We start from the raw sequence: 57,671 nt of genomic DNA, 5'->3' as shown, positions 1-57,671 counted from the left end.
GAGGAAAGTAAAGAAGAATTTCCCATTAGCGGTACTGAGAAACACAAACAGCTGGTAAGAGAAAAAATACTCAGGATTCTACTCTTCATGATTTGCTACTCCTAATAGTTCCCGATACTGGGATTCACTATAAGAAATTCCCCAAATTTTAGCCACTTTGAGAAAAACCTTGACAAAACACGCAGAAATACATTTATAAAGTATATTCTTTCAAATAGTTATAAAAATCTTCTAGATTCGAAAATTTCCTTCCTACTTCCGGTTCAATGACACAAACAATAGATAACTTCTGGCCCTCCTTGGGGATTAACGAATGTTCATGTTCCGGAAGAAGACGTTCTAATAATTCTCTCTCACCTTGTTTCATCCACACTAAAGATACATAAGGAAGAAAGCGACCAGAAAAATAAGATAAAATGATTCTACGATCTTCTTCATGAGCAAGAGAAATAAGAATTTTTTTGTGGTTACGAGAAAAATAAGTCTGAGCAGCAATTAAGCTTCCCATAGACGAAAATTTATGCGTATGCCATCGGGCCTGAGCTAACTGTAATGTATCTTCAGCATAGGTTAGATAGTGTTTCTTTTCCGTAAGCATGTGTAACTTGATTAAGGTTTGACAAATCAAAGCACTTCCGGAAATACTTTCCCCATCGGATAAGCTCTCTTGCTGAAAAAGCAAATAGGAATCACGTCCATCTGTAGTATAAAATCCCCCGCTCTCCGAACGGAAAAAAATGAGAACCTCCTTCATGAGCTCCTCAGCATATACTAGCCATTTCGCGCCACATCCAACTTCGTATAGGGAAAGGAACCCTAAAATAACAGCACCATAATCTTCCAGTCCTGCAGAATATTTTGCTTCTCCTTCCCTCCATCTGCGTAATAATGTCGTCTTCACACACAAATGATTACGAATAAACTCACCACACTTCATAGCTATAGAAATATAATGATTCTCTCCTAAAGTTCTCCCTGCAATCACAAGAGCATGAATCATCCATCCGTTATGAAAAGCCAAACATTGGTCATCTTTAAATAATTGTAGCTTTGTTTCTCTATGCAAACGTAACTTATCTTTTAGGCAATCTAAAATCTCAAAAAATTCTTCAACTGAGCAATGATATTTCTCTGCAATTTCTTCTAAGTTAATATGGTCAGGAATATGGAGGATATTCTTCCCATTGCAAAATCCTTCTCGAGAAATGCCATAATACTCACAAAATAAATCTGCTCTTTCTCCTAAAATCTCACGAATTTCCTCTCCTGACCAGGCTAAGCACTTCCCTGAGGCTCCCCAAGATTCCCCGTGTTCTGAAGTATAGAAAGCCCCCACATCGGGATAGTACAGTGCTGATAACATGTAATGAAGTATCTGTTTTGCAATCTCTAGGTACTGAGGATTTTTTAAACAGACTCCAGCATCAAGATAGTCTAACAGTAAAAACGCATTGTCTATGAGTTGTTTTTCAAAACAAGGAATTAACCATTTATCATCTATAGTATAGCAATAAAAACCTCCTCCTAGATGATCAAAAATCCCTCCCTTAGCCATCATCTGCAATGAACGATCCACAAAAAACAGACTACGACTATCTTGATATTCTATGCTGTAACGTAATAAGAATTGAATGAGTAAGTAAGGCGGGGTTTTAGGAAAAGATTTGATTCCTCCGTAATGAGGATCAATATCATGATAAATTGCAGATACCGTTTGCAAAAGGACCTGCTCTTCTAGGAGTTCTTTTTTAAAACACTTCTCTATAAAAGAGGCGATTTCCATAACCTTATGAGCCTGACGGACAAGAACCTCTCTCTCTTCACAGTCTTTCCACATGGCATATAACTTTTCTATCATTTGAGAAAATGAAGGCATGCCTAACTTCTCTTCAGCACTTAAATAATTCACAGAAAAAAAGGGAAGCAAATCCGGGGTTAAAAATACATTCAAAGGCCAGGAAGAAATGCTCTGTCCTTCTCCCGATACAGAAAGCAACTGAGCGAGATCAAAATAGAGATGAGCTACATGGGGCAACTCTTCCTTATCTATTTTAACATTAACAAAATATTCATTGAGCATGGCTGCCACTTCAGGATTTACAAAACTCTCCTGAAGCATAACACGGCACCCCCGAGAATGAGCGCACCCTATAGAAAGAAAGATAGGTTTATCTTGAGATTTTGCTAAATCAAAAGCCTCACTACCCCACGGATACCAATTCACCGGCGTATGAGCATAAAGAAGTAGGTAAGGAGATTTCTCGTTAATCAGTTTATTTGTATACAGAGGCTGTGACATAATAAAATAAAAAAAACAAAAGCCTTTAATTTATTTTAAAACAAACAGACTACTTTTAGCATAATTTATTATTATCATTTTACCTAACATACTCATATAGAAATGGAATCTCCCAAGGACCCCTAAACCAAGCTAATGAATACATCAGCATATTTTAATCTTTCTTATTCTTAAGGAGATCGTGCTGAAGATCTTCTGAGATAACGCGGAGTTTTTACAGAAATTAATTTCTGATTATCAAAGAGATGGGTTACACAAGAAAATTATCATTGAGGAGCTTGATTTCCTAATTAAGAAAACCTAAACTGGTTACGTACGGAAGAGTGGCAGAGTGGTCGAATGCATCTGATTCGAAATCAGAAGTTCCCTTAAAGGAACCAGGGGTTCGAATCCCTTCTCTTCCGTTTTCACACTATTTCTTCTCCCCAAATAGAAACCCACACTGTTCAAGACAGCATTAGCATCTCTTCATATCTAAAAGTAAAATTAACGACTACGACAGTGTTGATCACACATACTTCTTTTCGTAATCAACAATCCCTAAATAAATCCAAGACCGCAAATTATAGGATTTCAAGATAGAAATAGAATATGTCCTGCTGTACCAGATATATCTCAATACAGTCTAAATAGATGGAGTTAACCTATAGAGAAGCAATGTTTAAAATATATTACCCTAATATACAAGTATAAGCATAAGCAAGCAAAGCTAGTGCACCACAAACTTCAACGAAGATTTAGATAGAAACCCAATTTAACTATTGAAGAAATTTGTAGGTAATAAAAAGATCCCACCTATTTCTATAGGTAGGTAGAGGTGGGTAAAGGATAGCAACAAAGAATCATGTTAGAAAACAAAATAAAAAATTGCCCTCACCACACTCTCAGGGGGATTGAGATTGTGCTGAAGGCTACGGAGTATGTTAACTTTTTTCATTAAGAGAATCTAGATTTAATTATACTTTAAAACAACCTCTTCCTCATTTCCCTACATGCACAAAAGCAAAAACATGACAATTAAGAAACAACTTTTCCATGGTTAAATCATGGTACATCTGAAGAAATCCTTTGCCTTACCTGCATCAAAAAGAGAGCTTTCTTAGCCGTTACTACAAAAATAAACAACGAAAAAGACTCTTCAACTACACCAAAAAAGATAAAAACTACACGTCATTCTATGACTAAAGCAAATACAAAATCTTCCTTATCTCCAAAGACGTGAATTCTCTCAATTTACATTCCATAAACACGAAAAAATTTCGTGGCTCTGGCAATTCCTGCACTCTGCAAGTGTAAAAAAAAATTTAAAAAATGGATGTTTTAAAAAAATTTCTTTACATTGCTTTCCCAAATTTTCTGATGAAAAACAAAATATGCTCATTTTTTACATCAGAATCTTGGAGAAAAATTCAAAAATCTACGGAGGCCATGTATGGCATTTAGTTTTCCTAGTTTTCAGTTTTCTCGAGTACGCTCAGGATCTATTGATACTTCTCAAAATCCATCCACCTCTGGTGTTGTCACTAAACAACCACAAGCACGATCGGAAATCCGACTACAACTTGGCGGTGAAAGTGACTTAGCAAGCCAAGTGAGTCAAATTGCTGGGATAGTAAGCTCTATCATTGAACACCCAAGAACCCAAAAAGGATGCGTTGTCTGCTACGAACAATGCTCTAATCCCTGTGAAAGACGTTTTGGAAGTTGCGGCAGGTGGTTTTGCACTTGTTTCCAAGCTTGTTGCATTGTGGAAACTACAAGCACAAGCAATATTCCCCAATTTATTGATGGGATGAATCAAAGTTATGGCCCAATTTCATTAGGGTTAGCACTTAACACGTTAGAATGGAATGTATTAAGCATGGTACAAAGTGGTGCAAATTTTACTGAAGAACAAAAACAAGAACTCGAAGCAGCTTGTCAAGAAGCCAAAAATCAATGCTCTGGAGGTATGCGAGAAATTTCTCAGTCATTTTTTTATGATGCTAGCCTATCTATCACCAGTGATGATGATGAAGTCCAGCAAACATTACCTATCCTTTTAGGAATCATTGGATCACAGGCATGGCTAAATCCTGAGCAAACACCTACTCCTCCCCCATGCTGGCTGATTGATAACTCGGATAACATGATTTTCAATGCAACAAATCCCAACTCTGGACGCAGGGATTCTATTGTCTGTTCTGGAATACAATCATCAGCATCAGCATCGAAATACAAACAATCTGTTACACAGAAATTTCTTTCCCAGCTAATAGTAAAATCTTTAACTACCGGACAGGTAGGAATCCTGGGGTTTGAAAAAGCTCATCTAGTCACCTGGATATTTGAAAAATTTCTCTGTATATCCGCCGGCCCAAATTCTCCTTTAATTAAAAGTGGAGCCTGCCCTTCTTACGAAATAAAGAGTTTCATACGACTATTAATGTTAATTTTGCTTTGTTGTGGCTACGTACCTGTGGACTCTTCTGAGCAATCTCCAGTAGATATTTCTCAGGCTGATGATCCATTTATGAAAATTTTCCTACGTTCACAACGAGTGTATTTAGCAAAATCACAAACATCGAAAGCACCCACTAAACGACAGTTAACCCGCCAGGTAAGCATTAGTTCTGCAGATAGTACGTCAAATGCCCCTGCTGATGACTACCATCTACCTGATGGTGTTGAATGTCCCCCTGATGATGAAAATGATGAAATTATAAGACAGAAAGAGCTACTCAGTAGCTCAAGTAATTTGACAGAACTTTTTTCAGTGATGAAAATTGCTCAAGCTAAAACCCAATAAATAGCGAGCAAAACATGTGGGGATCGAGAAAATACCACAACTAGACATCTACTCTGTTGAGTAAATTCTAATCCTAGTCTGGATATCTCGACCCCATTGTCTATACTTAAAAAATCCTATAGAAAAACGATCAATACTCGAAGATATGAATACAATAAAAATAGGTTGAAGACTAGCAACCCATAGAATGAGTAGAAACAACTAATATGCCCGATTACACATCGTTGGACAGAAAAACAATTTGAACTTATCGAAAAATTTTTCCTTATAAACATTTATCTAAAACTAAAACACTTTTTTATAAAAAACTAAAAATCAGCATCTTAGAATCAAATTCATAGACAAAATTGCTTGCCTTATCAACAATGAACCAGAAAAAATACCAACGATCCTTTCGTCTCTAAACATTTTAACATCAGAGGAATTTTATGTGCTTTCCTGTCCCTAAATGTGACTGTTTCTGGTCTACAACATCAACCAACTCCCCTGAACAATTTCCCCTACAAGAAACAGGAGCAGCGTCTCAACACCCAATAACTACCCAACCAAGATCCTCTCACACAGTGTCTATAGGAATCTCTCTAGGGACTAATGACGATGTTGTTCTGCAAACATTAAAAGATGCAGCTAATTTATTTACTCAAATTCTTGATAGTCCACATACACAGCAAGGAGCCAGATTCTGCAGAGATCGCTGCCAACCCTGGTGTGAGTCTCACTGTCCCAATTGGTTAGCTTTATGTTTCCAATGTTTATGCACTTGTGTGATTAATGAAGAAGACGGTGCAACTCCCGAAGATCATCCAGATCGCGCATTTTTTAAAGATTTATCTTCAGCACACGGACCTATTGTAGCTGGTATTGGTGTACAATCCTCCGGAATCGATGTCTCATCGCTGATGATCACTGGAAAAAGTTTAAGTGAAAATGATAAAGAGCATATACAAACATGTTGCAGAGAAGCTCAAGCTAAGATACAAGCATTTTTCCATCAATACCTACAAAAAGAACTCTTCCAAACTGCTGACATAGAATCTTCTCTTCCTAAAACAGATGGTGAAGAAGTGTCTGCTATAAGACAAGGATTTCATAGTCCATCCACGCACAATCCGCCTACCATTTGGATCTCCCCTAACCACTCTCCAGGTGAAGCTCCTGAGTTAATGAAACAAGTGAATTGGACTAAATTAGAACAGCAACTAAAGGGAGTCCTTTGCCGTAATGCAAGATCGGGAAGAAATGAAAAGGTGGATGGACGCGCCGAATCAGTCATGCGCACTATAAAAAATGCTTTCTATTATTTACTCAAAGGAAGCCCTTGTTTCCAACCCCAAATAGGTAGAGGGAACTACAGTCTCACAGTATCCCATCCCACCTTCCTACAATTCCTTCTTTGCGGTTTACTCACAGTCAACCTTATTCCTGTAGACGAAGAGGGCAATCCTCCTAAAGACACGTGGTGGAAACTGATTGACCTCATATCCTTGCTACACAGAGACCCTAATCAGCATATTGCTCCTCCTGCTTTTCCCGATCCCTGGGATGATTCTGAAGTAGACGGAGGACTAGAAAGTGACCGTGGAGATGATCCTGATAATTCCACAGGTGGAGCTACTGGGGGAACAACCGTTGACCCGACCTCAGAAGCAGGTGATGAATCTGATGGCATATGGTTTGGCCCAAAAGAACAACAGCAACTTTTAAACACAGCAGAGAAAACGAGCCAGCTTGCACAGTTATTCTTCTAGTGGATACATTAAAACTTTTCCAAGCTTTATATTTAAATAGCTTAGAAAAAATTATAAAAATAATAAACAAAAGGCAGAGAACATCTGCCTTTTGTAGTTTTCATACAAAGAAAGACTGTTTGTATTTACAATACTTCTTTAGAATACTTTTAAATTTATTCAATAGAAAAGCTAAGAATTAAACAACCTATGAGGTGCGATCATCCCTGCTGAAAAAATTCACCCCTAAGGAAATATAATCGAGAAAATATATAAATTTAAAAAATAGAAAGCCGAGAACCCAACCACCAAATGGTCACAATGCTACCAACAATAAGCGCTGCCCACCAAAGATTTGACCAACCACGAATAATCTGTTCCGGAGAATTTCTCCCCCCCATAGATTCTAAATCCAACAACATCTCCATATTATGTTCTGAAAATTCTTTAAAAATTTTAATAACATAAGGATGTTCTTGAAGAATACGTTCGCTATCTAAGCCTAAATACGCAGCATACTTCTTTATAAATCCTTGAGCATACACTGGAGAAATCAACTTTCCCAAGCACCCATTTTCTATTGCTTCTAAACACGAGCAACGAATAGCAGTTGCGGTTTCTACATCTTTTAATGATAGGGATTTTTCTTCACGTTTATTACGAAAAATTTCGCCTAAATGAACTAATTCTTGATGAATATGTTCTGTCATAGAAATTGTTGCTTCTCAAGGGTCCGTAGATTATCTTTTCAATCTCAAGTCCATCTTAAAATTGAAATTTCCTTCTTTATAAACTCAAGTCCTGTCTTATTGCAAGACTATACAAAATTAACGTTTAATTTGTATTTTAAAATCCATAAAATGACGAACTCCACATTAGAAATGCGTAAAAACATGAAAAACATATAAAGTTTCCTATTCAAATTCTTACGCAAAGTGAATTTCTGTATTATGTCAGTACCATTTGTTACCCAACTATCTCCTTCACTATATGGCTTACTTAAATCCCGACTAGAAGAAAAAGGCTTTGAGTTTTCCTATCCCCCTCATACAATTTTTTTAGCACGCTCATCTTCAGTAAGCTGCGCATTATATTCTTCAGGAAAGCTTGTTGTTCAAGGAAAAGGATCACAAGAATTCATTGAATTTTTCTTAGAACCAGAAATCTTGCTTACATTTTCTTGCCCTGATACGCAAAAAGATCTCCGTCCTCGTTTAGGAGTAGATGAATCCGGAAAGGGAGACTTTTTTGGTCCGCTGTGTATTGCAGGGGTATTCGCTTCCAGTAAAGAAATTCTTCAAAAACTTTACAACACAGGAATTCGAGATTCTAAACTACTTAAGGATACTCAAATTATCTCACTAGCTAAAAATATCCGCTCTTTATGTACGTATAAACTCTTGGTGCTTTATCCACAAAAATACAATGAACTCTATCAAAAGTTTCAAAACTTAAATCTTCTTTTGGCTTGGGCACACGCAACAATTATTGATGAATTATCTCCGCATCCTGCAGAAAACGTATTTGCTATCTCGGATCAATTTGCTTCATCTGAAAGTATCTTGCTCAATGCTTTGAAAAAAAAACATGTAAGCATCCCTGTAGTACAAACAACCCATGCCGAACAAGATATCGTTGTTGCAGCAGCTTCTATACTGGCTCGAGAAGCTTTTATCTCTGCCATAGAACAACTAGAAAAGCAATTTTCCGTAAAATTACCTAAAGGAGCATCGGCTCAAGTCAAAGCAGCAGGAAAATCTATTGTTCACTCCTTAGGAAAAGACATTTTACCTCTTGTATGCAAAACACACTTTAAAACATTTCATGAAATTCTCTCTTGCACATAGCTATGAGAAGGTATGTATTGTTAACTCATCAGATACAGAATATGAAAATCAGTAGTAATCTATCCTATAAATGGTTTAGTCTATTGTTAGGCAAAATACTCAGCGCTTCTAGCTATGAAAACTTTTGTGTCCTCTGAAACAGAGTTTCGAAGAAATTCTTCTAGTGAGAGTTAATGAATATAGTGACGGGAATATGTTGAAATTGTTTTTCCATTTACTGACTCTTTCTGGTCAGCTCATTTCCACCCCGATCTACATGATCCATGATGCTTTAGGGATCGATAAAGAAGCGCGTGAAGCATCCTCTCAACCTCGTCTTTTTTCTTTGCAAATGCAATATTTGCAAGTTGAAAATGCTGAATTTAAAAAACTATCCCATCAATCTTTAGGTTTACGCCAATCTGATGCTTCTCTTCTTTTTACCCTACCCCTGAACCCACAATTTGGATTACTTCTATCCACAGGGTATGTAGGCGTTAATGTTCTCTGGGACCACACACAACCTAAAGTAGGGGATCCTCAATCATTATTGGGCTATGCAACGTTTCAAGATAAGTCCTTCTATAATTATCTTATGCTTTCCTTAGGAGCTTATACAGTATCCTTAACAAATTGGCAGTGGTCCGTAATGTTTTCTTCTCTTGTAGATCCCGAAAACCTTGAGATTGGCTACAGCCTGCATCAGGCAGTACTGTCGGGAAAATATCAAGCGACACGACAGCTTTCCGTAGTATTCGGAATGATCAATGAAACAGGATTACATCAAGAAAAAGCCTGGCCTCTAATTGGAGCCTCCTATAAACCGAATGATCAAGTCACTATTCATTGCATTTATCCTCTGAACTTCTCATTAGAATACAAATGCACTTCGGTATGTGATTTTGGAGCTGCTTATCGTTTAACGCGATTTCGAAAAAAACTTCCCAAAAACCATTTAGCTTCTTCCGAAGGTATTTTTGAGTACCAAGGACGAGAAATCGAAGGAAATATCAAACTCTCTCCTTGGCCTGGAAGCTTTATCAAAGCATTTTATGGCTGGTCCCTCGGTAACGATATTTCTCTAGCAGACAGCCATAACACCCAAAGTACTAGTTATCCTTTTAAGACTTCAGTATTTTTTGGAGGGTCTGCTATAATTTCGTTTTAAATGATTATTTTAAAACGATCTACAAAGGATTTATTATTGTACTAAAAATTGTCCCTTCCTAAAATTTTGTTTCTAAGTAATGGGAATCTCTTGTCTAAAATGGATTGTCGTGAATTGTATCAAAAGGGCACACGCATTTATATTGACTTGACGTTCCCAGAGAGAGTTCTGGCTCGTTGTTGTCAGCGTCAAGCTCTTCTGCATCCAAAATTAGCTATATTGATTGAAGTTGTTATTTCCACAGTTCTTGGAACAATAAAAATACTTAGCTTTCCTCTAATGTCTCTTGTAGGCACCGTCTTACTCCCCACGATCTGCCTAATGAAATGTGTCTCCGGAAAGGGTATTCGTCATGTTCCTTCCTACTTGATAGCATGGATAATGAGTATTCTAGTAACCGCTCTCATTGTTGCTTCAATATTTTGTCTTATTATGATTTCTCCTGAAGTAGTATTTTTAACGATTGGCATTTTGGGAGCTGCAGGAACTAGCACCACTCTTCTGCATATCCATAGGGAACTATTTTCTCCACGAGCTAACCCACAATTCTCCTAAAATTCTTCTCCGTGTTTCATATTTTTATTGTCTCTTTTATCACTTCTTCTAGAGCACGCAATACGCCAATTAACGTTGACTCGAAAGATAGGAACATAGGCGCACATGTTAATAAATTTCTTAATCTTTATAAGAAATTAACATAAATATAAAACAAAATAATCCAAATAAACAATGTAAGAAATTATAATAAAAGCAACTAAGTCAAAAATTAGGGTATAGCATGAGTAAAGTCTTAAGTTCCACCCTGTCGGGCCCTAATCCTAAGTCACAGACTATGTATGGGCGTCTTCCGAAACCATCTAATCCTCTAGAGAGACTGATTTCTCTTCCTGATCGCTACCCTTGTATGCGCTATGTCTATGATATCACCATTATTGCAATTGCTATCATTGCTATTGTATCCATTCTAATAGTATCACAAGGACAGGGATTACTGTTATTTGGTTTAATTCCTGGTTTTGTTCTCAGTACTCTGGGACTAGCTATGCTCATTTCTGACGCTGCGTCAACTTCCAAAGCACAAAAAATTGCCGACACCCTAACAGCTATTTTCCTACCCTTTATCTTGTTGGGAATGGCGTCATTACTTTTAGCAACTGCTTCTGTAGCTTCTGGAGGGAGCATATTAATTGTTGCTAATCCTTTATTCTCCATGGGGGTAATGACAATAGGTTTATCCCTAATTTCACTGCATAAGGTGACTTTCCAACATTTTAAAACCGAAGCCCTCATCAAAGAACAGAAAAAAATTTCCCAATTTACTGATCAGTCTTCTACTCCACTAGGACCTTCTAAGCAATATCTAAGTGATGAGAAGCTTCTTACTACTGAAAGAAAAAGCCCAGCATCTATAAAATCTCAACAAACCCACCAAGCACAACAAGCACGGCTAGCTGCTCGCCAAAAACGGATACGCCATAGCAGTCAAGGAAATATTGTTCTTCACAAGAAAAATTCTATACATACACTACTTTCAAACGGCTATGAACCCGACTTCTCAAGCGATATTGATTCTCCTAGCCAAGAAGAGGAAGTCATTGGAGTTCCTAACTTCACTCCTCCAAGCTTACCCCACGAATCGTGCTCCAACTCAAATCTATCTTTAATTATTGCTCCCTTAGGGAATGTTTCTTCCCCCCTGATTAAAAGTAGGAAACTAGGCCAAGAAAACAGCCCACTACTACGTAAAGTAAACCGAACAGAATCTTCTAAACACTCAGGACGAGAGAAACATAAAAGAGAAGACGAACAATCCTCTCCAGAAGAAGAAAAGCATAGGAAAAAGAAATCCAAAAGAAGGAAAAAGTAACCCCTGCTGTGTTACACGCTTGTGCCACTTGTGATAACAGTCCTCTTTAAGACTAGATCTTTTCTCATAAGAATTTCAAAAGAACTGGTCCCAATATAAGAGAGATAGGCCAGCTTTTATTAACTCTTCAATTCTATGCATAACAAAGCATTTACTCGGTTAGGAGGAGCTTTCCCCTGAGTACGCTTCATAACTTGTCCTACTAAAAATCCTAGGGCTTTTGTTTTACCACTATGATAATCCGCTACGGATTGAGGGTTTTCCTGAACAACTTCCTTGATAATAGTTAGTAAAGCCTCTTCATCTGTCATAGGAAGCAGATCAGGATTTTCCTTAAGGATATCTTCAGGGCTTTTATGTGGAGAATCCATCATCATATCTGCTACATCTTTAGCGATTTTTCCTGTGATGACTCCGCTATCAATAAAATTCACTAACTGAGCAACGTGTTCAGGAAGAACCCCTGAACAAACTAATTTTTTTCCTAAGTTTTTACACCGTCCTATGAATTCTACAGTCACCCAATTAGAAAGAGCACGATAATTCGCACACTGTGCAGCGGCAACCTCAAAAAATTGAGCGATGTATTTATCGCTAATCAAAATAGCGGCAATATCTTCAGCAATACCATAATCTTTTAAATATCGTTGGTATTTATCATAGGGAAGCTCTGGAAGCGTGGCACGAATTTCCTCTATATATGCTTCTGTTAACTGTAACACAGGAAGATCTGGCTCGATAAAATATTTATAATCTTCCGCGCGCTCTTTACGACGCATTAATACTGTTTTCTTTTTCTCTGGATCCCATCGGTAGGTAGCCCCGGGTATTACTTCTTTAGGATCCTTATGAGGATGAGTAAGATATTCATCAATTTGGCGACACTTTTCAGCTTCTAGCGCCTGTGCCATAAATGCAAAGGAATTCATATTTTTAATTTCTACTTTGTTGCGTAACTCCTTACTCCCCTTAGGGCGTACAGAAATATTCACATCAAAGCGTACGGAGCCTTCTTCCATATTACAATCAGACACGCCAATGTAATCTAGCAATGACACTAAAGCAGTTGCATATGCCACAGCATCTTCGGAGCAAAACATACATGGCTTAGATACAATTTCTATAAGAGGAACACCTGCGCGATTATAATCTACTCCGGCAAAGTTACCGAAGTGTTTTAGCATACCAGCGTCATCTTCCATATGTGCTTGCGCGAGTTCAAAATACCGTTCTTCTCCTTGAACTAAAGCCTTTACATGTCCGCCCCGAACAATAGGATAATCAAATTGAGTAATTTGAAAATTTCTAGGGCTATCTGGGTAAAAATAAGATTTCCTATCAAAACGGCTGAACAAGGCAACTTCACCCTGCACAGCACAACCGAACAAAACGGCTTTTCGCACTGCTTCCTTATTTAAGACGGGTAATGTTCCAGGCAATCCCGTACATACAGGAGAGATATTGGTATTAGGTTCATCACCAAAACGATTACGAGCTCCACTAAATAACTTGGATGCTGTATTCAATTCTACGTGTACTTCCAAACCTATGACGGATTCCCAATCAGCATAAACATTGCTCATGATTTTACCCCTCCATCAAGAATTTTCTTATATTCTTTAGGATAAATATTTTTTATTCCACTATGTTCTTGAAAACTATAGCCCACCTGACACACTTGCTGATCTTGCCCGTGTTTCCCAATAATTTGAAATCCTAAGGGCAGGCCTTCTTGAGAAAATCCGGAAGGAACAGCGATAGCCGGTAGATAAGCAAGGTTCACTGCTACAGTATAAATATCCTGAAGATATAGAGATACAGGATCTAAAATTTCACCAAAAGGAAATGCAGGGCAAGAACATACGGGCATAGCAATGACATCACATAATTCATAAGCCTTCTGAAAAGCTTGTATAATTTTTGCTCGTACAGCCGAACCTTTTTTATAGTATACGCTTTGTCTTTCTGCAGATAATACGTAGTTTCCTAAAAGAATTCTCCGCATGACTTCCTTGCCAAATCCTTGACCTCGGGAAAACGTATAAACATCCTCTATAGTTTTTGCTTCTGGAGACCTATAACCATAGCGAATCCCATCAAACCGTGCTAGGTTGGCACTTGCTTCCGCAGAAGCTAGAATATAATACACAGAAACAGCATGGCGTAAAATATCTAAATCAATATCAACAATCCGGCTGCCTTGACTTTCTAAAACCTTTAAAGAGGCAACGAAATTCTCTTTGATATCCTCTCGTAATCCCTCTAAAAATCTATTAGGAACACCAATTAACTGTGGAACTTCTAAAGATAATGCTTCATGAAATGATCCTGTGAAGAAATGCTGAGATGTGAGATCTCGATCATCTTTACCTGCAAAGACATCCATAGCAAGAGCTACGTCTTCCACAACTGTCGTTAAAGGACCTATCTGATCTAAAGAAGAACCAAAAGCAACTAAACCATAACGCGATACAGCGCCGTAAGAAGGTTTAAATCCCACTACGCCACAAAATGCGGCAGGCTGACGTATCGATCCCCCAGTGTCTGAGCCTAAAGTTATAGGACAGAACCTTGCGGCTACTGCTGCGGCAGATCCCCCTGAGGAACCCCCAGGAACACAAGAAAGATCCCAAGGATTTTTCGTAGGATGAAAAGCAGAGTATTGTGTTGTGGATCCCATAGCAAACTCATCCATATTGAGTTTCCCAAGAATAATGCCATCCTCTGCTTCTATACGTTCTACTACTGTAGCATCAAACGGAGCTACATAATTTTCCAACATTTTTGAAGCGCATGTTGTGTGCAAACCAGCAACATGGATGTTATCCTTAATTCCTATGGGAACCCCAGCCAATTTTCCTAAAGGTTTTCCTTGCGCACGCTTTTCATCAATACGAGCAGCTTTTTCATATGCTCTCTCCTGACATAGAGAGAGAAAGGCTCCTATGTGGCTATCCTCTTCTTGTATCCTGCTATAAAAACAACTAACTATCGCTGTAGCCGAAGTCTCTCCTTGAACCACAGCATTTCTTAACTCTAAGGCACTCTTTTGATACATAGCTTCCTACATCTTTCTCTATTTAATTATTGTAGGGACCTTCACCAAGCCCCCTAAAGATTCTGGGACATTAGCGAGAAACTCTTCTCTTGAGAAATTAGAAGCTACTACATCTTCCCGTAAATCTTCGGGACCCACGACATGAACTAAGGGAAGATCATCAACAATATCCGTGACATCCATAGAGATAGTTTCCTCCATTGTGTGGATAACATCATTCAATGAAGTACTGTACTCTTGTATAAGTTCTTCACTGAGCTCCAAAGCAGAAAGCTTAGCTAGTATGACAATATCTTCTCTATTTACATATGTTCGCTTCATTTTCTCATCCCCACCCATAGTGTCCCAAAGAAACGCTGTTTCTTGTTGGATTAACAAAAAAACTTCTTGCCCAACTTAACTCCTTGTATGCAAAAAGTCAATGCCTGTTCAAAAGACCACAAATAAAAAAAATCTTTATTAAATTATAAAAAAGATTAAAAGGTAGAATTAAGTATACATCACTTAGGAGAAAAACAATGCTAGGCAAACTTGTTCGGGGACTATCTTCTCTTATCATTGTTCTTAGCGCATTAAATGTTGGTATTGTGGGGTTAACACACCATAAAATCAACATAATTGAACGATTATGTGGAGGAGCCAACACACCAGCCACAAATATTACGTATATTGTTATAGGGCTTGCCGGTATTCTCTATTTCATTGGCTTTTGCGGTTGCTGTTCTAGAAAATATTCATCCAAAGATTGTTGTTCTAAAGGAACTTCTTCTCATCATTGTGATCCTAAAAATTAGGCGCTCCTATTTTTTAGGTCTTCTAATCTTATGGATTATAACACACAAAAAACCAAGAATCCTTTTATACTAATCGTTCCATATGAAAGATATAAGATTAGTTTAATAAGATCCTTGGTTTATTTTTATTAAAATTAAAACCTTTTTCTACCTTCTTTTTGATTTTTTTTGCTTTTTTTCCTATTTTGCAAATCAAATCCTAACTCCCAAAAAATGCTTATGAAGTCCTCCGTTCATTTTCTATTAATTTCTTCTACTTTTGTTTCTCCTCTATCTCTTGCCTCTGCAGAAACTCAAGAAAACCCTCCTCAAGAACAAAATGGAAAGATCTCTTTAGAAACTAAAGACAATTATGATGGAACAACAGCTTCAACACCCTTTACCCAAAGGAAATCCTCCTTATCTACAGGAACTACATATACCCTAAATACGGATATTTCCTTTGCTAATGTTACCAGCACACAAGAGAGAACCAATGGAGAAGGGGCAACTGAAGAAAATAAAGATGAAGCCAAGAAAGAAACTCAAGAAGAAACAGAAGAATCTCAAACAACTCCGGAAGCATCCGAATCCCAACCAAAAAATGGAGAAGATCAAGTCTCTCCTTCTACAGATGGAACATCTTTACCTACAACAGATGTTACTTCTTTCCTTGCTCCGGCAAACACAACAAAACTAGAAAAAAACCGGTTAATATCTTCTACTTCTGACGCAGAAAATACAGTACAACAAGAATCCAAAACTCCAACTGAAGATCCCTCTCCTACAACTGCAACTACAGAATCAGAAACTCCTTCTAAGGAGACGTCAGCCTCTTCCGGAAAAACAACTACCAGCTGTTTTACTAATACCGATGGTTCATTAAGTTTTGCTGGAAATAACCACTCTCTAACTTTTTCTAATATTTCGATTACAGGAAAAGGATCTGCGATTAACAATAGTGCTGATTCTTCTTTAACTTTCTCTGGGTTCTCTAATTTATCCTTTAACAAGGCTACTGCTGATGCAGCCTCTGCAGAAAGTGCTATTTACGTTGGACCTAAAGAAACTACCAGCTCCGGAGATCAGGATGGTTCTTCCTCTGGAGGAGAGAGTGGCTCTACTAGTAATGGAGGACAAGGTTCTGGTGGTGGTGGTGCCGGCGCTCCGGCCGCACTCAGCGTTACAGAATCTTCATCATCCCCAAGTATTTCTTTCTCTAATAATATAAATGTCTCCTTCTCTGGAAATAATTCCAAAACCAATGGGGGCGCTATCCAAGTTTTAGGAAACTGTGACATTACAAACAATACAGGAACTGTCACGTTCTCCAATAATACTGCAGCAAACCAAGGTGGTTCCATCTACTCTACTGGAAATGTAAATATTACTGGCAACGCAACAGTAGTATTTTCTGGAAATACAACAAAACAAAGCGCCTCGTCATCCCTTACTTCACCAACGTCATCACCCCTTTCTGCAAGTCCTATCCTATCGGCTACTGTCTCGACACAAGCAGATGCATCAGATTCAAGCGTAACAGCTTCCACTCAAGGACATGGAGGGGCGATTTGTTGTATCACCGCACCCACGACAGAGTCTCCTGAAGTTTCTGTCCCTAGTGAAAATAAAGTCACTTCTCCATCTTCTCAATATATTCGATATTATTCTAATTCTAACCTCCAACCAGAAAGCATAGCATCTCAGGATTCCACGCCCACAACTACTCAACCTACGATCACCATCTCAGGAAATACTTCAGTAACCTTTTCTAATAACTCTGCTTATGGTTACGGGGGAGCTCTCTATAGTAAATCCGTATCTCTAATTAGTGGTGGAGACATCACCTTCTCAGAAAACTCAGCTTCCCAAGGAGGAGCAATTTACGTCGCTGATGGGGGAACGATTGTCATTTCTGCCAAAGATGGAAATATTTCTTTCTGGGGGAATACACAAACCACTGCCATCGACTCTTCCATTACAGGAAGCACTAGCCAAACTTCTCCTACTACGAAAACAACAACACCCCTGCACAATGCTCTCTACCTAGGCAGTGGAGCACAAATCTTACAACTACGAGCTGGAACAGATCATAGCCTCACCTTTTATGATCCCGTCATTACACAAAAAGCCTCATCTACCCCAGCGACTCCGTTAAAATTTAATGCTGCTAATGAATCCGATGACTCGACCGTATATGACGGGCGGATTGTCTTCTCAGGAGAGAAATTAACAAAAGAAGAAGCTACAAATTCTGCAAATACAACAAGCATCTTCCATTGTCCTGTAGTCTTAGAAGCAGGAACTCTTGTCTTGAAGAGCGGAGCTACGTTACTGGTAGATTCATTTACGCAAAATCCCAATTCCTTAATTATTATGGATGGAGGGACTACGATACAGGCTGGATTCTCATCATCCACACAACCCTCGACTCAGCAAAACGGAGCTGCCTCCAGCTCTACAGATAGTCAAGCTTCCAGCGACCAACAAACAGGTGCATCCCAAGCAGCCTCTGCATCTCCTGAAAAAACTGTGGAAAAATCATTGCCAGAAGTAGCAACACCTCTTCCATCTGATACAGCGCCGGGAGATACAGAAAGCAAAGATTCCCTGACTACGTCAGATCCTAAAGCACCAGTAGAAGTACAAGCAAGAGCACTACGATCCTCTCTTTCCAATAGAACACCATCTAAATATACAGAGGCCGTGCATACAATCCACACGCTACTTGCCGAAAAACTCCATCGCTATCTCCCTAAATCTTCAACCGGAACTCCTCCATATACACAACAAACAGCTCTGGATGGTTCTATCACGATCAGTAACCTGGCTGTAAACTTAGACTCTTTAGGATCAGGACAAGTTATTAACATTACAGGAAGCAGTACAGGAACAGTGCATGTCACCGGAGATTTACAATTTGTAAATTCTAGCGGTCAATTTTATGACAATCCACTTCTTAGCCAGAACTTTTCTGCGAATATTTTAAGTATTACTACAGGGCAAGGAGGGAAAGTCGACACGACAGGACTGAATATTATTCCTCAAGGATCTACGGACTCGAATTTCGGTTACCAAGGACAGTGGGAAGTCGTTCAAGTTCAAGACGCCAACGGCGCAATTTCTTTCGAATTAAAATGGAGATCTCAAGGTTATAAGCCTAGTCCTGAAAGACGTGCCACTTTAGTTCCAAATAGCCTATGGTGTTCGGCAATTGATATACAAGCAATACAAAAATTGGTCGCAGTCAATGCCGAAAGTGCAAATTTCCCAGGATTCTGGGTAGCGGGAATTGCGAATTTCTTTCATAGGGATTCCACTCCTGTTCAACAAGGATTCCGCCATATTAGCTCAGGATATATGCTAGGAACCAGTCTAGAAAGTATAGACGATTATCTCATGGACGTTGCCTTTTGCCAACTATTTGGTCGAGATAAGGACTACAATCTAGCGCGTACAAAATCTCACATTTACGCTCTTACTCTGCATTCTAAACAAGAACGCATGGTACACCACTATGCCTTATCCAAAAGAAAAGGAGCGATACTATCTCAACTGCCTGAACAATCTCTTATGATTGTGGATGCCCATCTTAGCTATAGCCTAGCGCGCAATGCTATGGAAACCCAACACACTCCTTCTCCTGCTTCTATAGGAAAATGGAATAACCATTGTATCTCAGCAGCTTTGGGGGGCTCCTTACCTAGACGTTACTTTTCTCCTTATGCTCAACTTCATATTGTCCTTGTAGAACAACAAAACTTTAAAGAACGTCGAGGAGGAGATAACAATAGAACATTTCAAAGTGCCTGTTTAATGAATGTTGCTATTCCTTTGGGATTGAAATTTGAAAGAAATACAGCCTTTAATGATCTTACCCTTTCTCTCAGTTACTCCCAGGATATCTATCGCTTATATCCAAAGTCTAAGGTTTTCCTCCCTTCAGGAAGTATTTCCTGGGCTACAGGAGCTACTAACCTTGCACGACAAGCTCTATTAGTCGATGGTTCAGCATATCATAGTTTAGGCAACAACTTTAAAATTTTCTACCATGGCGCTTTTGAATTACGAGGATCTTCTAGAAATTACACCACTGATTTAGGGGGAAAATACATCTTCTAATTTGTTTCACAACAGAAGAAAATAGCACGCTCGTTTTCTTTTGAAATTCCGTGCTATTTTTCCCTTATACACTCCTTCTAAGATCACATCTTCTTAACTCATACTCACCCTGAAAAGCTATTTTCATTCTCGCAAACAAAATCTAGCAACTTCCTAGATGAAAATATCTTCCTTTCACATTCATAGAGAATGTTTTATATTCTTTTAATTTTCTATCTTATTGATTTTTTAATACTTTTTATTTATGGGAAAGGTAAATCCTGCATTATTTTCTCGAGTCAATGAAAACGTCTTTTAGTAAATTTATTATTTTCTCTCTGCTAACTCTTACGTGCTCATCTCGGGTTGATTCCTTGGAAATTCTTGTCCCCAGTGGTACGTATAATGGAGATCTCAAAGAGCAATTTCCTCACACGATTACAGCAAATTCTGAGGGAACAACAGCTATCCTTTCCGGTGACCTTTATATTTTAAATATTGACAATTGCCAAGCGGCCACTCCTTTGAGTTGTTTTTTTAATTCTGCGGGGTTTATTACTATCATAGGTCGAGGCAATAGTATTTCCTTTACTAATCTCTGCTCAACCACAAATGGTGCAGCTTTAAATTCAACCCCTACAAACTCTTCTGGCTCTAATCCTTATACAATTGTAGGCTTATCTTCTTGTACCTTTACTAACTGTCGTGTTCTTGTTAATAGCAGTACGCCTCCAAATACAATCTCTGCTCCTAAAGGAGGTGCAATTTACGCATCTGTACCTCTTAACTTGCAAAACCTTCTAAACGCTACCTTCCGAAATAATTATGCAGCAGGCAACGGAGGAGCTATCTGGGCAAAAAACTGTGCGATACAGAAAATACAACAGGCTGTATTTTCGAGTAATGTAGCGAATAACGGAGGAGCTATTGGCTCTTCAGAAAGCATTTCTATTTTACAATGTCCTTCTATTATTTTCTCTACTAACTCTGCTGATCTATATGGTGGTGCGATTCATGCCGTCGACCCCACAGCAGCCACCCCGCCTCCACCAACAACACAAAAAAATACAACCATAAATATTTCTGGGAACAACATAGTCAAATTCGAAGCAAACAACGCAAAATCAGGAGGAGCTATTTATGGAGAAGGTAATATTACGCTCTCTAATAATAGTACTTTAATCCTGCAAAATAACTCTGCATTCCCAGAAGTTTCTCCTACAACAGGAACTACGGTAGGTCAAGGAGGTGCGTTATTTGCTAAACAAGCCACAGCAGCAGCAACTCCCCCAGACTACACAGGGATCACGATAAACAATCAACAAACGATTTTCTTTGCAAATAATTTTGCCTCAACAGCAGGCGGAGCTATTTACACAGATAAGTTAAATATTTCTTCTTCAGGGCCCACAATATTTAGAGACAACGTCGCTCAAGACGGAGGAGCTATTTACATAGCTGATACAGGAACTGTATCCCTATCGGCCGATTATGGTCCTATGGTTTTCTACCATAACCTAAAAAAAGGCACCGGACAGACTGCTTCACAAAGAAACGCTATTTCTTTAGGAAAAGGAGCTACAATTTCCTCATTATCAGCTTCAGGGAACCATAGCTTAATTTTCTATGATCCCATTACTATGGCTATGCCTGATACACAAGCTAATAGCCAGGAGTTAGTGATTAACTCTAATTCCTCTCAATATACAGGCTCGGTTGTCTTTTCAGGTTTAGATACAGATAGCTCTACGAATGCAAATGATTTAACCTCAACAATCTATCAAAAAGTGAAATTGTCCGGGGGGAAATTAATCTTAGCCAATCAAGCCACTCTTGCTGTACTCTCCTTTACTCAAGAAGCAGGTTCTATACTACGCATGGATGGAGGGACAACACTACAAGTTACCCAATACTCACATAATACAAATCAAAACAATGCAGATGGCCAAATAACCATTACAGACCTCCATCTGAACCTAGATTCTTTGAATACAACTAACCAAGCGAAAATTGAAACTAAGAACACCAATGGTTCTATTACGCTGAGTGGATCAGTTTCTTTTGAGGATGTATCCGGACATGCTTATGAAAATCATTCCCTATTTAACCAGGATACGGTTACTTTTACTCCTTTATCCTTAGTTACAACCACCCAGGGCACGATCACAACAAATGTAGAGTTTCCAGAAGCAAAGTATGGCTATTTAGGTTCTTGGGAATTTTCTTGGGAAAATGGCACTAATAATACTAAAACCCTTAAAGCGATATGGACACGAACAGGCTTTCTTCCAAGTCCTGAGCGCCAATCTACTTTAGTTCCTAATAGTTTGTGGGGAGCTTTAATTGATTTACGTTCTTTAAATGAAATGGCTACTGCAAGCTGCGACGACTTTAACTATGGTCGCGGCCTTTATTTAACAGGAATATCCAACCTTTTCTATCGGGATCGTGGTGATAACTCTCATGGATTCCGTCGAATTAGCGGAGGCTATCTGGTTGGGGCTAACTCACAAACAATCGCAGGGTCAGTATTTGGTATTGCCTTTGCCCAAGTATTTGGGAAATCCAAAGACTATGTAGTTTCCACATCAAAAGCTCAGTCTCTTATGGGAACTACCTACCTTTCTATCAAGCATCCTATTAACAACACAGTCTTTTCCACCTTCTCTATACGAGCATGCTATAGCCGTACTACTGAAGAAATGACCACACGCTATACTTTTGCTCAGAAACAAGAAACCTCCTGGAATAACAACTGCTGGTTAGGAGAAATTGGAGGCAGTCTACCCATAATCTTACAAGTAAAAAATCTTCATTTCAGCCAGCTAGTTCCCTTTGTTCATGCACAAATAGGTTATGCTGAACACGCATCCTTCAAAGAAAAAAATGCAGAAGCTCGGTCTTTTAATTCAGGCCATCTAATTAATGTATCTGTTCCTGCTGGTTTTAAAATTGATAGAAAATCTCATAGACATCCAGACTTTTATAGTTTATCAGTTGCTTATGTTCCTGATGTCTATCGCAAGAATCCCGAGTGCGCCACATTACTCCTTTCTAATGGTGTTTCATGGATTACATCAGCAATGAATGTAGATAAACATGCTCTACTCTTGCAAGGATCTACACATACAGCTGTAAATAATAATATAGAAATTTTTACCCATGGAAGTTGTGAGCTACGCAAGTCTTCTTACAACTATAGTATAGACATGGGAAGCAAATGGCGATTCTAATTTACTAACATGACAGGGTTGAGGCATGCCTCTTTCTTTTAGGTCTTCTTTATTCAGTTTTCTTCCTTGCTTATCTATTATAAGTATAGGCTGGGCCTCTACACAGACTTCTCTTCCTAGTGACGCTACTTTCCCTTTTTATAATGTTACCACTACCTTGTGCCTCACATCTAACTGCAAGATCACTAACTTATTCGGTGCTCAGTTTGATACTTCATTCCTAGGAGCCGACTCTTCTTTTTCCTTACAAGGAAACAAATATCAGTTTTTCTGCTCTCACTGCCAAACGCCTACAAAAGACAATGCCGCATTAATCTCATCTACAGGTAATCTAACCCTAGACAACCTATCAAAACTCACTCTCACAGGAAATATCTCTACAGGAAGTGATGGGCTTATCTCAGGAGCGACTACATCCATTTCGCATTGCAAATGTCTTATCTTCACAAATAACCGTACATCCTACACTCCTGTGGCTACTACCACAAGCGGGACGGGAGCGACAACCACAATCAACTGTTTCTGTGGATCTGTTCTTAAAACAGAATCCACATTAAGTATTACTGATACGCGTAAAGAAATTACTTTTCAGAGTAACTCCGGGAATTTTGGGTCTGCGATCTTAAATAAAACTGACGCTACATGCAATATTCATAAAAACTCCTGTCCTATTTCCTTTTTACAAAACTACGCGACTTGTGGTGGAGGAGCTATTTATGATGGAACTGTCACCTTTGAAGATAATACGAATTCCATCATTTTTTCTGGAAATACAGCAGCTAATGGCTTAGAAACAGTGACTCCCCAACCTACTGCAGTGATTGCTGCAGGATCAGGAGGAGCTATTTGCTGCCCTACGAAATCTATAACATTTAATAATAACTCCGACCCCATAATCTTTAGCTACAACCTTGCTGAGAAAGATGGTGGAGCCATTTACACAACGACATGCAATTTGAACACAACCTCTAATCTGTTCTTCATTAAAAACTCAGCTACAGAAAACGGAGGAGCAATTTGCGCGAAATCTCTTAATATAACTACTTCAGGTGACACAGTTTTCTATAATAACCGTGCGAAACAAGGAGGGGCTATTTATATCGGCTCTACAGTCGGCGATACGACTTCTCCAGATTCTTCGCTAACGATAAAAGCAAGCAAAGGTAAAATGACCTTTGCCGGAAATTCGATAAACTCTCGTCCTGGAATACGTAATGCGATACAACTCGATGGTGATGCGAAAATCGCATCGATTAGCGCTTCAGGAGACGCAAAAATTACTTTTTATGATCCCATTATCAATAACAATCCTGGGACAGCAAATCCAGCACAACTACAAGATATTATTATTAATACCACTGGATGTTCGGGATCCGTAGTATTTTCTGCAAAAACGCTTTCTTTATCAGAACAATTTCAAACTGATAATTCTCTATCATCACTATGTGGTAAAGTTATTATTCAAGATGGTCAGCTTGTAGTGACCAACAATGCCTCTCTTGAGATCCTCGGACTAACTGCAGATTCTGGTAGGTTAACTCTAGGATCGGGAGCCTCTATTGGTGTGTTAACACCTACAGGTGGTGGTGGTACAGGTAATCCCGCAGCAACTGATTTTACTATAAATAATCTTGGCTGTGATGTTGCTTCGTATCTAGATCCTAGCTGGGAAGGCGCAACTGTCAGATCAGGGACCAACACAATTACGCTAACGGGTGAATTAGCAGTATTTGATGAAGATCCAATAACTACCTACGATAATCCACTATTAGCCACACCTTTGTCGATTCCTTTTGTTACATTTTCTCAGACTAGTGGTAACCCTACAACTACAGGCTTTACTCCAGGAATCATTTCTGTTCCTGAGCACGATGGCTATCAAGGTTCCTGGCAGTCCTCATGGACAGCCCCCTTATTATCTCCTACACCTAATGGCGGGGTGCCCTCAGGAACTGCAAATCAGACGTTGTACTTAATCTGGAACCCAACTCCCACAGTACGCGCCTCATATATTCTTTCTCCCGAACGTCGTGGTGAACTCGTTCCAAATTCTCTATGGGCTTCTTTCTTTGCTTCACAGGCGTTCGCTAATTCCCTCCTAGGAGACCGCCTATATGAAGAAAGTGAGGGCTTAAAATCTTCAATTAAAGCATTAGGAACCTATTCTCATCAATCCCCACGCGCACAACGCGATGGCTTTTCAGGAAGACATGCAGGATATCAAGCGAATATCTGCATTAATTATCCCGATCAAGCAACTCTAGGAATATCTTTCGGTCAGCTTTACGGTCAAATTAAGAGCAAGTTATATAAAGCGAAAAGTAGCGAGCAAATGATTTTTTTCGGTTTATTTGGCAACCTACCCATCGCTACTCTAAATAATGAGATTCATATTGCCTGGGAATCCGCGTATGTCTACACAAAAAACCACATGACAACAAACTATTCTTACTCCCCACTCCAAACACCACCAGTTTCCCAGGCGACTTGGTATAATAATACGTACTATGCTTCTATCTCTATGAATCATCCCTTCTTCCTATGGTGCGATCTTACACAAATCCTTGCTGAACAACTTCATCTAACAGGGTTTGTTTCTATTGAATGCTTTGGGGGATGGCAAAACGAATTTAAAGAGAAAGGAAGCTTGATTAGAAAATTTTCCCGAGGTAATGGGCATAATCTTTCATTGCCTATAGGATTCGTTTCACAATGGTATACACCATTCAAGAAAGCCCCATCAACCTTAGTGTTTAAATTCGCTTATAAGCCGGATATCTATCGAGTAAATCCCCATACGACAATGACTATCCTCGCAAATAGCGAAAGCTTTCCAGTACACGGAATTCCCCTGACTCGCAATGGATTTTTATTACAGGTACATGACGATATTCAACTTTCTAATCACATCACGGGATATATAGATTACATATACGACTCTAAACAAGCTTCTACTAATCACCGTATAATCACTGGGATTCAGGGAGTATTCTAACCACCTCGTGGGAGAAAGGTTCTTCGCCCTAGGGATCTTTCTCCCTTTTTCTTTCTTAACAACAATCTTCAGCCTAAAATAAACATTTAAAACTAAAAAAATGGTTACCAAACAAACGCCTAGACAACTTAACAGGTATGCATTATAGGAACGTGATTATCACGTGATTCCTAAATTGTTAGTTACCTTATGTATTTACACGCCTTCTTGTTTTCCTTATTAACAATAACTACAGTTTGTTCTCATAATCTCTTAGCAAGTAATACGACGATATCCGAATTTCTAACCCTAGATAATTTTGAAAATTTCTATCCCTCATCTATAACACAAGGAAAACTCCATGATACTAGCCTTGATTTAGATATCTCAAACAACAAGCAATTCTATATCACTGGTCAATTTACTCGGGAAGCTAACCAGGGAGGAGGAGGAATTGCCGCGAATAATCTGAATATCACGAATAATCCTGGACCTGTAATCTTCCAAGCAAACCACACCATAGGAAATGGCGGTGCCGTTTATTGTCAAGCCAATTGCATAATTTCGAACAACAAGCAACTATGCTGCTTCTTAGGAAACACAGCAGGATTTACAGAGGCGTCAAAAAATGCTGGAGCTATTCAAGCCCAAAACATTAATATCTCCCAAAATGTAGGCTCTATACAATTTTTAAACAATTCTACAACAAACTACGGAGGAGCTGTTTATGCTACAAACGATCTCACGATTAGTATGAATACTGGTGAGATTACATTTAAAAATAACCGGTGTATTCTAAGCACGGGTAGCGGAGGAAGCATAAAAGCTCAAACAGCTACGATAACACAAAACTGCGCCCCAATTACTTTTGCAAATAATTACGGAGGAAATCATGGCTGCATTGATGCAGACACACTGATGATTTCTAATAATGACGGGGTGATTAAATTCACTGGTAATTATTCCTTTAGTAATACTGTGGGGTCAGGAGGCGGGGCTATTTATTGTGCTACTAACTGCAACATAATAAACAATCGAGAAAACATCATTTTTGCCAATAACAGTTCTCTACAAAATGCCGGAGGTGTTTATACCAAAAATCTCACTATTAGTAATAACGGCCTTGTATTATTCCTTAATAACAGCTCCAATTGGGGAGGCGCTGTCCAAAATATCCAAGGAACAGAACAAGTAAAAGCCATGTTTTACTTGTCAGCAGATTATGGCGATATCATCTTCAATGGCAATTTAAATATAGGAACAAATAAATACTATAGAAATGCTCTTCACTCTACACCCCATCTTAACTTACAAATAGGCGCACGCTCAGGATATCGCGTTGCTTTCTATGACCCTATTGAAAATAGCCATCCATCCTCGAGTACCTTAATATTCAATCCGGAATCTTACCACTTGGGTACAGTGCTTTTTTCAGGAGCTACAATTCCTAATGCTTCTCAACAAGAAGCTGATTATACCAGCTACTTACGCAATACTACAAACATCGCTCATGGAACCTTAGCTGTCGAAGACGGCGCTTGCCTAGCCATCTACTCCCTAACCCAAGATGAAGGATTCTTACGCCTAGGAAGCCAAAGCATAATAGTCACAACAAAACAAGCAGGAAATAATGGCACTAATGGCACTACTGCTAACTGTAATTTAGCCATCACTAAACTAGCTCTTAATCTACCTTCTCTACTCAAAGAAAATGCACAAGCACCTAAAATCTGGATTTATCCTAATCAAAGTAATAATAGCTATTCTGAGGACAACAATCCTACAATCACTATCTCCGGAGATTTAACTCTAGTCAATGACAACAATGAAAGCCCTTATGAATCCTTAGATCTAGCTAATTCCATTACCAAAGTTCCATTTCTTTATCTATGCGACAATGCAAATAAAAAAATTGATGTCAGCAATCTAAACATTGAAGCTATTAATAACATGCAACACTATGGCTACCAGGGAATCTGGTCTCCATATTGGGAAGAATATAGCACAACAGGAGGAACAACTCTAAATACAGCTAATACCTCTCATCGCATGCTCTATGCTGATTGGACTGCTACTCAATACTACATCCCAAACCCAAAATTCCAAGCTCCTCTAGTCGCTAACTCCCTATGGGGAAATCTATACATAACCAGAACCCCCCCCCCCCCAAATATCTGAAAAAAAACAACTCTCTCTTACCAATTACGGCTTAGGAATAACTACCCATCAACGTACTCGAAATCATATCCATGGATTTCATATGCTCTCCGGAGGCTACGCTGTTAATCCTTCTTCGACAACCATATCTAAACAAAAACTCGCCTTCATATTCGCTCAACAATTCACACATATTAAAGAAAAAGTTTCTCATAACAAAATCATAGCAAAAAATTACCTCGCAGGAATGCAAATCCAATTACCTTGGTTACACCAAAAATTCATCACCACAGGGTACCTAGCCTACAATTATGGAGACCATAAGCTATCCTCTAAATACGTAAGCGATAATAAAACCTCTCAAGGAATATTCTATACCCATAGTTTCCTCGCCTCCTTCGACTCTACACTCATCTTCTTCTCACGCAAACACTATGACTTAGCCACATTCCTAGAAGCCTTCGCATTCACCTCAACACTATCCCAATTCGAAGAAACAGGTGATCATCCGCGAACATTTGCAACAAAAACACCTCTACGTATACTCTCGCTCCCCTTAGGTATAATTCTCCATGCAAAACAAAATAGCTTTGCCACTCCTACCCTATGGAAATTCTCCCTAACTTACCAGCCTCTCATATACAAGCAATCCCCTAAAATCCTAACCACATTAATCGCTAGTAATGGATCCTGGATCTCTCAAGGTAGCCCCGTATCACGACACACTTACTCTATAAAAATCGATAATGAAACACAGATCTTTCATAACATAAAAATGCTATTCAATTATCAAGGAGATGTCTCCTCTTCCACTTTCTCAAATTACTTACATATAGGAAGCCATATTACATTTTAAAACCGATACAAGGGAAAATCACCATGAGAAATAAGTAAATCTAGAAAATTATAGTAAGACACGATCATTAAACAAACTCTAGACAACTTAACAGGTATGCATTATAGGAACGTGATATCACGTGATTCCTAAATTGCTAGTTACCCTATGTATTCGCACACCCTCTTGTTTTCCTTATTAACAAGCTTAACTATAGTTTGTTCTCATAATCTCTTAGCAAGTAATGCGACAATATCCGAATCACTGACCCTGGATAATTTTGAAAATTTCTATCCCTCATCTATAACACAAGGAAAACTCAATGATACTAACCTTGATTTAGATATCTCAAACAACAACCACTTCTATATCAATGGCCAGTATTCTCAACTTTCTACTACAGGAGGAGGAGGAATTACTGTAAACAACCTCAATATCACGAATAATCCTGGACCTATAGTCTTCCAATCAAACCAAACTACAGGAAACGGAGGTGCTATCTATTGCCAGAACAATTGTACTATCTCGAATAATAAACAAGTGTGTTGCTTCATAGAAAATATGGCAGGCACTAGCAAAAATGCTGGAGCTATTCAAGCTGCCACACTCAATATTTCCCATAATCAAGGCCCCATACAATTCCTGAACAATACTGCAGACAATCAAGGAGGGGCTATTACTACAACTAGCGATTTAATGATTAGTGAGAATTATGGTGAAATCACGTTCAGAAATAATCGATGTCTCTCCGGAGGCGGTGTGGGAGGAAGTATATGGGTGAATCAAACCGCAACCATAACACAAAATCATGCGCCGATTACTTTTGCAAATAACCAGGGAGGCAGTCGTGGCTGCATTTACGCAAATACTCTAACTATCTCGAATAATGACGGGGTGATTAAATTCACTGGTAATTATTCCTTTAGTAATACTAGGGGGTCAGGAGGCGGGGCTATTTATTGTACTACTAACTGCAACATAATAAACAATCGAGAAAACATCATTTTTGCCAATAACAGTTCTCTACAAAATGCCGGAGGGATTTATACTAAAAATCTAACCATCCGTGATAATGGTCCTATATTGTTCCTAAACAATAGCTCCAATTGGGGCGGAGCTGTCCAGAATATCACAGGATCAGAACAAGTAAAAGCCATGTTTTACTTATCAGCAGATTATGGCGATATCATCTTCAATGGCAATTTAAATACAGGAACAAATAAATACTATAGAAATTCTCTTCACTCTACACCCCATCTTAACTTACAAATAGGAGCACGTGCTGGATATCGCGTTGCTTTCTATGACCCTATTGAAAACAGCCATCCATCATCGAGTACCTTAATATTCAATCCGGAATCCCACCACTTGGGTACAGTACTTTTCTCTGGAGCTACAATTCCTAATGCTTCTCAACAAGAAGCTGATTATACCAGCTACTTACGTAATACTACAAACATCGCTCACGGAACCTTAGCTGTCGAAGACGGCGCTTGCCTAGCCATCTACTCCCTAACCCAAGATGAGGGGTTCTTACGCCTAGGAAACAAAAGCGTAATAATAACAAATCCATCAAGCGCATCCCCACCCAGTACCACGAATTGTAATTTAGCCATCACTAAACTAGCCCTTAATCTACCTTCTCTACTCAAAGAAAATGCACAAGCACCTAAAATCTGGATTTATCCTATTCAAGGTAGCAATAATACTAACTATTCTGAGGATAACAATCCTACAATCACTATCTCCGGAGATTTAACTCTAGTCAATGACAACAATGAAAGCCCTTATGAATCCTTAGATCTAGCTAATTCCATTACCAAAGTTCCATTTCTTTACCTATGCGACAATACAAATAAAAAAATTAATGTCAGCAATCTAAACATTGAAGCTATTAATAACATGCAACACTATGGCTACCAGGGAATCTGGTCTCCATATTGGGAAGAATATAGCACAGCAGGAGGAACAACTCTAAATACAGCTAATACCTCTCATCGCATGCTCTACGCTGATTGGACTGCTACTCAATACTACATCCCAAACCCAAAATTCCAAGCTCCTCTAGTCGCTAACTCCCTATGGGGAAATCTATACACCATAAGAAACAATACGCCTACACACCAAATATTTGACGACGAAGAAAACCATTTCTCTATCTTAAGCTATGGATCGGGAACAAATATTCATCAACGTACCCGAAATCATATCCATGGATTTCATATGATCTCCGGAGGCTACGCTGTTAACCCTTCTTCGACAACCATATCTAAACAAAAACTCGCCTTCATATTCGCTCAACAATTCACACATATTAAAGAAAAAGTCTCTCATAACAAAATCACAGCAAAAAATTACCTCGCAGGAATGCAAATCCAATTACCTTGGTTACACCAAAAATTCATCACCACAGGGTACCTAGCCTACAATTATGGAGACCATAAGCTATCCTCTAAATACGTAAGCGATAATAAAACCTCTCAAGGAATATTCTATACCCATAGTTTCCTCGCCTCCTTCGACTCTACACTCATCTTCTTCTCACGCAAACACTATGACTTAGCCACATTCCTAGAAGCCTTCGCATTCACCTCAACACTATCCCAATTCGAAGAAACAGGTGATCATCCGCGAACATTTGCAACACAATCCCCCTTAAGGGCTTTCGCTCTACCCATAGGAATCCTTATCCAAACAAAACAAAACAGCTTCATCACACCAACCCTATGGAAATTCTCCCTAACTTATCAGCCTCTCGTATACAAGCAATCCCCTAAAATCCTAACCACATTAATCGCTAGTAATGGATCCTGGATCTCTCAAGGGAGCCCCGTATCACGACACACTTGCTCTATAAAAATCGATAATGAAACACAGATCTTGCATAACATAAAAATGCTATTCAATTACCAAGGAGACATCTCCTCTTCCACTTTCTCAAATTACTTACATATAGGAAGCCGTATCACTTTCTAACTCGTCACAAATTAGGGAAGCATCTCTCTCCAAAGCGACTATTCCTCAGGTCAGGATAGTCTTAATACGAGGAAACTCAATATTAGAGAATGAGAAAATTTTTTCCCTACCGATAAAAAAAACAAAAAGCTACGTAGATTTTCTTCTCGTAGCTTTTTGTTTCTTATATTGAAGAATCTATGACGGTCTTACTTACGTGCTGTTCTGGATAAGAAATTACCAAATGCTTTTCTCATACGAGATACCCAAGTTTCGGGAGCGATACTTCCACTATCAGATCCATCTATCGTACTACGAATAGCAGAAGGAGGATCATTAGGATCAAACATCACAATCTCTACCTGATCAGCAAACCGAACAACTCTCTCCCTAGCCTCCAAAGCTTGTGCTAAAACAGCAGCTCTTGATGCATGTCCATAACCAGGAGTAACTCCTAATGCAAAAGGACTAGGTACTACATTACTTTCACTACTACTAGTTTGAGGAAGTACATCTAAATACAGAGGTTCTGTTTTTAGCTCCTCATAAACATTTTCTACTGATTGCGTAGGTCTCGGTGGCAAAGGTCTTAATGCCAAGGACCAATTGGGAATAGACTCGGGATCGAGAACATAATCGTTTGTAACCCCACTATCTATTGAAGGTGGCTCGGAAGATTGATGAGGACCTGCTATATCGGGACTGATTGACTGCATAAGTTCGTATACTTCTCCATTTGATCCTTCGGACGAGGATGAACTCATATCCTCATATAGCTCATCAGTCGCTCTATTACCTCTATTAATCACACTATAGCCTTCACCAACATCAGTGACACTCAAATCTACAACAACAGAACTAGGATCCCCCGATCTCCATTGATCAACTATATTATCAGGAATAGACAAAGGAGCATTATTTCCTTCTTCTTGCAAAATATCCCAAATACGGTTCCTAAGATCATCAGGAATTTCCCTACCTTCTCTTCCAGGCAGCTGTACTTCTTCATAAACCCTTTGGTCTCGATTATGACGACAGCAACGAGTAACAGACTCTCCCAAAGCCATAAGACCTCTTCGCATTCTACGGCATAGTCCTAAAATCACTGTTCTTATTACTATTAACATAGAACGAATAGAAGCTCCTAATCTTCTTAAGGCATTGACAAGACGATCACGCATTGTTGGGGATAAAGTTGAATCTTCTTTTGTTTGCGAAGACAATCTATCCACAGATTCCAAGACAACGGCAATATCTCCTTCAATACCTTCTAAAGTACGCTCTGCATCTTCTCCTTCACGAACAACCTCGACTAACTGTTCATCAGAGCAATGATCAACAGAAATACTCGATAACCCTGAAATCTCTCGTCCCTGGACGGTAGATGTACTTCTAGATGAGGAAGGATCTAATGATTCCGCTCTTCTACGGCAATCATCCGCTAATCTCAGCATTTGTTCTTTTTCTGTACTATCATCAGTCATACCTGCTAATCTGGTATAGCTATCTGCCATAGTGCGTAATTCTTCGGCGCTTATCAGATGCTGAGGATCTAAAGGCCCTGCGGGTTCATTTGCTTTTGACCAAGATTTACTAAATAATCCAGAAATTTTATTCCCAAATGCGGCTAACTTTTCTCTTTTAGAAACCTTCGAGGACTCCGATCCTGACGACACGGAATGTGTTGTTTCTGCTTCCAGGAAAACGTCGTCCGAAGAAACTTCTCCCTCAGTTTCTGACACTTCTTCAAAAGTTTGATCACCGGAACTGACTCGCACTAAACGCATACGGAATTCGCCTACACCAGGAAGACGTTGCCCATATTTTTGATAACCAGGGACAGTAGGTCCGGAAATATCCAAACTTTTTGTTCTTGAAGATCTTCGGAAAAAGCCTGTCACTACTCTCCATATGCGACTTAATAGTCCGGGATTTTGTGTCTTTTCACTTCGTTGAGATTCCAGCTTTCTTTGTTCTTCAGGAGAACGCACTTGAAAGTTACTATCTAGCAGAGATTGAGCTCTTTCCTGAATGGAACTACTACTCGATGTAGCTTCTTGAGAAGAACCTGAAGAAGACACCTCATGCCCACCAAGATTCCCCACTGACTTTCTATCATCATTATTGCTCTCGGGAGGAACTTTTCCTGCTCCTGATCCACCACTAATTCCACTGACCCCGGACATATGCGTTCCCTTTTTATGTTAAAAAAATTCATTACTATAAATATATTTTATCAACATTCAAAAAAAATAATAAAAATAAATAAAATGAATTTTTTAATTTTTAAAAAGCAAATAGATGAAACAGAATTATTTAAATAAACTTCTAATCAGAATGATCTGTACTAACATCTAAACCGGTATCTACCCCAGAATCTAAATCGATATCAACGTCAATACCAAAATCATCAGAATCCGAATCCTCAAATACAGGGTCAATAACCAGGGTATCGCGATCATCGGCTATAATCTTCTGTATTTGTCCTTTGCGCAATTGTAGGCGATTGTGTAACTTTACCAGCTGTTTAAATAGCCAAGAAGAAAGTTTTCTTAGATAAATCCCCCCACTAATGGCAACAAGAGTAGAGCCAATACCTAAAATTCCCGAAACCATAGGAGCTAAGGTAGGAACTAAAGTAAGTAACATGATACCCACACCACAAGCAAGGAGAATACCCGCAACTAAGGAACCTTGAACACCACGCCCTTTTTCATAAGCTTTTAACTCTCTCTCTATAGAAACCTCAGTATCGGAAATAACTTTAACTCCCACAGTTTCCCAAGCACGATCAATTTCTTCTTTTGTATACACGGTCTCCGCATCCTTAGGAAGTTGTCGGATAAACCGTCTTTTTTCCAAATTCTCCTTACGTCGTGCTAGAGCAATCTTAAATCGTGCTTTAATTTGAAATAGGCTATAAATAAAACCCGAGGAAGCCATGGGAAGCACAGTAGATGCTACTGCAGACCCCATGGTAGAAACAAGAAGGATCTGCAAGGCCGTCATCCCTGCAAATCCCGAAGCGATCACAGCAGAAAAACCCGCAATCACAAGTAACACAGAAAGAGCAAACAACACTTTTTGACGCGTAGTCAAAGATAAACGACTGTTAATTTCCTTAGAAGAAATCCTTTTTTTCTGGATTCCTCGAATTCCTGGGAGCCTTGTTCTTTGACGATCACTCGAGTGACTCACCTTGTCTTCCCCAAGATCTTCATTTAACAAAATCTCATTACGCAAGTTCTTTAAACCAGAATCAACAAATAACTCCTGTTTTTGTTGTGCTTCCAAAAAGCTTTTCCATTTAGCAACACTGCTATGCAATACTGTCTGCAAGACAGAAGTAATCCCAATAGAAATTAAAGGAGGGGCAAAAACAAGCACCACAGCTGCGGGAATTCCTCCTAAAACTGTGCTACCTACAATAGTTAAAACTACACCAAGAATAGAAAACCCTATTCCTAAACCTAATAAACTCAAGCTAATATAATGTAACTTCCGAGCCTCTTGCATGATTTCAACACGAGTCAAAGGCTCTCCGGAAGCTGCTTTCGGAGAACGCGCATATTTAATATAAAGATAATGAGAAAGACTCGTGAACAAAGAGCTTGTCCCTCCAGAAGAAGCTCCAGCTCCTATTTTATTCACAACAGCATCATACCCTCCGGGGATAAACTTTCCCCCGATTCTCATAGCAAATCCTAAAACGGAAAATCCTAATCCCACCCCTAGAGCACTCTTAACACGTTGCCTATCCGACATATGCGGAGAAAACTTGTCTTTTAGCTTATAGACAATGTTTTTCATTACTGTCAGTCCACCTAAAGATACTCCGGACAGGGCTATAGCTAAAATAATAGATTGAGGGATACCAGGAGCTAAACAAGTTAAAGCAACAACAACAATCACCATGGCTACAGCAAAAACCATCAATCCTGCTAGCAACCCAACAGAATGCGTAAACCGTGCTTTATCTACAGAGGCATCTTTAGAATTCAACAAGAGAGTAGGTATTTTTGAGCTGTTTTGTCCTAGAGACTCTACAGGATAGATACCTTCCTGTCGTCCTATACGTAGATTGTTAGAATCATTATCAGGAACTCTAGAAATAGACATAAATTAAAAAACAAAAATACAAACATTTTGTTAATTAATTATAATTACAAATTAAGTTATGAATAAAAACAAACATTAATAAAATAATTCTGATTAACAAAATAATTCTAAAAATTAATGAGATAAAGAAAGAGGAACAGAGAAAGTAACATGAAAGATTAGTGTTGCTAAAGGAGGTAACTCAATATCGATTCCCCAGGCATCTTCCTTTTGAGAATCTCTACAAATAATAGGATTGCGATACCCTTTCCCCGATCCCCCATACTCTGTAGAGTCACTAGTGAACATAAGCTGACAAGTATCTAAACCATGACAATGAAGAACATACGAAGGAAAATATGCTGGACTGAAATGGTGAATACAAAGAGCCGCCTGACGACGATCACTCCCTGCAAAGCGATAATAGGCAATCACATGATTCTTAATATCACGAAAGTCTACCCATAAAAAAGACTCCGGAGCCCCATCTCCCAGCCAAAAATATGGAAACCTACAATATAAAGCATTCAGATCTGCTACACACCGATGTAAAGCAATGTTTTCTGTATTTTGAAGAACATGCCAATCTAAAGAACTCCCTGGAGACCACTCGCGTTCCTGAGCGATCTCTCCCCCCATGAAAAGAAGCTTCTTCCCTGGCTGACAGATTTGATAACTCAGAAGTAAGCGCATATGAGCAAACTTCTCCCAAGAATTCCCCAGCATTTTTGCTAACAAACTCCCTTTTCCATGGACAACTTCATCATGAGAAAGAGGTAAAAGATAGCTTTCATTAAAAGCATACCAAAGGCTAAAAGTAAGATCCTGATGATGGTAAGAACGAAAAAGAGAATCTACTTGAAAATAACGAAACGTATCGTGCATCCATCCTAAGTTCCATTTATAATCAAAACCTAGCCCTCCAGAGCTTACCGGTTGTGTCACCTTAGGGAAATCCGTGGATTCTTCAGCAAAGGTTAAGACTCCAGGAAACTCCTCATGAATGATCGAGTTTAGCCGTTTTAAGAATTCTATAGCCTCAAGATTCTCCCTGCCTCCATAAACATTCGGGGTCCACTCTCCATCTTGACGACCATAATCTAAATACAGCATCGAACTCACAGCATCGACACGCAAACCATCAATATGCATTTTATCCAACCAAAATAAAGCACTGCCTAATAGAAAATTTACCACCTCTTGACTACGATAATTGAAAGTATATGTCCCCCAGTGTGGATGAAAAGGATTTCCCTGATTCATTGATTCATATACAGGAGCACCATCAAAAGAGGCTAAAGCAAACGCATCTGTAGGAAAATGTCCAGGTACCCAATCAAGAATTACACCAATTCCCCGACAATGCAAATGATCCACAAAAAATTGAAAATCCTCAGGAGTTCCATAACGCCAGGTGGGCGCATAGTATCCTGTTGTTTGGTATCCCCAAGACTCATTTAATGGATGTTCTGTGATCGGCAAAAGTTCTACATGAGTATAGTGCATTTCTTGACAATACTGGGCTAATCTATCGGCAATTTCACGATACCCCAAGGGTTTTCCCTCTGCCCATTGCCAAGAACCTAAATGTACTTCATAAATCAGTAGAGGACGTTCTTTCGTCCATTTCTTGCGTTGCTCCATCCATACAGCATCCTTCCATACATAGTGATTGCTATTCACAACCCGAGATAAACTCTGAGGAGGAGGACCAAAACTTTTCCCATAAGGATCCGCTTTAATTATAACATCTCCTGAGGGAGTAACAATTTCCCATTTGTATACAGATCCCTCAGGAAGACCAGGAATAAAAAGCTCCCAAATTCCTGAATCCCCTAACTTACTTAATGGATTGACTAACCCATTCCAAAAATTAAAATCCCCAACTACGGAAACACGCTGAGCATGAGGAGCCCAAACAACAAATAAAACACCGTAGACACCAGAAACTTCACAAGGAATCGCTCCCATACGATCATAAATACGGCGGTGATTCCCCTGACGAAACAGAAATACGTCCCAATCTCCCCAAAGCAAAGGAAATGCATAAGGATCGTGAGCAAGCAAACCGTTTTGATGATAGATACGGTAATCCTGAGGAAGAGTTCCCTTAGGAACAGGAAAAGAAAACATCCCCGCGCTGTGAGCATGCGCATATTCTATATGACCTTGAAACTCTATAGCCACAGAATGTGCTCCAGGACGGAAAAGCACAATCCTATCTTGAGATTCCTCTAAAGGAAGAATACCTAATAACTTATGTGGATACACCTGCCTACCCGAAACAAGTAGGGAAATATCTTCTGAACTTAGAAGCCTCTCAACCATTAACCAACGTATTTACTTACGGAAACAATCCCACACATACGTTGTTCCTGCTTTTATCTCCATAATTTCTCCTAAAGAAATTTGTGAAGAAGCCATAAGTTGTTTCTTTTCCCACTGGCGTAATCGACAACAAATCAAAGGTGAAGGAACTCCTAATAGAAACTCCCGATTCTCCTGAGCATGCAAACACACCTTCCGAAGCGTTTTCTTGCTCCACTCTACAGAAATTTTGCCTATCCCTTTTAAAAGCAAGCGAGTTAACCTACCACAAGGAAACTCCGGAGGCAAAGAAGGAAGGACCTCAAGGAGATCCCCATCATGAAAAATGAAAATGTCCCGAAGTAAGCCAAAGCTCGAATGAAGCAAAGAAAAAGGCACGTTCTGCTCATCCATGTCAGAAAAATCCAGGATCCCCTGAAACTCTGTATCAGACATCCTAGGTAGAAAATTTTCAGAAAACCCAGAAAGATAAAGAGATAATAACAAAGAACTAATTTCTGTTTTCTCTCTTTGTTGAATCTTTTGATACACAGTATGAAAAAGCTTCCCCACTGGCTGTATAGCATTCACTGGAGCACATGGAGGAGTCAAAGAAGCTAAGCGCCACCAAAACGGAAGTATCTCTTTTAAATCCCTACGCCGACGCATCTTATGCAAATCTGCATGCTTATGCACTCCTAAAGATAGTAACGGCTCTGCCTGATCCGCAGAAGGTAAACTCCCCCGAATAGAGGCAACTTTTTCTCCCGAAGGCAAAAGATAATACTTATATTTCTCAGAAAGCACAGCAAGACCTCCTCGATGTAAATCCTGAAAAATATAAAAACGTTTTACAGGGCCCGATAGAGAGATTCTCCCCTCCCCCAACAACTCATGTGAAGAAGAAAACACCCGCCAAAGCGTAGGAAACACTTGAGCGTAATACTCAGAACCCGGAATAGGTAGGCATGCTCCTGGAATCAAAGTATAAGGTTTGAATTTCTGCGTTAACTTAATCATACACGACGTCCCTTAAGGATACCTTCTTCTATAGCATCCATACTTACATCCACTAAGGAATTCACGGAGACTTCAGGGTCAGCAGGGAAACATACCATATCAAAATAGGAGGTATGACCATATGCTCGGCCTTGAGAATCTATTTTCTCCACAAGAACGCTATACACTTTTCCTAGGCGTTTTTGCATTTCCCGATGAGCTACTTTTTCAGCAACAGCAGCTAGATATTTTTTCCTTTCATAAATGACTGAGGGAGGTAATTGTGCAGGAAAAGCATAGGCTTTCGTACGAGCTCGAGGGCTAAAAGGGAAAATGTGTACTTTAATAAATCCCACGTCCTCAATAATCCGCAGGGTATCTTCAAAATCCTGTTCAGTTTCTCCGGGGAACCCTACAATCACATCTGTAGTAAACGCATACTGAGAATCCACAGCGCGTAAAGACTCTACACAATGTAAAAAATCCTGCCGTAAATATTTTCGATTCATCAGCTTTAAAATTGCGTTAGAACCTGATTGCAAAACAAGATGGGAGGCATGACACGTATGCTTGCCAAAAAGAATTGCCTCACGAAGATCTTGCTGAACATCTTCAGGATCTATAGAGGAAATTCGAATTCTTTCTAGGTATTCTAAATCATCTACCTTACGAATCAAATCCGCTAGCGTATGGCGTCCATCGTTATAATCACCAACGTTAATCCCCGCAAGAACCACTTCTCGAAATCCCTGAGCAATCAAATCAGAAATTTCTCTCAGGATATCTTCTGCAGGTCGCGAACGCGACCTTCCACGCAAATAGGGAATAATACAATAAGAACAAAACGAATTGCACCCGTCCTGAATTTTAATGAATGCCCGTGATTTCCCCTCAAAACTCCGAATACGAAATTCAGGAAATTTTTTAAGATGGGGGAAAATAGCTTCCATAAGCTGATGCTTGTCTTTATTCGAGACCAACAAACACTGACGACCCAACGAAGAAAAAAACTCCTTGTCCGCCTCACCCAAACATCCTGTAACAACTAAAAATGCTTCGGGATTTTGCCTACATATCTGGCGGATAGCATGACGCCCTGAACTTTCTGCTGATCGAGTAACAGCACAAGTATTGATAATACATAAATTACAAGGATCCGTATCAGCAGCCTCGCGATAACCCAAAAAAGTTAACTGGTCACGATAACTCTGAATTTCATATTGATTGACCCGGCAACCCAAACATACAAGCTTAAATGTACCTTTTACTTCCGCAACCGTCATATTCTAAATGAACTAAAGAAAACTTATCCGAAGGAAGTATTTTAAAATATTGCTATTTTCCCCACTAATTAAAGATTCTTTTTTCTACATGACAGAGAAAAATATACTGAAATACACCGACCTCAGTGCCTAAGAATACCTAAAAACGAGATAAAATAAACGGACCGTAGTCTTTCTCCATTTCCTGGGGAATATAAGCATCTACAAGTAAAATATCATCTTGACACGAGTGGGAAATAACCAAACCCAAATCACAAAGCTCAGTGAATTTCCCATAATCCTTATAGGGAAATTCTAAACGTACTCGGGGATAATTTTGCATAATCATTTCCATCATGATTTCTAATAACGAAGGAATTCCCTCTCCTGTTTTTGCTGAAACCACCACGGAATGTGGGGACAGCAAACGTAGTTTTGTAGACACTTTCCCCTCGGGAAGAGCATCCGCTTTATTCAATACCGTAATTATTTTGGGGTGCTCAATCCCCAGTTCGTGAATCAAGGCCTTTGTTGTCTCTATGTGTTCAAAAGCCAAAGGATGGGAAGCATCGACAACATGAAGTAAAATATCTTCATGCAAAGCAGCTTCTAAAGTACTCTTAAATGCCGCTACGAGCGTATGAGGTAGCTTACGAATAAACCCCACGGTATCGGTAACTAACACACGTCGGCCACAAGGAAGCACACACCGACGCGTTTTTGGATCTAACGTGGCAAAAAGTTTATCTTCAACATAGGTATCTGCTGAAGTTAGAAGATTTAATAGCGTGCTTTTCCCTGAGTTCGTATACCCAATCAAAGCAAACGACGTTATTCCCTGTCTTTCCTTTGACTTCCTGCGCTCTTTCCGTTGCTTTTCTACATTTTTAAGACTCGCTGTTAGCTTATGGATCCTATCACGAATCATTCTCCTATCAAGTTCGATCTGTTTTTCTCCCTCACCCTTAACAAAACCTCCGCCTTTACCACCTCCTGATTTTTGACGTGCCAAATGGCCCCACATCCTTTTTAAACGAGGAAGAAGATAACGAGATCGAGCAAGCTCTACTTGAAGACCAGCTTCTGCCGTTAAAGCCCGAGAAGCAAAAATCTCTAAAATAATTTCTGTACGATCTAAAACAACAACACCTAAACGCTTCTCCAAATTTCTCTGCTGTGAAGCTGTAATTTCTTCATCAACGATTAGGGTCCCAATCGAAGGAAATTGAGATAAAATCTCCTCAATCTCTAATAATTTCCCTTCATTTAAATATGTAGATGGCGAAGGCACACGCAATATCCAAGAACGGATCTCTAAAACAGAAATCCCACAGGAATCTGCAAGAGAAATAAGTTCGTCTTTATGTTCGTCTACATTCTTCTGCTCAGATTTACTCGCATAACAGACTATAGCCAAAGCTAAAGCCGGATCTTGTTCCTTACGAGGAAGAGAAAAATGCCAACCTAAAGAGCTTTGGTCATTGCGATTTCCATCAGACTCTTGTTTTTTCATTTTTCATCCTTCAATACATAAAGGCACTTCCATACCATCATAAGCACATATCTTGTGATGATCCCCATCCAGCTCCTTTTGTAAACAATGGCTAATATGTGTAAGAATTAACTGCTTAGCTCCCAAGCGAGAAGCAAAATCTTCTGCCTGACTTAATGTAAGATGTGAGTATCCTCGACCTAAAAATGGAGAAGATTCTTGTGTAGGGGATACAGAGAGAATGACCGTATCAACCCCAGATAAATAGCTCAAAATTTCCTGATCGTACCTTTGCATATCCGTAAGGTAGGCAATATTACCTATACGATATCCTGTAACCTGGCACAATTTTTGGTAATAAGAAACATACGTGTAGGGTAATCCCAAAAAACAATGCGAGCCATGGTATGCACTCAAGACAGTGAAATCCAATACGGCAGCTAATGTCTCATATTCATTAGGAGGCTGGACAAGATGCCCACGTATTTTACAGAGACACTTGTGCGTACTTGCTGAAAGCACCACAGGAAGAGTCTGTTGATGCACAACATACCAAGCACGCAAATCATCAATACCTCCAATATGATCATAATGTGGATGTGTAAGAAATACTCCATCTAAATGCATAATCTTCTGCAATAACATTTGCTGTCTAAAATCCGGGCCTACATCAATCACAAAATTCTTTTCATTCCACTGTATCAATACTGAAGATCGCAACCGTTGTATCTTCCCTCCTGAGCAAACAGAACAGGAACAAAACGGAACAGGAATCCCCTCAGGATTTCCCGTGCCTAAAAAAATCAATTTCCCTGAAGTCATCTTTCCCTGTGCACCCTGTTGTAGCATGGCCTCCTCCAGTCCTCTAGGAAAAAACAAAATTGTAACTGTCTAGCACATTAAGAAAAAGAAGGTTCTCCAGAAGGCATGCTTCCTGGCGTCTCCAAGCTCGAGGAAGAAGTCTCCTTTGCAACCTTAGAAAGCAGGGGATCCACTACATGACACGAAGGAGGAAATTCTGTAAGAACTGCATACTTCTCTGTTCCCTCCTGCACAGCAACAAGAGAGCAACATTGCACATAATCCTGAGATAACCGCAACCACTTCCGCAAGTAATTACGCGCAAAATAATTCAAAATAGCTCCAAGCAAACATAAACTACACCCTACACCACAGATCATAATAGACAAGCTCCAGAGAGGTAACCCAAGAACCGTAGGAGAAGCAACAATAACACAGAGTACGATACCTGCAAGTATCAATCCTCCCCCTCCTAAGCTACTTATAAGAGTAAGAATATCTAAATTACGTACACGAAAACATAAATGACTCATGCGTTCGCGAACACTCACAGCTTCGGGATGCTTAGGAACTAACCCCCAGAGAGTTGTCAACGGACCAGAAGAATAAGTACCTTGAATTGCGTGATTCTTACAACGCAAAACAGCAGCTAAACCGCGGGGATGGCCTTGGGGATCAACTACAGCCACAGAGACCTCTTGAGGAGAAACAACTCCATGGCAAATAGAACAATAAAAATACGTTCCTACATAAGACAACCTATCCTGAAACCCAGGATAGCAAGGATAAGAACCAAACATACTCTCGTCTCTTCAAATAAGGAAACCATCCAAAATGATGAGGCTCTTCCAAGGGAACTCAGGACCTCAGAAAGATCTATCTTTAAGAAAATCTCGGCATGCTTGCATAAACAATGCCAACAATACGTTACCCCAAAGATTTCCCTAAATACAAGAGGCACTCTTAACTCAATCCCCACTTCTTCTCAAGATTAGAAAGAACCCCTTCTGCTTGTAGCTCTTGCAAAGCTTTTTGTACTTCCTTTACCTGCTCCGGCTGATCCTTAGCTATGCCTAGACCAAAGCCTAATACTTTTCTCTCTTCGGGAAGGGACAGAGGAGTAACACATAAATCAGGAAAATCTTTTAATACACTACGTGCAATAGAGGGTTCAAGAATAGCTACAGGGGATTTCTTACAATTTACCTCCATAAGCACCTCCAAAGTACTATCAAAAGAACGTACTATAACTCCAGGTAAAGATAGCAAATAGTCTTCTTGAAATGTTCCTGTTTGAACAGCTATTGAAGTATAGTGATTTAAAGGCACCGCTGTATCTAATGGTTGAAGGGCAACCAAAGACAACTCAACTACATGATCGCCATAATAAGGAAGCATGACAATTTCTTTTTGACGGGATGGCGTTATTGATATTCCAGCAAGTACAGCATCAATGCGATGTTTCTTTAGATTTAATATCAAAGCATCAAAAGCAAACTCCCGTACTTCTAAACGCTTTTTTAACTTCTTACTAAGAGCCTCAGCAAGATCGATATCAAAACCAACAACCTTACCTTCAGCATTAATAAATTCAAATGGGGGGTAAGTTGCATTCGTCCCCACAATCCAAGGAGAATCACCCTCTGGAGAATGAGAACAGCCAATGAGTAAGAAACAACTACATAGAAATATCCCACGTAGCCAACCCATGATTTTCATAAAAATATTTCCGCAAAAACTACTAATCTGTAATAATTTACACTAGCAAGGTTAAATTATCAAATCCAATGCTTTACCCTAAAAAATTAAACTCCCTTAATTTAGTTACTGTATTATTTTTATGTCGCCCATCCCGCCTGCATGTCCGCCTCCAGGAAAGAATAATTTTTACCACCTGCGCACATGTCCTCAAGATTCTTTATGCATTCGCATATTACGTGTAATTACTTATATACTCCTACACATCATTACCTTAGGGATTCTCTTATTAATTCATTACCTTGAAAAACATATCGTGGATGATGTCACATATCCCCGATTTCCTATTGCCTCTGCAAAAACGCCACAAATACCCACCCCAGACTCCCCATCCTTACTATCGGAGCCAAGTCAGCTACCAACACCAGATTCTTTCTCCATTTCTCCAACTACCCCGGTCATAATCACGTCTCCACAAAAAACAAAGCAAATCGAGAAACAGAAGAAAATTACTGAAACTTCTATTAAAGCAATTCTTCCCACTCTTCCCTCGCCTTCTCTGCTTGACATGATATCTTTCCCAAGCGGTCTCTCAACAAAAGCGGGATTTTTTAGTGTCTTGACTTTAGATCAACTTCCTCAAGGTGTTGTTCCTTTTTCCTTAGAAGCGATGCTGCATTATAGAAAACGAGGACTTAGTCCTCATGCTGCACGTTCTGCTCTAGATATTTTAAATATCGCTAACCCCGCCTTCCTAGCCACCTACCCCATAAGCTTCAAAGAAAGCTTTCAGCCAACCTTCATAAACTTACAACAAAAACTACTAGAGGCAAATCCCGAATCTGATGAGTATCTCGTAGCTGATTTACAGTTAAAGCAACTGAACTACTTAAACAATAATTACTATATAGTTGAAGTTCTTGGAGATGGAAACTGCTTCTATCGTGCATGTTTTGTCGGGTGGCTATGTTACTTAATGCGACAAAATCATCCGGGCGTCTTCTCTGAAGAAGCCGAGCGCATCCAGTCCCTGCCCTTTGCCTCGTCTTCTCCTGAACATCAAGCAATTTCTAAAAACATGGCAGATCTCTTACTCTACTGCAAAAATCTAAAAACACTAAAGAATTTATTTGATCTTATTCTCCTTTCCCCTATTCACACAAATACAGGAGTGAAGTATCTTCGCCAACTAGCTACTTTCGAAACTGATTGCATACGCGTGCAATCTCTGGGAGAAGAAAACTTAAAAGCTTTAATCTTAGGACAACTGGAAGAAACGCCAGAATTGCTCTTAGCTGCCCTATCAGAACTTATGCGGATACAACCTTCTTCTCCCCTATTCACTGAAATGTTCTTAAACACTCGCCCCCCCTCCCTATCTGCAACAACACAAGCACTGCTTCTTCTAGAGTTCTTACACCCCCTGCTCTCATCTAAACAAGAAACATTTCTCTCTATCCACCCCCTAGTCCGGGAATTCTTAGAGACATGTTCATCTACATTATCCTCATCTGGCGTAACAAATGAGAATGCTGAACAGATCATCTCTCTCCTACCTCAAGAGCTTCTAGCACACTATACTGAGTTTTCTCAAGCAATAGCTCAGTGCGTCCCACCTATTCCTAAAAACGTGGAGATGTTTTCTTTTCTACTATCCCGCCCATCGTGTATGAATCATAATACTTCCTGTAACACCTTTTACACTCTAGCCTACTCGGCATTACAAACGCAGTTAGAAAATCAAAGCAACTTGAGCAACTACCTCAACTTGAGTTCTGAACAGACGTCCCCCCTATATTGCGTTCTTGAGAAGTTATGGTCTCAAAAATTATTCATCAATACAGTGGATTTACTCCTATCTCTCCCAGGAGGAATGCAAGGAACACTCGTCGCCCCTCAATTAGAACATGCGTTTACTCTTATCTTACGGTTATTATTTAAAGCACCAAAAACTCTTTCCGATTCTGAGATTCAAGAAATGAATCAATCCCTATTACAATGCATTCAGCAGAGTACCCACCTCACGACTGCCTTCGCTTCTTTCCTCAAATTACCCTTATTTACAGAACTACAAGCTCGTGTACCTGACCTAGGGCAAGCTCAGGCCCGAGCTATACAATTATTTCTTTTTGCTTTCCAATATCCTCGGTTGGTACAATGTGCTCACAACATGCAGGCTACCAACACAATAAACAAATTAATGTTGCTATTCTATCCCTACTTACAGCAAGCCGTAAGGAAGCAGTCGAACTTTAAAAAACTACAAACTTTTAGTGAACAAATTTGGGGTTTTTTCTGCTGTCACTCCCCTAAATTCAATGTTAATATCAATCCCCAGATCATTGAGTCTACAGTACTCTCTCTATCGAAACATCCTCAACTACTTTTCCTATGCGATCCAGAATTCCAACTGGCGATTTTAAATATCTTAAAAAGTTCTTCGGATCCTCGTGCTGCACGGGAACTGATTCATGAAATAAAAACGAAAGAACACGCATTATGGACTAGCTACATCAAGCATGTTGATACCGCGAGTCGTAAACTTTCTCAACAGAATAAAAGTCGCTTAACCACTCTATTACCACAAGAAGCCCTACTCTTTAGTTTTCTTAACTATCATCCCCAGGTATGTAACACGTCCTCCTCTCTAGGCCAACAATGTCACACCTATTTAGCTCAACAAACCAGTAAACTATGTCAAGAACTCGTAACTCATCACTCCACTTGGGCAAGTGCTGTTGAAAAAAATCGGCCATGCTTATCTGTCTATAAACAACTACAAGAAGCTTTCTTACTTCCCGTTCTACGGCCTACACAAAATTTTCCTGAAACACGGCAGACTCTTTTACAGCAACTGAGCCAACTCAGCACCTCTGAACTTCAAAATATCTTTAATGTAATTAATTTCCAAGCTGAAGACGAACATGTTAGTGCTCTTTCCACTACTTTGGGATCCATAGGTCTTTGTCAATATCTTGCAGACAGCTCATTATCCCAAACGCCAGCGCAATTGATTCCTCTTGCAGACTCCCAAGGATTCTTAAAATTAGATTTCTCTCCGGAAGATCAAGCGCACATCCACATATTCCGAGGACATAACCACTATAATTGTCTATTAAGAAAAGATCCTGATGATACTTCTAGGAATGAAAATAGTAAACCTTTAAAGAAACCCCAACCTTAATAAAAAGAGAGCTGCTTATTTTCAAAACGACCTATCCTCTTCCCCACACCCTAAAACCTGTTGATGATCTAGGAACTTCCCCGTGTCTGCTTACCCCAGGCCTTCCCCTGTATCCAGGAATGCCCTTACTCATCGCTGGTCCCTGTACACTGGAAAGTTACGAACATACTCTCGCCATAGGTCTTGCTGTCAAAGAAGCAGGAGCCACTGTTCTCAGAGGATCGATAAGAAAACCTCGTACAAGCCCGTATACATTTCAAGGATGGGATAGAGAAAAAGTTTCTTGGCATAAGGAAGCCCAACGTGTGCATGGATTATTAACAGAAACTGAAGTTTTAGATGTTCGTGATGTAGAAATTACCGCAGAACATGTGGATATCCTTCGTATTGGCGCAAGAAATATGCAAAACTTCACTCTTCTCCAAGAAGTCAGCCAGGCTCATCGCCCTGTTATCCTCAAACGGCATCCTTCAGCAACGATTGAGGAATGGCTATCCGCAGCAGAATATATTTTGAATTCCCCCACATGCCCGGGAGTCATTTTATGTGAAAGAGGCATCCGCTCTTTTGAGACATCTACACGCTATACTCTAGATTTAAATACCCTAGCCCTTCTTAAAGAAATTTCCCCCCTACCGATAATTGCTGATCCTTCTCATGCTTCAGGGAAACGCTCTTTAGTCGCCCCTCTTGCAAAAGCAGCTATGGCTGCCGGTGCTGATGGATTAATAATCGAAGTCCATGAGAGCCCAGAACGTGCCCTTTGTGATGGGAAACAACACATCACCCCACAAGAACTAAAAGAATTGTTCTCCTCAATTCGAGGAGGTAGTCATCTTTTTTCGTAGTCTTTAAAAGCTCTCTTTCTAACATGGAGTAGAAAAATAATTCTTGCATAGTTTCTATACTTTCAACTATTTGACTATCAAATAAAAATGAAGGAATAAGAATCATTTCTTCGGGAGGTATATGATAAAACACACGTGCAAGCTTTATCTTCTACAATGTATGTTCTATGCTTTATACTGGCTCATCTATTATTGTAGAAAATTACTCAGAGGTATTACTGATCATACCAATGAACCCCTAGCACAAGCTTTCTTATCTTCTCTTATAGATCTTCTTTCTAGCTTAAAACAACTTCCGAATTCTAATACAAGATAACTTCTTTCGCGCTCCTCACCTTCTTGTTGCACAAACAAGAAGGTGAATTTTATTAAAAAGCTACCTCAAACTTGTTTCTTCACGATGTTTACTCCATGGACAACAGCAACTTCTACAACAATAAAAGCAACTAATGAACATAGCCAAGCAAATACATCTCTAGGAATATAGAAAGAAGAAAACATTCCCCAAATATATGCTCCGCCACCTACCAACACTGCCGCCCATGCAGACAACGTTGTTGCTTGATAACGCGTAAGAAGAGCCGCACCTATAGGGACGGAAAGACAACAAACAGAAAAGCTGTAGCTTAACATGAGTACATCCACAATATTCGTAAACCCTATAGCGATTAGGGGAACAAGCAAAGCAATAGCAAGAATAAGATAACGAGAGTTTATAGAAGCTAATGGTGGAATCTCTTCACTAATTAACTGTGCTAGAGCACTCATTAATGAATCCGCTGTGGACAGTATAGCAATACCAATAGCCGCAGCCATTACTGCAGCTAATGAGGGACTACCGATATAAGAAACAGTGTGAATAAGAATACAATCGGGAGGAAGTCCCAACTGGGTTCCTAGGGAACCTAAAAATAAAGGAAAGAAATTAAATATCAACATCACAACGCCTGCAAAAATGGCTGCCCACTGCAACTTTCTAGGAGAAGCCGCAGCAATGCACCGCTGTGCCATATCCTGCTCGATTAACATAAACACCATAGGCATGAAAACCCACGAAGATAACTTACTTACAGGTAAAGAAGAAAAATTTGGAGGTGCTAAAGGTACATCTCGAGATCCTAGCCAGACAACTATTGTACAGAAACACACGGCGGCTATAAGAAATATCGCTTGAATCATATCTGTCCTTACAACTCCACGAAATCCTCCGGCCGAAGTATACAAAGCTAAAATTCCCCAAAAAATAGCTGTAAGAAGAGCAGTAAAAATCGTTCCATAAGAAAAAATATGAAATAATTTATCTAAGGCAATAATCTGAGCAACAAGAATAAAAAATAATGACAGTGCAGAAATTACAAAAGCAAGCTTACGCAATTTGGGAGATTGATACACACTCTCAAAAAGAGTAACTATGGTCACTATAGACCCCGAAGCAAGTTTTTTTCCCGGACCTACACCTAATAAAATTAAACCTAGAGCTACTCCTAAAGGATAAAAAATCACTCTATAACCATAGTGTGCTGCCTCTTCAGCAGCTCCTAGAAGAACTCCTCCTCCAATTTGCGTTGCAATAAATGTCATAGCTAGGGGAAATATTTGTAAACTACGCCCCGCAAGAAAATACCCCTCTCTGTCTTCTGAAGAAGAGTAGGACTTTCGTCCTATAAATATACACAAAACTTGAACACTAAATAAACAAAACAAAAATAATCCAAAATTCACAGCAAAACCCCTAACTACAACAACTTAACTACGAGAAGTCCCATCCTTGAATAAAGAACGGGTCATAGGCAATACAACAATACACAATCTTATGTGGGATTACACACGATGATGGAGATAATGACCGAAATAACGGAAACCCAAAAAGAACAACACTGATAAAAATAAAGTGAACAAAAATCTAGTCATTTCTTTAAAGGATATACCAAGTAATTTTTAAAAACCAAAAAAATCTCTCTTGAGAAAAACAAAAAAAATTATAAAAAGAAATTGAAAATAAAACAAACAAAATAATTATGTTTATAAAAAAAATAAAAAAACTTTATAAAGTATACCTAAAAAATGTTATTAATAATCTAGTACAATTTTTAGATGAAATCCTAAGCACATTAGGAGAATACCTACATTCTCATGTATCTAAAGAAGAACAGGATCGCTTGCTTTCCTTATTAATTGAAGATATTCAACAGTATAAAAAAAGCTTACAAGAAACTGCTCAGGCTGATCCTCAGACAAACACCAATCTACTTAAATAAAGCAAGCAATGCCCCCGCAGCTGCAGATCGTAGCGAGGGGGTTTCAACGTAACAACAATCTAACAGAAAATCAATTGCATTGAGGTTTTCTGAAAAAGCAATGGCCTCCAAAATCGTTAACTTATCCTGCCACCCACTTTTAGGATACAAACTTATGACATGTTGTAGAGATTTTAAGGTCTTTTTTCGGCATAGGACAGCGAGTGTCGCTTCTAATTGTATAGAAAAATTTTCATTTTCATTTACATTCCAAGTTAATGGAGTCTGTTCATCCCCTTCATCCCAAAAAAGACCCGAAAAAAAGCTCCAGCCCTGGTGTTGCCTTTCTGCAAAAAAATCCCGAGTTACCTGTTGAACTTTGCTATATCGTGCAACTGTAAGTAAACGAATCAATTTTCTTACGATTTCCCTTTTCATCATGTCCATATATCCCGGAGGAGATGATTGGAGCAACCACGGAGAATCCCAAAGGAAGTGTTCTATTGCCCAACACATCTCCGGATTAGAAATAAAATCAGCAATGACATCCCCTGCTTTTTCTACATTTTCTCGACTTACAAGAAGTAAAATAGCTAAATTTACAGCGGCTTTCCTAGAAATTGTACGAGAAAGGTATGTATTAGCTAACTCCTTACCCCGAATACCTAAAGAACATACAGCTGCAGACGCTGCTTCGCAAACAGATGCATAAGGAGAGGATAGCCCTGAAACGAGCAACTCTTCACCTAAGGAATCCCCTTGAAGGTAAAGTACAGCAGCTGCTTGTAAACGCACTTTAGGCATGGGTGAAGTTATTGCAATATCCCGCACCCGGCGACAAATGTTTGGAGAAGAATTACCTAGTTCCCCACCACACGCTAATACAACACGAAGAGCCATTTCTTGAACTTCGGGATAGGAAATAGCTAAAAGATCGTGCAAAGCCTGCATATCACATTCCTCTTCCCCTTCAAGAAAAAGTTCACAAACAAATACCGCATAATCAATATCATCTTGCACAGCTGATATCATATTTTGCTTCGAAGAAAATCGTAGGGAAGCCTGCCAAGCAGCACGACGTTCCTCACCATCAAGCAGAGGATTTCTAGCCTGATTCTGAAGAAAAGGAAACAATTCTTCTATTTCCAACATCGCAGCAACATGATAAGCCATCATGCGTACCTGCATAGCATCATCATGACGCACTACATGAGAAACAGCATCTTTTATATCCTTAGATCCATAATGCAAAGCCACCTGCAAAGCTAACGTACGAACAATCACGCTATCATCATAAAGACTAGACACAATCCAAGGAGTTAAACGAAAATCTCTCGCTAAACCTATAGAAAGGACACTTAACGCACGTACCGTCATTGAGGGGTGACCAATCCCATCAATAAGAATCTGTTGAGCAAAATCTTCTAAAACATCACGATCTCGGGATAATTGAGGATAGCGCTCCTGACAACAGGTAAATGCACGACGCCAAACAGCATACTCCTTTCCTTGAGCAAAAACTCGTAAAGCTAGCCGCGCCTGTTCAAGAGAGTAATCCGAAGAAGACACCAAGTCTTTAGCTTCCCGCATGGCGACAGGAAAATTTCGAATCAATAACTGCTGACGCAAAAAATCTGATCCCTGAGCAATAGGACTACAGCAACAGAAAAAAATTAGGCTATAGCTCCTAAGGGACTTCCTCCTAAAAGATGAATATGCAAATGGAATACGCTCTGCCCCCCATCGACACCATTATTAATTACAACACGATACCCATCAGAAATCGAAAACGCCTCCGCTAATTGCTGAATAATCTTCCCTGCTTCAGCAAGCAAAGAAAAATCCTCATTCTGCATATCTTGCAATCTCTCAATGTGTTTCTTAGGAATGATTAACAAATGAACAGCTGCTTGAGGAAAGCGATCTTTAATCACAATAAAATTTTCATTTTCAAACACTTTATCACAGGCAACATCACCCGCAATAATCTTTTCAAAAATGGTCATACTAATCCTCGATGTTCTAATACCCATTGGAGGGCACGCCGACAATGGTCTTGACTATCCCAAACAGATAAGAATAATCCCTTATGGCAAAAAATAGCTCCTGGAAGACCACTTACTTCTTCTAGTTCCTTACCTAATAATCCTGCCCAGCTCTCTGGGAAAGGCACCCGTACCTCCATACGCCTTTCTAAAGTTGGGGGAATTCCACGAAGTATCCACTGACCACACGTGGGAAAACAAACAAAAGCTGCGGGATGCTTTTCTCCCCCAAGAAAAAAGAAATTTTCTTGCCAGGCTAAAGGACGATCAAAGTATAGGCAAAACTCATCTTTTTCCATAGCAGAGCGTACAGCATCTCTACACATCCGGTCATACCGAAATTTACTTCTCAAGCGCTTAAGCAAATCTAAAGCAAATCTCAGAGCAAACACAAAATCCTCGTCCGAGGAATCCCTGCCTTCTTCAGAGTTATACATCTTAATAATATCCGAAAAAGAACAAAAGCCCTCCTTAGAGAAAAAACGCCCATTGTCTTGTTCATCAATACCATGAATCAAAGAATGATACAAAAATTGGTATTCGTCCACATCAATGAATTTCTTCTCCTTAAGATAATGCAAAATCATTCCTGCACTACTCCAAGGACCTTCGTAAGTAGCTTGATGATGATCAAATCTCTTATCTTCTATGGAATAGACTCCCCCTACATCACAAACATACTCACATTCTGCAAGTTTCTCAGGACTTCGCGTACGAATGATTTTGTCTTCATCAATAAGATCGAACAAAATAAGCAATGCACATGCTGTGACCTCATCAGCATGAAAAGAACCGTCGTGTGTACCAACGCTTCTCGGAACTCGCATATTTTCCATCCTTGTTAAAAACCCTCCATTGTATGAAGAGAAAAATAATTCTCAATCGCAAAAATATTTCTTTCCGTTTTCTTAAAAACCTTTTTTATTTAAAACAAAACCTGCTAGCTAAGAAAACCCCTTGTCACGACAAATATATGAATAATCCATTTCATCGAAATCACGATGCAATTTCTCCTGATGGCTACCTGACCTCCCCCCTACGTATGGTATCTTCGAATACATACGAAGGTGAAATAGAAATCCTCAATATCCCTGAATACTTCTTGGGATTTCGTTTACCTACACAGTGCTTACAACTTAACTTAAAAAGTTCCTTAGCACAACTCGGAGTAGACGCTGAGGCTAAAGAAATCGAGCTAAGCAAAGCACGACGACGCGCCCGCATTTCCCTGAATCTCAGCAGCCACGACCCTATTGCCTCAGTGATGCTCACTCTATTATCTCCTGGAGATTACATTGCAAAACTCTTCGCTGCTGATGATCGTAGATTAGTGCGTTCTCCCAAATACCTAGAGAGAATGCTCAAACATACAGATCACAAAGGCTTCCCTCTACTATGTTTTGGGAAAAAATTAGAGCATCTCATTTCTCTAGATATCATCGATAATCGTTTAGTTGTATTTCTTCCTACTCTTCCTGGTGTAGTACATTACGATCACACAATTTACGGCCTACTTCCCCTAATAGGCAAAGCTCTAGGCCAACCTAATCTAAGAATACGTAATCTTCTTTCTCTATACCAACATAGATTAGATAAAGAAAAAAATTCGATCAACAATCGGATTCTACTTATCAAAACAGAACCTTTACATGTCCGCACTGTATTCGCTCGTGTAGTCAATACCCTTCTCCCAGAAGGAATTACCCATACAGCAGCAAACATCCTAGAACCAACGACAAAAGAATCCGGGGATATTTATGAATTCCACGGAAACAGCACCTTGCCTGTAGAAAGAATTCCCTTAGAATTCTTTACTATAGAACCCTATAAAGAACACTCGTTCTTTTGCTACCGTGACTTACTACAATCTTCTTTAGAGTCTCCTACCTGCATTTTCGATATCTTCACAACTCTACCAGGAAAAAAAGAAAAAGCAGCTACCTTTATCTCTAAAGGAAGTGAAATCCTCGATCTATCCTCAGATTCTTGGACGGTAGGATCGGAAAACTCTCTGTATCATCCAGACTCTCCACCAGAAAACCTACAAACCTATATAGAAGCCCAGCCCTGTTTCCCCTTTCTTGAAGCTATGGAAACGGGACACATCACTAGCCAGGGGGTCCTTTTCTCTAGGTATTTCCCTTCATCCTGCCTAAAAGGCATGCTCCTTTCCTACCACGTGAACTTTTATCTTAAGCACATTTACTTTCAAATCCCCTCTTACACCTATGGAGAGTATTTCTCTGATAATGATCGTTCCTTATTGATGGATTTATACTTTGCTGGGATCTCTGTATTTTGGGCAGACACAACATCCAATCAAGTCTTACAATATGTAAAACGCCGTGGAAAAGACTCTGGAATGTTTGTCCCTGTAAAACGCGTTCAAGAATTTCGCTCGGCTTATTTTATCGGCATCCATGGTTCTTGCATGATTTCTGAGGGTTACAAACAAGATCTTTTCGATCTCCTACAAGGATTAAAAAATCTTATGAAAACCTATGCTCCTCCAGGATTTCCCCTAGGCACTCCCCTAGCCATTATGACAGGAGGAGGCCCTGGAGCTATGGCCATTGGCAATGAAGTAGCTCAAGAACTTCAGATACTCTCTTGTGGAAACAGTGTAGATTTTGAGTCTTCTCCAATCCAACAACATCCTAACCAGGCAGTTCAAGCAAAAATGACCTACCGCCTCTCAGCATTAATTCAACGTCAAGAACACTTCCATGTAGACTTGGCTCTCTTTGTTATTGGAGGACTAGGAACAGATTTTGAATTTGCTTTAGAACTCATCAGCATAAAAACAGGGAAAAAACCTCCTGTGCCTGTATTCTTACTCGGCTCTGCTGATTATTGGAAAGAAAAAGTCACTCCTATTTACCAAAGTAACTGCCGGTTAGGAACCAACCGAGGTTCGGAATGGGTAAGCAATTGCGTCTTCTGCATTTCTTCACCCCAAGCAGGAATAGAAATTTTCCGAAAATATATGACAAACACACTACCTATAGGCCCTGACCATCCTCCATATCCCGAAGGATTCATCGTTGTTTAAAAACCATAGCTCAAGCGAAAACCGTAGTAATTACAAGGTTCACGAACAAATTGTCCTTCTTTAGAAAAGCCTTGATGGTACTCAACAAAAGCACGTATCTTTCTTCCAACATCACGGAATCTTGACCATTCCATACCAAGAATATAGGTCTGATCAATTCCAAAATGCTGCTCTTCCCAAAAACGAAAATGCATAGCAAAAATCGGCTGAGCATACAAGCTCCCCTCATGCAATCCAAAAGGACGCAATTCTGTTCCTGTTTCAATATAAAAAGGACGCTCAGGGAAGGTCAAATCTCTACTAACAATATAGCCTATACCTCCATATAAGCGAATTTGTGGGTTGTAACGTAAAGAAATAAAAAAATCAATTCCTTCATCACTGAGGTTAAACCGAGGAAAATTGGGATGAGCTAAAAGAAATTCATCTCCTAAATGAGAAGAAAGATGCCAAAGACGCAAACGGAAACTCCACTTATCTACAGCGCATCCTAGTAAACCAGCAACAAAGAAATCGGAATTCACCATACAAGCTTCAGGATGATCTAAATCAAAAACAGAAAACACACCTCCTTGTAGGCCAATATCCACATCTGCATGAAAACGCGAAATATCAAACAAACGTAAGAGAATAAAATCCCCACCAAAAATTGCAGATCCTACACGCTTTCCAATCACTTTTTCATTAAAACGAATTCCTGCACTATTCGTTACTTGACGTGGATCTGCAATTAACGGAGCAAAAAGAATGGTATTTTGGGGAAGCCAAACTCCTTCTTTTCCACAGATCATCTCCGTTCCTAAAGCCTTATGTTTAGGCAAAGGAGGGCAAGGCTTCTGATCAACTGTCTGCTGATAGCACTCCTGATATGAAGAACTACAAATCACAAGAGAAGAAATAAACGGCAATTCTTTAATAAACCCAATAATTGCTGAAGATAGCCCTGCTTCTATAGGAAGAGAAAAAAGATAGGCAACACCGTCCTGAACCACTACCTGAGTTCCACTATCTATAAAATGCATATCCACAAGAGCTTGAACGTACCCCGTAAGATAACAGCTATTTTCAGAGCCTTGGATATTATCAGGAAGCTGATCTGTGCAAGAGATCCCTTTATTGAAATTCTCACAATCTATACATCTCCCTTCCTGAGCATGAATAGAAAAATAACAAAAAATAGAACCCAGCAAAGCCAAGCTAAATGAATAATGAATATAATAGAATCGTCTTCCCATGGTATTCGCCATCTATAGAAAAGAGATGATTTATTTAGCAACCCAACTATATATGCTCCACCATTCTTTTAACCGATAACCGAACTATCCCTGTACAATCCTTAACTCTGTGATCATCATTTCATTCAAAAAACTAAAATAAATTGTCTTAAACAAAATAGATAAAAACTAAAAAACACTAGAATGAAAAAAATAAATTAATAAAAAAACTAAAATAAAAATAACAAAATAATTATAAGAAAAACATACGAGTTTGGATTAATTAAGTTATAAAAACTCCCATCCATTCCCTTTCTCCTAAAGGCCGGCATCTAATCTAAATAAGATGCCAAAGAAAACATTCCCTCTCCCATCTAGGACTTTTAGTTAACTAGATGGGAGTCTTTTTTAGAAAATGTACTAAAGATTCCCAAAATGCACTTCTTTCCGACACAGTTTACATCCTAAAAACCATGGACGCAAAAATGATAAGAGAAAATTTTGAGAAAAATAGAAAAGTGATACACAAAAAAGCAATGCCTTTTCTAAGATTTTTCTAATGAATGTAATACTAAAAATACAGTGGCAATGGATAGAAACATCAATCTTTCACGAATAGAAGAGCATTACCTTTTTTCTAGCATTCGCCAGAAAATCCAAAAGTTTCAACAAT

39 protein-coding genes and 1 tRNA gene (2 of these 40 cut by a window edge) are annotated in these 57,671 nt (G+C 39.3%); 20 read left to right on the top strand and 20 right to left on the bottom strand.

Going from position 1 to position 57,671, the window contains the following annotated elements; all coding sequences use genetic code 11:
- Together M787_RS03355 and M787_RS03350 are read right to left on the bottom strand one after the other, a co-directional pair.
- On the bottom strand, positions 1–26 hold the 5' portion of the coding sequence (locus M787_RS03355) for a hypothetical protein (protein WP_238582556.1). It extends 985 nt beyond the left edge of the window; only the first 26 of its 1,011 coding nucleotides appear in the window; it begins with the start codon at positions 24–26; its stop codon lies beyond the left edge, outside the window.
- 167 nt (positions 27–193) lie between these two features.
- Positions 194–2,299, bottom strand: coding sequence for a thioredoxin domain-containing protein (locus tag M787_RS03350; RefSeq protein WP_021828161.1), 2,106 nt, complete (start codon positions 2,297–2,299; stop codon positions 194–196).
- Between the two features lie 317 nt (positions 2,300–2,616).
- Between M787_RS03350 and M787_RS03345 the strand changes: the two genes are divergently transcribed.
- The 3 genes from M787_RS03345 (at position 2,617) to M787_RS03335 (ending at position 6,835) form a co-directional block, all read left to right on the top strand.
- A tRNA-Ser gene (locus M787_RS03345) sits at positions 2,617–2,703 on the top strand.
- Positions 2,704–3,731: 1,028 nt separating this feature from the next.
- Positions 3,732–5,087: a hypothetical protein gene (locus tag M787_RS03340; protein WP_021828160.1), complete on the top strand. Its 1,356-nt coding sequence runs from the start codon at positions 3,732–3,734 to the stop codon at positions 5,085–5,087.
- Between the two features lie 428 nt (positions 5,088–5,515).
- Positions 5,516–6,835, top strand: a complete 1,320-nt coding sequence (locus tag M787_RS03335) for a hypothetical protein (RefSeq protein WP_021828159.1) — start codon at positions 5,516–5,518, stop codon at positions 6,833–6,835.
- A gap of 257 nt (positions 6,836–7,092) precedes the next feature.
- Here M787_RS03335 and M787_RS03330 read toward each other — a convergent pair whose 3' ends face one another.
- On the bottom strand, positions 7,093–7,524 hold the full coding sequence (locus M787_RS03330; RefSeq protein ID WP_021828158.1) for a helix-turn-helix domain-containing protein: 432 nt from the start codon (positions 7,522–7,524) through the stop codon (positions 7,093–7,095).
- Between the two features lie 240 nt (positions 7,525–7,764).
- Here M787_RS03330 and rnhC point away from each other — a divergent pair, with 240 nt between their 5' ends.
- The 4 genes from rnhC (at position 7,765) to M787_RS03310 (ending at position 11,675) form a co-directional block, all read left to right on the top strand.
- On the top strand, positions 7,765–8,661 hold the full coding sequence (rnhC, locus tag M787_RS03325) for a ribonuclease HIII (protein WP_021828157.1): 897 nt from the start codon (positions 7,765–7,767) through the stop codon (positions 8,659–8,661).
- Between the two features lie 193 nt (positions 8,662–8,854).
- On the top strand, positions 8,855–9,808 hold the full coding sequence (locus tag M787_RS03320; RefSeq protein ID WP_021828156.1) for a hypothetical protein: 954 nt from the start codon (positions 8,855–8,857) through the stop codon (positions 9,806–9,808).
- A 99-nt stretch (positions 9,809–9,907) separates the two neighbouring features.
- Positions 9,908–10,363, top strand: a complete 456-nt coding sequence (locus M787_RS03315) for a DUF5422 family protein (protein ID WP_021828155.1) — start codon at positions 9,908–9,910, stop codon at positions 10,361–10,363.
- Positions 10,364–10,586: 223 nt separating this feature from the next.
- Entirely contained in the window at positions 10,587–11,675 is a 1,089-nt protein-coding gene (locus tag M787_RS03310; protein WP_021828154.1) for an IncV family inclusion membrane protein, read from the top strand.
- A 119-nt stretch (positions 11,676–11,794) separates the two neighbouring features.
- Here M787_RS03310 and gatB read toward each other — a convergent pair whose 3' ends face one another.
- Genes gatB through gatC form a run of 3 tightly spaced genes read right to left on the bottom strand, consistent with a single transcriptional unit; the run spans position 11,795 to position 15,054 of the window.
- Positions 11,795–13,258: an Asp-tRNA(Asn)/Glu-tRNA(Gln) amidotransferase subunit GatB gene (gene gatB, locus M787_RS03305; RefSeq protein WP_021828153.1), complete on the bottom strand. Its 1,464-nt coding sequence runs from the start codon at positions 13,256–13,258 to the stop codon at positions 11,795–11,797.
- Positions 13,255–14,733 (bottom strand): Asp-tRNA(Asn)/Glu-tRNA(Gln) amidotransferase subunit GatA, encoded by a 1,479-nt coding sequence (gatA, locus tag M787_RS03300; protein WP_021828152.1) that lies wholly within the window; start codon positions 14,731–14,733, stop codon positions 13,255–13,257. The genes gatB and gatA overlap by 4 nt, the downstream gene beginning before the upstream one ends.
- A gap of 18 nt (positions 14,734–14,751) precedes the next feature.
- Positions 14,752–15,054: an Asp-tRNA(Asn)/Glu-tRNA(Gln) amidotransferase subunit GatC gene (gene gatC, locus M787_RS03295; RefSeq protein ID WP_040429726.1), complete on the bottom strand. Its 303-nt coding sequence runs from the start codon at positions 15,052–15,054 to the stop codon at positions 14,752–14,754.
- 197 nt (positions 15,055–15,251) lie between these two features.
- On the opposite strand from gatC, the gene M787_RS03290 reads away from it, so the two are divergent.
- The 7 genes from M787_RS03290 (at position 15,252) to M787_RS03265 (ending at position 31,782) form a co-directional block, all read left to right on the top strand.
- Positions 15,252–15,527, top strand: coding sequence for a DUF378 domain-containing protein (locus tag M787_RS03290; RefSeq protein ID WP_021828150.1), 276 nt, complete (start codon positions 15,252–15,254; stop codon positions 15,525–15,527).
- Between the two features lie 219 nt (positions 15,528–15,746).
- Entirely contained in the window at positions 15,747–19,628 is a 3,882-nt protein-coding gene (locus M787_RS03285) for a polymorphic outer membrane protein middle domain-containing protein (protein WP_021828149.1), read from the top strand.
- 281 nt (positions 19,629–19,909) lie between these two features.
- Positions 19,910–22,840: a polymorphic outer membrane protein middle domain-containing protein gene (locus tag M787_RS03280; RefSeq protein ID WP_021828148.1), complete on the top strand. Its 2,931-nt coding sequence runs from the start codon at positions 19,910–19,912 to the stop codon at positions 22,838–22,840.
- A 25-nt stretch (positions 22,841–22,865) separates the two neighbouring features.
- Positions 22,866–25,835: a polymorphic outer membrane protein middle domain-containing protein gene (locus tag M787_RS03275; RefSeq protein ID WP_021828147.1), complete on the top strand. Its 2,970-nt coding sequence runs from the start codon at positions 22,866–22,868 to the stop codon at positions 25,833–25,835.
- 189 nt (positions 25,836–26,024) lie between these two features.
- Positions 26,025–27,992 carry a Pmp family polymorphic membrane protein autotransporter adhesin gene (locus tag M787_RS03270; protein ID WP_021828146.1) on the top strand — a complete coding sequence of 656 codons (1,968 nt, stop codon included), beginning with the start codon at positions 26,025–26,027 and terminating at the stop codon, positions 27,990–27,992.
- 82 nt (positions 27,993–28,074) lie between these two features.
- Complete coding sequence (locus M787_RS04840; RefSeq protein WP_169814966.1) at positions 28,075–28,827, top strand: autotransporter outer membrane beta-barrel domain-containing protein; 753 nt, start codon at positions 28,075–28,077, stop codon at positions 28,825–28,827.
- A 147-nt stretch (positions 28,828–28,974) separates the two neighbouring features.
- On the top strand, positions 28,975–31,782 hold the full coding sequence (locus M787_RS03265; protein WP_021828145.1) for a polymorphic outer membrane protein middle domain-containing protein: 2,808 nt from the start codon (positions 28,975–28,977) through the stop codon (positions 31,780–31,782).
- Between the two features lie 188 nt (positions 31,783–31,970).
- Here M787_RS03265 and M787_RS03260 read toward each other — a convergent pair whose 3' ends face one another.
- The 9 genes from M787_RS03260 to M787_RS03220 form a co-directional block, all read right to left on the bottom strand.
- A complete protein-coding gene (locus tag M787_RS03260; protein ID WP_021828144.1) occupies positions 31,971–33,947 on the bottom strand; it encodes a hypothetical protein in 1,977 nt (658 codons plus the stop codon).
- 142 nt (positions 33,948–34,089) lie between these two features.
- Positions 34,090–35,880: a hypothetical protein gene (locus tag M787_RS03255; RefSeq protein WP_021828143.1), complete on the bottom strand. Its 1,791-nt coding sequence runs from the start codon at positions 35,878–35,880 to the stop codon at positions 34,090–34,092.
- A gap of 114 nt (positions 35,881–35,994) precedes the next feature.
- Complete coding sequence (gene glgB, locus M787_RS03250; RefSeq protein ID WP_021828142.1) at positions 35,995–38,187, bottom strand: 1,4-alpha-glucan branching protein GlgB; 2,193 nt, start codon at positions 38,185–38,187, stop codon at positions 35,995–35,997.
- A gap of 12 nt (positions 38,188–38,199) precedes the next feature.
- Positions 38,200–39,186: a hypothetical protein gene (locus M787_RS03245; protein ID WP_021828141.1), complete on the bottom strand. Its 987-nt coding sequence runs from the start codon at positions 39,184–39,186 to the stop codon at positions 38,200–38,202.
- Positions 39,183–40,448 (bottom strand): tRNA (N(6)-L-threonylcarbamoyladenosine(37)-C(2))-methylthiotransferase MtaB, encoded by a 1,266-nt coding sequence (gene mtaB / locus M787_RS03240; protein ID WP_021828140.1) that lies wholly within the window; start codon positions 40,446–40,448, stop codon positions 39,183–39,185. The genes M787_RS03245 and mtaB overlap by 4 nt, the downstream gene beginning before the upstream one ends.
- A 139-nt stretch (positions 40,449–40,587) precedes the next feature.
- On the bottom strand, positions 40,588–41,940 hold the full coding sequence (gene hflX, locus M787_RS03235) for a GTPase HflX (RefSeq protein ID WP_021828139.1): 1,353 nt from the start codon (positions 41,938–41,940) through the stop codon (positions 40,588–40,590).
- Between the two features lie 3 nt (positions 41,941–41,943).
- On the bottom strand, positions 41,944–42,768 hold the full coding sequence (locus tag M787_RS03230; RefSeq protein ID WP_021828138.1) for an MBL fold metallo-hydrolase: 825 nt from the start codon (positions 42,766–42,768) through the stop codon (positions 41,944–41,946).
- 50 nt (positions 42,769–42,818) lie between these two features.
- Positions 42,819–43,520 (bottom strand): hypothetical protein, encoded by a 702-nt coding sequence (locus M787_RS03225; protein ID WP_021828137.1) that lies wholly within the window; start codon positions 43,518–43,520, stop codon positions 42,819–42,821.
- Positions 43,521–43,683: 163 nt separating this feature from the next.
- Positions 43,684–44,439 carry a transporter substrate-binding domain-containing protein gene (locus tag M787_RS03220; protein ID WP_021828136.1) on the bottom strand — a complete coding sequence of 252 codons (756 nt, stop codon included), beginning with the start codon at positions 44,437–44,439 and terminating at the stop codon, positions 43,684–43,686.
- Positions 44,440–44,560: 121 nt separating this feature from the next.
- On the opposite strand from M787_RS03220, the gene M787_RS03215 reads away from it, so the two are divergent.
- The 3 genes from M787_RS03215 to M787_RS04930 all read left to right on the top strand — a co-directional run bounded on the left by M787_RS03215 (position 44,561) and on the right by M787_RS04930 (position 48,766).
- Positions 44,561–47,602 (top strand): peptidase C65 Otubain family protein, encoded by a 3,042-nt coding sequence (locus M787_RS03215; protein ID WP_021828135.1) that lies wholly within the window; start codon positions 44,561–44,563, stop codon positions 47,600–47,602.
- Positions 47,603–47,688: 86 nt separating this feature from the next.
- A complete protein-coding gene (gene aroF / locus M787_RS03210; protein ID WP_259668441.1) occupies positions 47,689–48,450 on the top strand; it encodes a 3-deoxy-7-phosphoheptulonate synthase in 762 nt (253 codons plus the stop codon).
- 121 nt (positions 48,451–48,571) lie between these two features.
- Positions 48,572–48,766 carry a hypothetical protein gene (locus M787_RS04930; protein ID WP_021828133.1) on the top strand — a complete coding sequence of 65 codons (195 nt, stop codon included), beginning with the start codon at positions 48,572–48,574 and terminating at the stop codon, positions 48,764–48,766.
- Positions 48,767–48,831: 65 nt separating this feature from the next.
- Here the strand turns inward: M787_RS04930 and M787_RS03205 are convergent, their stop codons facing one another.
- Positions 48,832–50,172 (bottom strand): sodium:solute symporter family protein, encoded by a 1,341-nt coding sequence (locus tag M787_RS03205; RefSeq protein ID WP_021828132.1) that lies wholly within the window; start codon positions 50,170–50,172, stop codon positions 48,832–48,834.
- A 296-nt stretch (positions 50,173–50,468) separates the two neighbouring features.
- Between M787_RS03205 and M787_RS03200 the strand changes: the two genes are divergently transcribed.
- Positions 50,469–50,708, top strand: coding sequence for a hypothetical protein (locus M787_RS03200; RefSeq protein ID WP_021828131.1), 240 nt, complete (start codon positions 50,469–50,471; stop codon positions 50,706–50,708).
- On the opposite strand, the gene M787_RS03195 is transcribed toward M787_RS03200, so the two are convergent.
- Genes M787_RS03195 through M787_RS03185 form a run of 3 tightly spaced genes read right to left on the bottom strand, consistent with a single transcriptional unit; the run spans position 50,697 to position 53,559 of the window.
- On the bottom strand, positions 50,697–52,316 hold the full coding sequence (locus M787_RS03195; RefSeq protein ID WP_021828130.1) for a HEAT repeat domain-containing protein: 1,620 nt from the start codon (positions 52,314–52,316) through the stop codon (positions 50,697–50,699). The genes M787_RS03200 and M787_RS03195 overlap by 12 nt on opposite strands.
- A gap of 44 nt (positions 52,317–52,360) precedes the next feature.
- Positions 52,361–52,693: a histidine triad nucleotide-binding protein gene (locus M787_RS03190; protein ID WP_021828129.1), complete on the bottom strand. Its 333-nt coding sequence runs from the start codon at positions 52,691–52,693 to the stop codon at positions 52,361–52,363.
- On the bottom strand, positions 52,690–53,559 hold the full coding sequence (locus tag M787_RS03185) for an MYG1 family protein (RefSeq protein WP_021828128.1): 870 nt from the start codon (positions 53,557–53,559) through the stop codon (positions 52,690–52,692). The genes M787_RS03190 and M787_RS03185 overlap by 4 nt, the downstream gene beginning before the upstream one ends.
- 146 nt (positions 53,560–53,705) lie before the next feature.
- Here M787_RS03185 and M787_RS03180 point away from each other — a divergent pair, with 146 nt between their 5' ends.
- On the top strand, positions 53,706–55,784 hold the full coding sequence (locus tag M787_RS03180; RefSeq protein ID WP_021828127.1) for an LOG family protein: 2,079 nt from the start codon (positions 53,706–53,708) through the stop codon (positions 55,782–55,784).
- Here the strand turns inward: M787_RS03180 and M787_RS03175 are convergent.
- Positions 55,781–57,019: a DUF1207 domain-containing protein gene (locus M787_RS03175; RefSeq protein WP_021828126.1), complete on the bottom strand. Its 1,239-nt coding sequence runs from the start codon at positions 57,017–57,019 to the stop codon at positions 55,781–55,783. The genes M787_RS03180 and M787_RS03175 overlap by 4 nt on opposite strands.
- Before the next feature lie 567 nt (positions 57,020–57,586).
- On the opposite strand from M787_RS03175, the gene M787_RS03170 reads away from it, so the two are divergent.
- On the top strand, positions 57,587–57,671 hold the 5' end (the start) of the coding sequence (locus tag M787_RS03170) for an LL-diaminopimelate aminotransferase (RefSeq protein WP_021828125.1). The gene runs 1,112 nt beyond the window's last position; 85 of the gene's 1,197 nt are visible here — the first part of the coding sequence; it begins with the start codon at positions 57,587–57,589; its stop codon lies beyond the right edge, outside the window.

The organism is Chlamydia gallinacea 08-1274/3 (assembly GCF_000471025.2).
Taxonomy (GTDB): domain Bacteria; phylum Chlamydiota; class Chlamydiia; order Chlamydiales; family Chlamydiaceae; genus Chlamydia; species Chlamydia gallinacea.
Note: the sequence above shows the minus strand (reverse complement) of the source record. Positions and strands in the feature narration are given on the sequence as shown.

Bases quoted from the DNA above. Each gene is read 5' to 3' on its own strand.
- hflX (WP_021828139.1), bottom strand. From the start codon at position 41,940: ATGAAAAAACAAGAGTCTGATGGAAATCGCAATGACCAAAGCTCTTTA.
- M787_RS03310 (WP_021828154.1), top strand. From the start codon at position 10,587: ATGAGTAAAGTCTTAAGTTCCACCCTGTCGGGCCCTAATCCTAAGTCA.
- M787_RS03220 (WP_021828136.1), bottom strand. From the start codon at position 44,439: ATGAAAATCATGGGTTGGCTACGTGGGATATTTCTATGTAGTTGTTTC.
- M787_RS03320 (WP_021828156.1), top strand. From the start codon at position 8,855: ATGTTGAAATTGTTTTTCCATTTACTGACTCTTTCTGGTCAGCTCATT.
- M787_RS03335 (WP_021828159.1), top strand. From the start codon at position 5,516: ATGTGCTTTCCTGTCCCTAAATGTGACTGTTTCTGGTCTACAACATCA.
- rnhC (WP_021828157.1), top strand. From the start codon at position 7,765: ATGTCAGTACCATTTGTTACCCAACTATCTCCTTCACTATATGGCTTA.
- M787_RS03245 (WP_021828141.1), bottom strand. From the start codon at position 39,186: ATGATTAAGTTAACGCAGAAATTCAAACCTTATACTTTGATTCCAGGA.
- M787_RS03255 (WP_021828143.1), bottom strand. From the start codon at position 35,880: ATGTCTATTTCTAGAGTTCCTGATAATGATTCTAACAATCTACGTATA.
- M787_RS04930 (WP_021828133.1), top strand. From the start codon at position 48,572: ATGATAAAACACACGTGCAAGCTTTATCTTCTACAATGTATGTTCTAT.
- M787_RS03285 (WP_021828149.1), top strand. From the start codon at position 15,747: ATGAAGTCCTCCGTTCATTTTCTATTAATTTCTTCTACTTTTGTTTCT.
- M787_RS03280 (WP_021828148.1), top strand. From the start codon at position 19,910: ATGAAAACGTCTTTTAGTAAATTTATTATTTTCTCTCTGCTAACTCTT.
- M787_RS03350 (WP_021828161.1), bottom strand. From the start codon at position 2,299: ATGTCACAGCCTCTGTATACAAATAAACTGATTAACGAGAAATCTCCT.
- M787_RS03270 (WP_021828146.1), top strand. From the start codon at position 26,025: ATGTATTTACACGCCTTCTTGTTTTCCTTATTAACAATAACTACAGTT.
- M787_RS03180 (WP_021828127.1), top strand. From the start codon at position 53,706: ATGAATAATCCATTTCATCGAAATCACGATGCAATTTCTCCTGATGGC.
- M787_RS03185 (WP_021828128.1), bottom strand. From the start codon at position 53,559: ATGCGAGTTCCGAGAAGCGTTGGTACACACGACGGTTCTTTTCATGCT.
- M787_RS03330 (WP_021828158.1), bottom strand. From the start codon at position 7,524: ATGACAGAACATATTCATCAAGAATTAGTTCATTTAGGCGAAATTTTT.
- gatC (WP_040429726.1), bottom strand. From the start codon at position 15,054: ATGAAGCGAACATATGTAAATAGAGAAGATATTGTCATACTAGCTAAG.
- M787_RS03315 (WP_021828155.1), top strand. From the start codon at position 9,908: ATGGATTGTCGTGAATTGTATCAAAAGGGCACACGCATTTATATTGAC.
- M787_RS03175 (WP_021828126.1), bottom strand. From the start codon at position 57,019: ATGGGAAGACGATTCTATTATATTCATTATTCATTTAGCTTGGCTTTG.
- M787_RS03275 (WP_021828147.1), top strand. From the start codon at position 22,866: ATGCCTCTTTCTTTTAGGTCTTCTTTATTCAGTTTTCTTCCTTGCTTA.
- mtaB (WP_021828140.1), bottom strand. From the start codon at position 40,448: ATGACGGTTGCGGAAGTAAAAGGTACATTTAAGCTTGTATGTTTGGGT.
- gatA (WP_021828152.1), bottom strand. From the start codon at position 14,733: ATGTATCAAAAGAGTGCCTTAGAGTTAAGAAATGCTGTGGTTCAAGGA.
- gatB (WP_021828153.1), bottom strand. From the start codon at position 13,258: ATGAGCAATGTTTATGCTGATTGGGAATCCGTCATAGGTTTGGAAGTA.
- M787_RS03340 (WP_021828160.1), top strand. From the start codon at position 3,732: ATGGCATTTAGTTTTCCTAGTTTTCAGTTTTCTCGAGTACGCTCAGGA.
- M787_RS03265 (WP_021828145.1), top strand. From the start codon at position 28,975: ATGTATTCGCACACCCTCTTGTTTTCCTTATTAACAAGCTTAACTATA.
- M787_RS03190 (WP_021828129.1), bottom strand. From the start codon at position 52,693: ATGACCATTTTTGAAAAGATTATTGCGGGTGATGTTGCCTGTGATAAA.
- M787_RS03260 (WP_021828144.1), bottom strand. From the start codon at position 33,947: ATGTCCGGGGTCAGTGGAATTAGTGGTGGATCAGGAGCAGGAAAAGTT.
- M787_RS03225 (WP_021828137.1), bottom strand. From the start codon at position 43,520: ATGTTTGGTTCTTATCCTTGCTATCCTGGGTTTCAGGATAGGTTGTCT.
- glgB (WP_021828142.1), bottom strand. From the start codon at position 38,187: ATGGTTGAGAGGCTTCTAAGTTCAGAAGATATTTCCCTACTTGTTTCG.
- M787_RS03230 (WP_021828138.1), bottom strand. From the start codon at position 42,768: ATGCTACAACAGGGTGCACAGGGAAAGATGACTTCAGGGAAATTGATT.
- M787_RS03290 (WP_021828150.1), top strand. From the start codon at position 15,252: ATGCTAGGCAAACTTGTTCGGGGACTATCTTCTCTTATCATTGTTCTT.
- M787_RS04840 (WP_169814966.1), top strand. From the start codon at position 28,075: ATGCTCTCCGGAGGCTACGCTGTTAATCCTTCTTCGACAACCATATCT.
- M787_RS03200 (WP_021828131.1), top strand. From the start codon at position 50,469: ATGTTTATAAAAAAAATAAAAAAACTTTATAAAGTATACCTAAAAAAT.
- M787_RS03215 (WP_021828135.1), top strand. From the start codon at position 44,561: ATGTCGCCCATCCCGCCTGCATGTCCGCCTCCAGGAAAGAATAATTTT.